Source organism: Azospirillum brasilense, from assembly GCF_001315015.1.
GTDB classification, from domain to species: domain Bacteria; phylum Pseudomonadota; class Alphaproteobacteria; order Azospirillales; family Azospirillaceae; genus Azospirillum; species Azospirillum brasilense.
In genome coordinates this window covers 786200-843305 of record NZ_CP012914.1, presented here as the reverse complement: position 1 = coordinate 843305, position 57106 = coordinate 786200, and the positions used below count along the sequence as shown (strand labels likewise).

At 69.2% G+C, this 57106-nt stretch carries 48 protein-coding genes (2 of these 48 cut by a window edge); 28 read left to right on the top strand and 20 right to left on the bottom strand.

Annotated features, from left to right (window positions below):
- Positions 1-888 carry the 3' portion of a PDZ domain-containing protein gene (locus AMK58_RS03815; protein ID WP_051140338.1) on the top strand. 186 nt of this gene lie to the left of the window's left edge, so only the last 888 of its 1074 coding nucleotides appear in the window; its start codon lies beyond the left edge, outside the window; the stop codon is at positions 886-888.
- A gap of 16 nt (positions 889-904) precedes the next feature.
- On the opposite strand, the gene AMK58_RS31750 is transcribed toward AMK58_RS03815, so the two are convergent.
- Together AMK58_RS31750 and AMK58_RS03805 are read right to left on the bottom strand one after the other, a co-directional pair.
- Positions 905-2101, bottom strand: a complete 1197-nt coding sequence (locus tag AMK58_RS31750; protein ID WP_035675458.1) for a hypothetical protein — start codon at positions 2099-2101, stop codon at positions 905-907.
- Between the two features lie 148 nt (positions 2102-2249).
- Positions 2250-4589 carry an ATP-dependent helicase gene (locus AMK58_RS03805; protein WP_035675461.1) on the bottom strand — a complete coding sequence of 780 codons (2340 nt, stop codon included), beginning with the start codon at positions 4587-4589 and terminating at the stop codon, positions 2250-2252.
- Positions 4590-5151: 562 nt separating this feature from the next.
- Between AMK58_RS03805 and AMK58_RS03800 the strand changes: the two genes are divergently transcribed.
- On the top strand, positions 5152-5841 hold the full coding sequence (locus AMK58_RS03800) for a LuxR C-terminal-related transcriptional regulator (protein WP_059398640.1): 690 nt from the start codon (positions 5152-5154) through the stop codon (positions 5839-5841).
- A gap of 245 nt (positions 5842-6086) precedes the next feature.
- A complete protein-coding gene (locus AMK58_RS03795; RefSeq protein ID WP_035675470.1) occupies positions 6087-6749 on the top strand; it encodes a LuxR C-terminal-related transcriptional regulator in 663 nt (220 codons plus the stop codon).
- A gap of 28 nt (positions 6750-6777) precedes the next feature.
- On the opposite strand, the gene AMK58_RS03790 is transcribed toward AMK58_RS03795, so the two are convergent.
- Positions 6778-7548 carry an alpha/beta fold hydrolase gene (locus AMK58_RS03790; RefSeq protein ID WP_079285112.1) on the bottom strand — a complete coding sequence of 257 codons (771 nt, stop codon included), beginning with the start codon at positions 7546-7548 and terminating at the stop codon, positions 6778-6780.
- A gap of 211 nt (positions 7549-7759) precedes the next feature.
- Positions 7760-8320, bottom strand: a complete 561-nt coding sequence (locus AMK58_RS03785) for a hypothetical protein (protein WP_035675479.1) — start codon at positions 8318-8320, stop codon at positions 7760-7762.
- A gap of 232 nt (positions 8321-8552) precedes the next feature.
- Between AMK58_RS03785 and AMK58_RS03780 the strand changes: the two genes are divergently transcribed.
- On the top strand, positions 8553-9002 hold the full coding sequence (locus AMK58_RS03780) for a YccF domain-containing protein (RefSeq protein ID WP_035675480.1): 450 nt from the start codon (positions 8553-8555) through the stop codon (positions 9000-9002).
- A 10-nt stretch (positions 9003-9012) separates the two neighbouring features.
- Here AMK58_RS03780 and AMK58_RS03775 read toward each other — a convergent pair whose 3' ends face one another.
- Positions 9013-10170 (bottom strand): DUF3095 family protein, encoded by a 1158-nt coding sequence (locus tag AMK58_RS03775; protein ID WP_059398638.1) that lies wholly within the window; start codon positions 10168-10170, stop codon positions 9013-9015.
- A 178-nt stretch (positions 10171-10348) separates the two neighbouring features.
- Between AMK58_RS03775 and AMK58_RS03770 the strand changes: the two genes are divergently transcribed.
- Positions 10349-11623 carry a hypothetical protein gene (locus tag AMK58_RS03770; protein WP_035675482.1) on the top strand — a complete coding sequence of 425 codons (1275 nt, stop codon included), beginning with the start codon at positions 10349-10351 and terminating at the stop codon, positions 11621-11623.
- A 70-nt stretch (positions 11624-11693) separates the two neighbouring features.
- On the opposite strand, the gene AMK58_RS03765 is transcribed toward AMK58_RS03770, so the two are convergent.
- Positions 11694-12134 (bottom strand): CBS domain-containing protein, encoded by a 441-nt coding sequence (locus AMK58_RS03765; protein ID WP_035675484.1) that lies wholly within the window; start codon positions 12132-12134, stop codon positions 11694-11696.
- Between the two features lie 437 nt (positions 12135-12571).
- On the opposite strand from AMK58_RS03765, the gene AMK58_RS03760 reads away from it, so the two are divergent.
- Positions 12572-12928, top strand: a complete 357-nt coding sequence (locus tag AMK58_RS03760; protein ID WP_035675486.1) for a hypothetical protein — start codon at positions 12572-12574, stop codon at positions 12926-12928.
- A 96-nt stretch (positions 12929-13024) separates the two neighbouring features.
- On the opposite strand, the gene AMK58_RS03755 is transcribed toward AMK58_RS03760, so the two are convergent.
- From AMK58_RS03755 to AMK58_RS03740, 4 genes are all read right to left on the bottom strand, one after another.
- Positions 13025-14233 carry an acetate/propionate family kinase gene (locus tag AMK58_RS03755; protein ID WP_059398637.1) on the bottom strand — a complete coding sequence of 403 codons (1209 nt, stop codon included), beginning with the start codon at positions 14231-14233 and terminating at the stop codon, positions 13025-13027.
- Between the two features lie 14 nt (positions 14234-14247).
- Positions 14248-15702 carry a bifunctional enoyl-CoA hydratase/phosphate acetyltransferase gene (locus AMK58_RS03750; protein WP_059398636.1) on the bottom strand — a complete coding sequence of 485 codons (1455 nt, stop codon included), beginning with the start codon at positions 15700-15702 and terminating at the stop codon, positions 14248-14250.
- A 574-nt stretch (positions 15703-16276) separates the two neighbouring features.
- Entirely contained in the window at positions 16277-18517 is a 2241-nt protein-coding gene (locus tag AMK58_RS03745) for a sensor histidine kinase (RefSeq protein ID WP_051140343.1), read from the bottom strand.
- Between the two features lie 244 nt (positions 18518-18761).
- Positions 18762-20237 carry a hybrid sensor histidine kinase/response regulator gene (locus AMK58_RS03740; protein ID WP_059398635.1) on the bottom strand — a complete coding sequence of 492 codons (1476 nt, stop codon included), beginning with the start codon at positions 20235-20237 and terminating at the stop codon, positions 18762-18764.
- Between the two features lie 435 nt (positions 20238-20672).
- On the opposite strand from AMK58_RS03740, the gene AMK58_RS03735 reads away from it, so the two are divergent.
- From AMK58_RS03735 to AMK58_RS31225, 3 genes are all read left to right on the top strand, one after another.
- Positions 20673-21821 (top strand): sensor histidine kinase, encoded by a 1149-nt coding sequence (locus AMK58_RS03735; protein ID WP_236778169.1) that lies wholly within the window; start codon positions 20673-20675, stop codon positions 21819-21821.
- Positions 21822-21927: 106 nt separating this feature from the next.
- Positions 21928-22410, top strand: coding sequence for an MmcB family DNA repair protein (locus AMK58_RS03730; protein WP_035675493.1), 483 nt, complete (start codon positions 21928-21930; stop codon positions 22408-22410).
- 112 nt (positions 22411-22522) lie between these two features.
- The gene (locus AMK58_RS31225) at positions 22523-24433 is read left to right on the top strand and encodes a response regulator (RefSeq protein ID WP_236778168.1); all 1911 of its coding nucleotides are present in this window, start codon (positions 22523-22525) and stop codon (positions 24431-24433) included.
- Here the strand turns inward: AMK58_RS31225 and AMK58_RS03720 are convergent.
- Positions 24430-24993 carry a GNAT family N-acetyltransferase gene (locus tag AMK58_RS03720; RefSeq protein ID WP_035675540.1) on the bottom strand — a complete coding sequence of 188 codons (564 nt, stop codon included), beginning with the start codon at positions 24991-24993 and terminating at the stop codon, positions 24430-24432. The genes AMK58_RS31225 and AMK58_RS03720 overlap by 4 nt on opposite strands.
- Before the next feature lie 158 nt (positions 24994-25151).
- Between AMK58_RS03720 and AMK58_RS03715 the strand changes: the two genes are divergently transcribed.
- From AMK58_RS03715 to AMK58_RS03705, 3 genes are all read left to right on the top strand, one after another.
- Entirely contained in the window at positions 25152-27221 is a 2070-nt protein-coding gene (locus AMK58_RS03715; RefSeq protein WP_035675542.1) for a 4Fe-4S binding protein, read from the top strand.
- Between the two features lie 196 nt (positions 27222-27417).
- Positions 27418-28443 (top strand): GTP 3',8-cyclase MoaA, encoded by a 1026-nt coding sequence (gene moaA, locus AMK58_RS03710; protein ID WP_014241273.1) that lies wholly within the window; start codon positions 27418-27420, stop codon positions 28441-28443.
- Between the two features lie 174 nt (positions 28444-28617).
- On the top strand, positions 28618-29466 hold the full coding sequence (locus AMK58_RS03705) for an NAD kinase (RefSeq protein WP_079285113.1): 849 nt from the start codon (positions 28618-28620) through the stop codon (positions 29464-29466).
- A gap of 26 nt (positions 29467-29492) precedes the next feature.
- Here the strand turns inward: AMK58_RS03705 and AMK58_RS03700 are convergent, their stop codons facing one another.
- On the bottom strand, positions 29493-30359 hold the full coding sequence (locus AMK58_RS03700; protein ID WP_035675545.1) for an N-formylglutamate amidohydrolase: 867 nt from the start codon (positions 30357-30359) through the stop codon (positions 29493-29495).
- A 267-nt stretch (positions 30360-30626) separates the two neighbouring features.
- Here AMK58_RS03700 and AMK58_RS03695 point away from each other — a divergent pair, with 267 nt between their 5' ends.
- Positions 30627-31577, top strand: coding sequence for a M14 family metallopeptidase (locus tag AMK58_RS03695; protein ID WP_035675569.1), 951 nt, complete (start codon positions 30627-30629; stop codon positions 31575-31577).
- A 19-nt stretch (positions 31578-31596) separates the two neighbouring features.
- Positions 31597-32658, top strand: coding sequence for an AbrB family transcriptional regulator (locus AMK58_RS03690; protein ID WP_035675548.1), 1062 nt, complete (start codon positions 31597-31599; stop codon positions 32656-32658).
- Between the two features lie 307 nt (positions 32659-32965).
- Here the strand turns inward: AMK58_RS03690 and AMK58_RS03685 are convergent, their stop codons facing one another.
- Entirely contained in the window at positions 32966-33499 is a 534-nt protein-coding gene (locus AMK58_RS03685; RefSeq protein ID WP_014241280.1) for a CreA family protein, read from the bottom strand.
- Between the two features lie 127 nt (positions 33500-33626).
- Between AMK58_RS03685 and AMK58_RS03680 the strand changes: the two genes are divergently transcribed.
- The 4 genes from AMK58_RS03680 (at position 33627) to AMK58_RS30290 (ending at position 36525) form a co-directional block, all read left to right on the top strand.
- Positions 33627-34739, top strand: coding sequence for an AI-2E family transporter (locus AMK58_RS03680; RefSeq protein ID WP_035675551.1), 1113 nt, complete (start codon positions 33627-33629; stop codon positions 34737-34739).
- An 84-nt stretch (positions 34740-34823) separates the two neighbouring features.
- The gene (locus tag AMK58_RS03675; RefSeq protein ID WP_035675554.1) at positions 34824-35876 is read left to right on the top strand and encodes an SPFH domain-containing protein; all 1053 of its coding nucleotides are present in this window, start codon (positions 34824-34826) and stop codon (positions 35874-35876) included.
- Between the two features lie 31 nt (positions 35877-35907).
- Positions 35908-36336 (top strand): NfeD family protein, encoded by a 429-nt coding sequence (locus AMK58_RS03670; protein ID WP_035675556.1) that lies wholly within the window; start codon positions 35908-35910, stop codon positions 36334-36336.
- Between the two features lie 39 nt (positions 36337-36375).
- A complete protein-coding gene (locus AMK58_RS30290) occupies positions 36376-36525 on the top strand; it encodes a hypothetical protein (protein WP_155903503.1) in 150 nt (49 codons plus the stop codon).
- Positions 36526-36702: 177 nt separating this feature from the next.
- On the opposite strand, the gene AMK58_RS03665 is transcribed toward AMK58_RS30290, so the two are convergent.
- Complete coding sequence (locus AMK58_RS03665) at positions 36703-37119, bottom strand: HRDC domain-containing protein (protein ID WP_035675559.1); 417 nt, start codon at positions 37117-37119, stop codon at positions 36703-36705.
- Positions 37120-37321: 202 nt separating this feature from the next.
- Here AMK58_RS03665 and AMK58_RS03660 point away from each other — a divergent pair, with 202 nt between their 5' ends.
- The 4 genes from AMK58_RS03660 to AMK58_RS03645 all read left to right on the top strand — a co-directional run bounded on the left by AMK58_RS03660 (position 37322) and on the right by AMK58_RS03645 (position 40372).
- A complete protein-coding gene (locus tag AMK58_RS03660) occupies positions 37322-38308 on the top strand; it encodes a hypothetical protein (RefSeq protein ID WP_137165186.1) in 987 nt (328 codons plus the stop codon).
- Positions 38309-38469: 161 nt separating this feature from the next.
- Complete coding sequence (locus AMK58_RS03655) at positions 38470-38787, top strand: STAS domain-containing protein (protein WP_236778167.1); 318 nt, start codon at positions 38470-38472, stop codon at positions 38785-38787.
- 19 nt (positions 38788-38806) lie between these two features.
- Positions 38807-40066: a PP2C family protein-serine/threonine phosphatase gene (locus tag AMK58_RS03650; protein WP_059398632.1), complete on the top strand. Its 1260-nt coding sequence runs from the start codon at positions 38807-38809 to the stop codon at positions 40064-40066.
- 93 nt (positions 40067-40159) lie between these two features.
- A complete protein-coding gene (locus tag AMK58_RS03645; protein ID WP_014241290.1) occupies positions 40160-40372 on the top strand; it encodes a hypothetical protein in 213 nt (70 codons plus the stop codon).
- A gap of 58 nt (positions 40373-40430) precedes the next feature.
- Here AMK58_RS03645 and AMK58_RS03640 read toward each other — a convergent pair whose 3' ends face one another.
- Entirely contained in the window at positions 40431-40901 is a 471-nt protein-coding gene (locus AMK58_RS03640) for a ferritin-like domain-containing protein (protein ID WP_035675565.1), read from the bottom strand.
- A 609-nt stretch (positions 40902-41510) separates the two neighbouring features.
- Here AMK58_RS03640 and AMK58_RS03635 point away from each other — a divergent pair.
- The 5 genes from AMK58_RS03635 (at position 41511) to AMK58_RS03615 (ending at position 49061) form a co-directional block, all read left to right on the top strand.
- The gene (locus AMK58_RS03635; RefSeq protein WP_059398631.1) at positions 41511-43277 is read left to right on the top strand and encodes an ABC transporter permease; all 1767 of its coding nucleotides are present in this window, start codon (positions 41511-41513) and stop codon (positions 43275-43277) included.
- 13 nt (positions 43278-43290) lie between these two features.
- Positions 43291-44610 carry an ABC transporter ATP-binding protein gene (locus AMK58_RS03630; protein WP_035675566.1) on the top strand — a complete coding sequence of 440 codons (1320 nt, stop codon included), beginning with the start codon at positions 43291-43293 and terminating at the stop codon, positions 44608-44610.
- 88 nt (positions 44611-44698) lie between these two features.
- Positions 44699-47239, top strand: a complete 2541-nt coding sequence (gene hrpB / locus AMK58_RS03625; RefSeq protein WP_059398630.1) for an ATP-dependent helicase HrpB — start codon at positions 44699-44701, stop codon at positions 47237-47239.
- A gap of 18 nt (positions 47240-47257) precedes the next feature.
- Positions 47258-47785: an SLOG cluster 4 domain-containing protein gene (locus AMK58_RS03620; RefSeq protein WP_035682347.1), complete on the top strand. Its 528-nt coding sequence runs from the start codon at positions 47258-47260 to the stop codon at positions 47783-47785.
- Between the two features lie 43 nt (positions 47786-47828).
- The gene (locus AMK58_RS03615; RefSeq protein ID WP_035682345.1) at positions 47829-49061 is read left to right on the top strand and encodes an adenylate/guanylate cyclase domain-containing protein; all 1233 of its coding nucleotides are present in this window, start codon (positions 47829-47831) and stop codon (positions 49059-49061) included.
- Between the two features lie 158 nt (positions 49062-49219).
- On the opposite strand, the gene AMK58_RS03610 is transcribed toward AMK58_RS03615, so the two are convergent.
- The 4 genes from AMK58_RS03610 to AMK58_RS03595 form a co-directional block, all read right to left on the bottom strand.
- Complete coding sequence (locus AMK58_RS03610) at positions 49220-50776, bottom strand: SpoVR family protein (protein WP_035682343.1); 1557 nt, start codon at positions 50774-50776, stop codon at positions 49220-49222.
- A gap of 167 nt (positions 50777-50943) precedes the next feature.
- Positions 50944-52236: a YeaH/YhbH family protein gene (locus AMK58_RS03605; protein WP_035682340.1), complete on the bottom strand. Its 1293-nt coding sequence runs from the start codon at positions 52234-52236 to the stop codon at positions 50944-50946.
- 50 nt (positions 52237-52286) lie between these two features.
- The gene (locus AMK58_RS03600) at positions 52287-54233 is read right to left on the bottom strand and encodes a PrkA family serine protein kinase (protein ID WP_059398629.1); all 1947 of its coding nucleotides are present in this window, start codon (positions 54231-54233) and stop codon (positions 52287-52289) included.
- Positions 54234-55046: 813 nt separating this feature from the next.
- Entirely contained in the window at positions 55047-55436 is a 390-nt protein-coding gene (locus AMK58_RS03595; protein WP_035682335.1) for a response regulator, read from the bottom strand.
- Positions 55437-55595: 159 nt separating this feature from the next.
- On the opposite strand from AMK58_RS03595, the gene AMK58_RS03590 reads away from it, so the two are divergent.
- Positions 55596-56444, top strand: coding sequence for a DUF4743 domain-containing protein (locus AMK58_RS03590; protein WP_035682333.1), 849 nt, complete (start codon positions 55596-55598; stop codon positions 56442-56444).
- Positions 56445-56474: 30 nt separating this feature from the next.
- On the opposite strand, the gene AMK58_RS03585 is transcribed toward AMK58_RS03590, so the two are convergent.
- On the bottom strand, positions 56475-57106 hold the end of the coding sequence (locus AMK58_RS03585) for a hybrid sensor histidine kinase/response regulator (RefSeq protein ID WP_059398628.1). The gene runs 931 nt beyond the window's last position; only the last 632 of its 1563 coding nucleotides appear in the window; its start codon lies beyond the right edge, outside the window; the stop codon is at positions 56475-56477.

The following is a 57106-nucleotide window of genomic DNA, read 5'->3' as shown; positions in this document are numbered from 1 at the left end:
CGCGAAGCGGTGGTGGTCAACATCAAGGCGGTGCGTCAAGTCATGGCGGAGCAGCGCTGCGCGGCGGGTGGCGGCGCGGTGGCGGGTGCGGGCTCCGCACCGGCGGCGACCGTCACCACCGGCCCCAATGGCATCGGCGGAGCGGTGGCCGGCACGGCCGGTCCCGCCGTGGCACCGGCGAGCGAACCGCAGGGAGCGATGGGAGCGGCTGTGGGCCCGTTGACCGCCCAACTGGCGCAGGCCTTGGGGCTGGAGTCGCCGCGCGGCCTGGTGGTGACGGCACTGGCACCGGGCAAGGCAGCCGAGCTGTCGGGCATCCGCGGCGGCGACGTGATCCTGGAGGTGCGTGGCGTCGCGGTGGGTGATGTGATGCAGATGCGCCGTGTTCTGGGCGCGGTGCCCAGCGGGCAGAGCGTGCTGGTCAAGCTGTGGCGCGCCCGCGAGCCGCGCGAGCTGATCGTCGGCCCCATCATCAGCGACACCCCGGCGCTGCCGCCGGGTGCTGTGTACGCCGATGCGCCGGTCCTGCCGGCCGCGCCGGTGCGGGAGCGCTTCTGCGTGGCCCAGATGACCGGTTCGGGCCTGTTCTCGAGCAGCGTGCACTCGCCACTGTTCACGGTGCGCAACGACGGCAGCGAGGCGGAAAGCGCCAAGCTGACGACGGCCTTTTGGGAGGCGGCGCGGAAGGCTCAACCCGGATATTGGCTGGCTCCGCACCCGCGGCCGACCTGCACCCAGGATTCGAAGATCTGCACGTCGGCCAGCGCCGACTCCGACGTGCTCATGATGCTGTGCGAGACGGACCGCGGGAAGGGCATGGAGATCTACGAAGCACTGCGGCGGGACAAGCCGATGACGGAGCTGCCCTGGTCGCCGCCGGCGCCGTGAGGCGAAGCCGGCGGAGTCACCGCCCCGACAGCCGGTCCGCGATGTCGTGCATCCCCTGCTCGCGCAGGATCGCCTGACGGTGGCGGATCAGGCGGCGGGCCAGCGCCTTCTGCACCTCGGCGCCGCCGAGCAGGCGCCCCTGCGGATCGCGCAGATGGGTGGCGAGGTGGTCGGCCAGCAGCGCCTCCTTCTTCGGGTCGCGGCGGTCGAGCGGCTGGGTGCCGTTCAGCGATTGCTGGATGCGCTCCAGCAGGACGGCGCGGCAGCACGGCGCGCGCCCCTGGACGATCAGCGCGCCGATGTGGGCCAACAAAGGGCTGACCGGCTCGCTCTTCGGCTGCGGGTCGCGGCCCAGGATCAGGTCGGCCAGGGCGCACAGCCCCAGGGCGAGGTTCGGCTGCGCGCCGAGAAGCTCCTTCACCAGCTCGGCGGAGCCCAGCGCGTCGGCCATCACCCCGTCGAGCGAAGCGAGGTGCCGCGGCTCCACGTCCGGCCCGATCAGGTCGAGCAGCATCTCCAGCTTGCCCGCCAGCGAATTGCGGTCGGCCAGATGGATGGTGAGCTGGCTGAGAAAGGCGAAGTCGTGCCTCTCCTCCCCCACCGCGGCGGCGAGGACCCGGCTGGACCGGGACAGGTCGGCGGGATCGAAGGCCGGCAGGGCCTTGCGCTCCCCCTGGAAGTCGCGGGCGCGCGCCATCACCGCGTCGGCGAAGGCCCGCAGCTCGCGCGCCCGCGCCGGCACGGCGACGCCGTGGCGGTCCGCGTGGTGGCGGGCCACCGCCTGGAGCGCCGCGCCCAGCAGGAGACCCTGCTCGTCGAGCTTGCGCAGGTAGGTCCAACTGTGGAGAAGCTCGGTCGGGGTGATGCGGAACTTGTCGAGGAAGGGGCGCAGCAGCCGGCCGGTGACCACCCGTGACTCGAACCCATAGAGATCGCCGGGGGCTGTGCAGTAGGGCGCGCCCTCCGCCGTGCCGCCCAGCGCCATGGGCTTGTCCTTCACCACCGGAACGGCCTTCTGGAAGATCACCGTCTCCAGCGACAGCCCGGCCAGCGAGCGGAACTTGAGAGCCTTGACCTCCTCCACCCCGCTGACCGCCAGCCAACTGCGGGCGGAGGCCAGGGCCCGGCGCTCGTCGTCGTAAGTCCCCTCGATGGTCCAGCGACCCTCGCGGCGGATCTGGACCTCGAACGCGGTGCTGCTCTTGCCGAACACTGGGCGGGTTCCGTGGCTGTTGGGGCGGCTGTGGGCACGATGTCTGTGCACAACCAGTAGCCGAACCCGGACGCCCGACCTGTGACGATCGTCACCCCGGCGGAGCGCTGCGGCAATCGGTCACCCTGCCTTCAGCGCCCCCTGATCCTCAGCCCGCCTTCTCCGCCGGCACCACGAAGCTGTCCATCACCTTCTTGCTGCCGGCCTGGTCGAAGTCGATCTCCAGCTTGTCCTGGTCGACCGCCGTGACGGTGCCGTATCCGAACTTCTGGTGGAACACCCGCGCACCCTTCGGGAAGGGCGCGTTGGGACGGGCGCGCGGGGCGACCTGATAGGACCCGCTGTCCAGCGTGATGGTGCGCGGCGACGGGGGCTGCTGCCGGCCCGCCGCCTGCTGGCCGGCGCGGAAGGCGGCGTAGCTCGACGAGTCGCGGAAGCTCCCTCCCCCGCCAAATCCCCCGCCAGCGTTGCCGCCCGGATAGAGGCCGCTCGCCGCCTCCGCCTCGACATCGCCGCCGGGGATCTCCTCCACGAAGCGCGAGGGGATGGCGCTGACCCAGTTGCCGTAGAGCCGCCGGTTGGCGGCGTGGCTGATGTAGGCCCGCTTGCGCGCCCGCGTCAGACCGACATAGGCGAGGCGGCGCTCCTCCTCCAGCCCGGCGATGCCGGTCTCGTCCAGCGCGCGCTGGTTGGGGAACACCCCCTCCTCCCAGCCGGGCAGGAAGACCATGTCGAACTCCAGCCCCTTGGCGCCGTGCAGGGTCATCACCGTGACCTGATCGACGCCCGCGGCCTCGGCGTTCTCCATGACCAGCGCGACATGCTCCAGGAAGCCCGACAGGTTCTCGAACTCCGCCATGGCGGTGATGAGTTCCTTCAGGTTCTCCAGCCGGCCCGGCGCCTCGGGCGTCTTGTCCTCCTGCCACATGCGGGTGTAGCCGGACTCGTCCAGGATCATCCGGGCCAGTTCGGTGTGCGGCATGGTCGCCGACAGGGTGCGCCAGCGGAAGAAGTCCTGCAGCAGGTTGCGCATCACGCCGCGCACCTTGGGCTTCAGCTCGTCCGTCTCGGTCAGTGCCCAGCCCGCCTCGGTCAGCGGCATCCCGCGCGAGCGCGCCGCCTGATAGAGGCATTGCAGGGCCGCCGGGCCGACGCCGCGCTTGGGCACGTTGACGATGCGCTCGAAGGCCAGATCGTCGTCGGGCGAGTTGACGACGCGCAGATAGGCCATCGCGTCGCGGATCTCCTGCCGCTCGTAGAAGCGCGGGCCGCCGATCACCCGATAGGGCAGGCCCAGCGTGATGAAGCGCTCCTCGAACTCGCGGGTCTGGAAGCCGGCGCGGACCAGCACGGCGATCTGGGCGAGCGACACGCCCTGGCGCTGCAGCGCCTCGATCTCGTCGCCGACCCAGCGGGCCTCCTCCTCGCCGTCCCAGACGCCGCGCACGCGCACCGGCTCGCCGCCGTCCGCCTGCGTCCACAGCGTCTTGCCGAGCCGTCCCTTGTTGTTGGCGATCAGGCCGGAGGCCGCGGACAGGATGTGCCCGGTGGAGCGGTAGTTCTGCTCCAGCTTGACCACCGTGGCGCCGGGGAAGTCGGCCTCGAAGCGCAGGATGTTGCCGATCTCGGCGCCGCGCCAGGCGTAGATCGATTGGTCCTCGTCGCCGACGCAGCAGATGTTCTTATGGGCCTGCGAGAGGATGCGCAGCCACAGATACTGGGCGACGTTGGTGTCCTGATACTCGTCCACCAGGATGTACTTGAACTTGCGGTGGTATTCCGCCAGCACGTCGGGGTGCTTCTGGAACAGCGTGATGTTGTGCAGCAGGAGGTCGCCGAAGTCGCAGGCGTTCAGCGTGCGCAGCCGCTCCTGGTAGGCGCGGTAGAGCGCCACCACGCGCCCGCCGGCCACGTCGCCGCCGTCGCCCTCGTTCAGCCGGTCCGGGGTCAGGCCGCGGTCCTTCCAGCGCTCGATCACGCCCAGCACCTGCCGCGCCGGCCACTTCTTGGAATCGACGTTCGCCGCCTCCAGAAGCTGCTTGATCAGGCGGATCTGGTCGTCGGTGTCGAGGATGGTGAAGTTGGACTTCAGCCCCACCAGCTCGGCGTGGCGGCGCAGGATGCGCGCGGCCAGGGCGTGGAAGGTGCCCAGCCACCAGCCTTCCGGCTCGATCCCGACCAGATGGGCGACGCGCTCGCGCATCTCGCGGGCGGCCTTGTTGGTGAAGGTCACCGCCAGGATCTGGAAGGCGGCGGCGCGGCGCGTCATCAGCAGATGGGCCAGCCGCGTCGTCAGCACCCGCGTCTTGCCCGTTCCGGCGCCGGCCAGCACCAGAACCGGGCCGTCCATGGCCTCGACCGCCTCGCGCTGCACGGGGTTCAGCCCGTCCAGATAGGCGAAACGCTGCGCCGGCGCGGGGGCCGGGGCGCCCGCGTGGCTGAGGGGATCATGGCCCAGCGGATCGTCGTAGGCGTAGGGATCGGACATGCGGCACCGGATTTCCTGGGCGGGCTCCCCCGCGGTCGGGAGACGCCCTTCATCGAAAGAGGACACCGTATATAGCACGCCCCCCGGCGCATCGAACCCCTTCCCTTGACGGAACGGCCGGGGCACCCCGCCAATCGGCATGGGACTAGGCCCATGGGCAGAGATCGTCGCGACCAGCACTACGCCCGTCACCATAGCGCTTGTCTTATCACAATAGCCCGAAGTCACATCAGCCATAGGATCCCAAGAATCACGCACAGTCACAGACAAATCACAGGATGAGTCGAATTCAATGCCGATTGATTATTCCAAGTTAGACATTCGTGAACGGTTCGTTGGACGGTTTGTCTTATTTCGGCTTAGGGCATATGCCCATTGCGAGACATAATTTTTCCTTTGGGGAAATTTTCTGTTCCGCAAATCCGGGGTAAGGTCCAATCAGATCGTGGCACCCCGGAACCAAACGGACAGCCGCGGAGAGCGGCCCTCCCCCCGGACCGGATGTCCACGGAGGCGCCAGACGAACGACCGAATTGAAACAAACAGAGGGCGGGTAGGAACAATGGACCCCGTGAACGTTTTCCTGATCGACGCGAACAAGCTCTTCCGCGAAGGCATGAAGCGTCTGTTCGAGAACACGCCCTTCAAGGTGATGGGCGAGGCCGGCACCCTGCGCGAGGGCGTCCCCGCGGTCGAGGCGGCGGGCACCCAGCCCGACCTGGTCCTCATCGACCTCGTCAACGGCGGCGAGGACGAGGCCGACCAGCTCCGCGCCCTGCGCGACGGCCACCCCGGCATCCGCGTCGTCATCCTGACCACCGACCTGTGCACCCGCCGCCTGTCGGGCGCGCTCGGCGCCGGCGCCCACGGCTACCTGATGAAGGACATCGCCTGCGAAGCGCTGATGCAGTCGCTGAAGCTGGTGATGATGGGCGAGAAGGTGTTCCCCACCCACCTCGCCGAGCTTCTGATCAACGGCCGCAGCGACGAGCTGGCAACCGAGGTCCCGGCCCGCCGCAAGGGTCTCTCCCAGCGCGAGATCCAGATCCTGCGCTGCCTGCTGAACGGCAACTCCAACAAGATGATCGCCAACCACCTCCACATCACGGAGGCCACGGTGAAGGTCCATCTGAAGAGCCTGCTGCGCAAGATCAACGCGTCGAACCGCACCCAGGCGGCGATCTGGGCGTTGAACAACGGCATCGGCGACCAGCCGGCGGAAGCCGCCGGGGTCAGCGCCAACGTGGTCTGACGCGTCCCCGCGGTTCTGCTTCCCCGGCATCCCCAACACCGGCCGCGCCATCCCGCGGCCGGTGTTGCTGCGTCCGGAGCACCCGCTTTGGGTGCGGCGGCACGCCATAAGTGGTGCGCCATAGGACCAAAGGCCCTCTTCCGCCCCGAAATGATGATGGCTATTTCGGCAATACGCTCCGAATTTGTTTGGATCGCAGACCCGACACGATGAGCATCATGGAATACAGCGCGGAAAAGCCGACCCTGAACGTTCTGCTTGCCGACGATCACCTGCTGTTCCGGGACGGGCTGCGGCGCCTGCTCGCCCAGTCGGACGACAGCATGGTGTTCCACGAGGCCGGGACGTTCGACGACGTTCGCCGCCTGTGCGACGGCGCCATCGCCTTCGACCTGATCCTCCTGGATCTCGGCATGCCGGGATGGAACGGCTTCTCCCTGCTCGGCGAGATCCACCAGCGGCTTCCCAAGGCGCTGCTGGTCGTGGTGTCGGGATCGGAGAAGCGGTCGGACCTGCTGGCCGCGCTGGAGAACGGCGCCGCCGGCTTCATCCCGAAGTCGAGCAGCGCGAAGGTGCTGATGGGTGCCCTGCAGCTCGTGCTGGCCGGCGGCGTCTATCTGCCGGAACAGGCGATCCGCGGCGACCGGATGACCGACAGCGCGCCGCACGCCGTCAACGGCGCGGGGGACGCCGATCCGCTGGGTTCCCTGGCCGACGGCGCGGGCGACCAGTTGACCCCGCGCCAGCGCGACGTGCTGAACCGCCTGCGCGACGGCAAATCCAACAAGCAGATCGCGCATGAGCTGGGCCTGACCGAAGGCACCGTGAAGGTGCATGTGACGGCGATCCTGCGCCAGCTCGGCGTGCGCAACCGGACCCAGGCGGCGATCACAGCGAACGGATTCTGACCGGACACCCTTCTCGACGTTCTCTGTCTCAGGCCCCTCCCCGCTCCACCGAAGTGACCAACGCGGCCAGAGCGCCGCGGATGGCCGATTCGTGCTTGGCGGGCACGACCTGTTGGCCGGGAACGGTCACCACGGTCAGGTTGCGGCAACCGGTCAGACGCTGCTCCAAAAAGGACGCGCCTGGCACGCCGTCCGGCATGTCCTTTCCCTGCACTAGCGTGACCGGCACGCGGACCGCGTCGAGCATGGGCGCCATGGCCTGAAGCTCCGCCGCACTGTCGCGGACGACGGGCGGCAGGATGCAGGCGGCGATTCGGCGGAACACGCCCGGCCGGACCGTCTCCTCGGCCATCGGGTCGATCAGCAGAAGGCCGCCAACCAGCTCCGGAAACTCCAGCACGGCCCGCAGCGCCACCGGCACGCCGCCGCCGCTGCCGACGAGAAGCGGCTTGCGCGAGCGGCGGAGCGCCAGAAGCGGACGCAGCGCCGCCGCCGGCACGCCGGGGTCGCCGCCGCGCAGGCGGGAGGCGCCGCCGATCGGCACCGGATCGGGCCGCGGCACGGCCACCCATTCCTGTCCCGCCGGAACGGCGCGCAGCAGGCGGGTCCAGGCCCTGGATTCGCTGAACGTCGCGTGGATCAGGATGATTCGCCGTCCGGCGGGATCGCCGGCGACGATACAGCCCGGCCCCACCTCCCGCGATGCGCCGCAGCTTGCGGTTGGCGCCTCGCCCGGCGACGACGGCACGATGCCGAACGCGGCTCCCGCGGGCCGCCCGGCGCTGCTGTGTATGGTCAAGGCTCCGCTCCCCGATTCCCGAACATGGTGCGGAGATCGTCTCCGCCGATTGACAGGGAGCCTAATGGAGGGTTCGCAGCCTTGTCCCGTACCATAAAAAGGCCCGAAATGGCGCGAACGGTGGCCGCAAATCCCGAAAATCGCAGGTTTTTACCCCAATTGTTGTGCAGTTCCGCCATTGCCGGCGGACCCTGCACAAGAACGGGAGCCGTCAGTGGATGGTGTTGCCGTCGGGAAGCGCCTCGACCGGACGGTCGTCGCGCGGCTCGGACGGGCGGTGCAACTCGCGCATCAGATCCCGCCAGTCCGGCGACCCGCCGAGCTGCTGGATCAACTGCGTGGAGAAGGCGAAGACGGCCATCTCCAGAGGTCCGTTGTCCTCGGCATGGGCGTTGACGGTCAGGCAGGATTCCGCGGCGCTGACGAAGATGGCCGACGCGATGGCCACCCCCGGTCCCGGCGTGGGCAGCGGCACCGGGACCGGGGCGGACCCGGTGGTGCGCAGGGCCGACAGGTTCTCCACCAGCAGGCGCGTGCGAATGGCAGTGTCGATGGCCGCCCCCATGGTGTAGCCGGCCTCCGACTCCGCGGCGGAGCGCAGCAGGCGCAATCCTGCGATCACCCCGTGCGCGACGTCGGCGGTGCCGGCACGCTTGAGGGCCGCGGCGATGGCGGAGCCAAGGATGGCGGTGACCACCGGCGCCATGCTCTCGGCGTCGTCGCCCATGATGGCGGCGTCGGTGGACTCTTCGTGGTTCTGGACCTCGTTCATGCGGCCTCCGATCCGGTGATACCCTGGATGGCGTGCGGCGCGGACCCCGGTTCCCTGCGGAACAGCCTTTTTCTCAAAGGTCCCTCTTTCGATCTGTGGCCTTTCCGGAGGGCATTCAAGCCGCCGGAAGCCGGGAGGGGATGAATCTTTCGATGCGCCACTTTCGCCGATCCCTCCTCTGGGCGAAACCGCCCGCCATCCCCACATGTGCGGGCAAAAGGAGAAACACCCGATGCCCTTCCTCAGCCTTCTTCTCAACATCCTGTGGGTGGTGACCGGCGGCATCTGGATGGCCGCCGGATGGCTCTTCGCGGCCATCCTGATGGTCATCACCATCGTCGGCATCCCCTGGGCGCGGTCGGCCTTCACGATCGCCTGGTACACCCTGTTGCCCTTTGGACAAACCGCCGTCCGCCGGGATGAGTTCCGTGGCCGCGAGGACATCGGCACCGGCCTGCTCGGAACGCTGGGCAACATCCTGTGGTTCGTCCTGGCCGGCTGGTGGCTGGCGCTCGGCCATCTGGTGGCCGCGGTCGGCCTCGCCATCACCATCATCGGCCTGCCCTTCGCCTGGGCGCATCTGAAGCTCGCCCTGCTGGCCCTGTGGCCGGTCGGCACCGAGATCGTGACGGTGGACGAGGCGGAATCCCGCCGCCGCCTGCTCGGCCGCGGGGCCTACTGAGCCGCACGGCCTATGGTGCGGACGGCTCTCGCTCGGCCATCCGCTTGAGCATGACCGAGGCCCGCCAGAAGCCCAGCTCCGCCCCATCCACGAAATGGACGTGCCGGTCGGCGGCGAGGTCGCCGACCAGGCAGGTCACCGTGGAGGCCGTCGCCCGCGCCGTGCCGTATCGGATGCGCCCGGCCGCCGCGTGGGCGGCCAGCATGGCTTCGATGGCGGCGGCCTCCGCCTCGGTCACGTCGAGGACAAGGCGCGGCCCGCCCGCCGACTTGCGGAAGTCCGACCGTTCGGCCATGCCACGGCGGTAGCGGTCCGGATCGAAACCGGCCACCCGCCAGCCGCCGCCCAGAATCGCGGCGAGCAGCGCGGATTTCCCGAGAAGCGACAGGGCGCAGGCCAGCCGCCGCCCGCGCGGGCGCGTGCGCGCCTCCAGCCACAGCGATCGCCAGGAAGGCGGCCAGCGCACCGCCAGCCGTTCGCCCATCCCGAGCGGCGCCGCCGTGGCGGTCGGCACGATCCGCTCGATGTCGGCCTGGACCCGGGCCAGAACCGCCAGTCCCGTACCGCCATTGGGCAGCGGGTCGACGATCACGCACAGGATCACCCCGCGCCCGCTGACCACAGGGTTCCAGCGGCAGGATACGCTCTCCAGCCCGCTCAGCGGGCCGGGCCGCGGCTCCAGCCGCCAGCGCGGATCGGCCTTCACCCAGGCATCCGCAGCGGTGACTCCGCGCCCGAGGAACAGGCCGAAGGCGTCGCCGTTGCCGAAATCCTGCAGGGCGACGAGCACCTCCAGCCCCTCGTCGAGAAGCGCCCTCACCGGCACGAGGCCGACCCGCAGCGGCACGTCCATCTCGGTCCCGGCCCAGTGGGCGAGCGCCGCCAGCGCCTGCTCCGCCGCCGCCCGGCGGCCCGGCGGAACCGCGGCGATGGCGCCATCCCCACCGAACTGACAGGCGGCGGGCTGTTCCGGCTCCCGCACCGCCTCGGACAGGACGGCAACCACCGCGGCGGCGACGAAATTCACGTCGCGGTGCCGCCCCTCCCCGGCCAGACGGGTGCTTGCCACCACGTCGGCGACGGCCAGCGACCAGTCGCCGTCCAGCGCCGCGTAATGGGCAGGGTCGGCGGCTTCGGCAGTGAAATCGTGGATGGACGGCAGAAACATCGCCTTCCTCGCGCCAGGAGGTTCCGGGAACGGGTCGCCTCAGCTTACGCCCCGGCCCGCGTCCTGTGAATCACTCCCATGAACCGCTTTCTGAACCCATCCGCAATGGACCCATCCCGGATTGCCGGTCCAACACGTCCGCTCCATCGTTCCGCGGTCCAATCCGGGGAGGAACGCCATGGGATTCGCGAGCGACTGGAAATCCGCCAAGACGACGTTTGAGACGGCCACCGGCAAGAAGAAGCCGAGCGCCAAATTCATGGGCGTCTTCCACAAGTCCGGGCTGGAGGACGTGACCAAGGCGCTCGACACCGCGCTCGGCAAGAGCGACGCGAAGGCACTGGAGAAGGCGCTGCTCGACTATGTGAAGAGCGCCACCGCCTATCAGACGACGCTGGAGAAGTCGGCCAAGGCCGAGGGCGTAGCGACCATCGCGACGGAGCTGAAGAAGCTCGGTCAGGCGCTGGACGACATCGGCCGCCGCGCCGGCGTGGCCGTCAACGAGCGCATCGCCGAGATGCGCGAGGACGCCGAGGCGGAGAAGGCCAAGGAGGCCGAGGAGCAGGGCAAGGCCGCCCGCGCCATCGCCGACAAGGTCGCGGTGCAGATCGACGGGCTGTTGAAGGCCACCAACGCCGACATCAAGCTGCTCGACCAGGCCGCCGCCAACGCCGACCTCGCGCTGCGCAACGTGCTGGAGGCGCAGGGGGCCGGCAACGCCAAGGAGGCGAAGGCCCAGGCCGCCGCGGTCCAGACCGCCGCCAAGACGGTGGACGCCCAGGCCAAGAAGGTCGCCGCGACCGCCGTCCAGGCCGCCAAGCTGTTCAGCCAAGCCAAGGCCGCCGTCGCCAAGATGAAGCTCGACCCCAAGCAATATGGGGGACGCGACCCGGCCCAGGGGGCCTTTGACCGCGCCGACGCCATCGTCATGAAGCTGGACCAGTTGAAGGACGACACCGCCGAGGCCGCCGCCGAGGCGGCCGGCATCGTCAAGGAGGCCGCCCAGGCGCTGAAGGGCGCCCTGGACCTGCGCGCCACCTATCTGGCGAGCTGCCGCAAGCTGGCCAAACGGGCGCAGGACGCCGACTCCTTCTACGACAACATCGCCCGCGACGTCGGCGGGCAGGCCGACCGCGCGCAGCAGGAGCAGATGGTCGCCGAAGAGGCGGAGGACGACAAGCGGGCGGCCTCGATCAAGACGGCCACCTTCTACATCACCCAGGTGCGCCAGCAGGCCGCCCAGGCGAAGAAGGAGATCCTCGCCGCCGCCAACGAGATCACCGGCACCCGCAAGTCCTTCCCGTCCATGGTTTCCGACAAGGACCCCGACTTCGGCCCGCTGCTCGCCGGGGCGAAGGTGTCCCTGGACGGGCTGAAGGAATCGCACGCCGCCCTGACCAAGGCCGAGACCAAGATCGACAAGGTCGAGACGGCCCTGAAAAAGCTGGGCTAGAAGCTGGCGCGACAGGACCGCGCAACACCTCCCGCGCCGCCCGGAAGGGCGCGGGAGGTGTTGCGCGCCGTCACATCATGACCTCGGTCAGGCTGTCCATCATCTCGCGCTCGTGCTCGATCAGCATCAGCTCCTCGCCCATGAAATCGCGCATGGACACGACGCCGATGACGCGGCCGTCGCGGACGACCGGCAGGTGGCGCAGCCCATGGTCGGCCATCCGGCGCAACGCCTCGCCCACCGTAATGTCGTGGGCCGCGGTGACCGGGCACGGGGTCATCACCTCCGACAGCCGGGTCTGATCCGGGTCCAGCCCGTCGGCCACCACGCGGTCGGTCAGGTCGCGCTCGGTGAAGATGCCTTCGATCTGTTCGTCTATGGAGGCGGTGACCACGACGGACGCCACATGGGCGGCCTTCATCTGCCGAGCGGCGTCCCGCACCGTCGCGCCCGCCGGAAGGCTGACCACGCGGCGGCGGTTCATAAGATCTCCGATGTTGCGATGCATCATGGCTTTCCTCCTCCAAGTGCGGATGTTTCGGAAGACCACGGCGGCTGTTTTCGTTGGCCGGACCGCCGCGCCCGCGCCTCGTCGTCGGCTCCCGCCTCCTTTCGCTGTTCATTTGCGGATGCGAAGAAGATGCTGCATTTGCGAAATGCCGAAACGGGCGAAATCTGTCCACTGACCTTTTTATCAAGTGTTGAAAAAGCTAATCACTTTCCCACCCCTTGACGAGCAAAGCCACCGCAAAGCAACGTCATGGTTGCCATGACGGCGTGACATGCGACAAAACCACTCACCATTGGGCGGCGGCGGTGGTTGTGGCATGGAAAATCAGACCATTTTCGCTGGCAGATCAAGCTTAACCATTATTAAAGGAAATAGGTCCGAAACTCCGGACAATTGCAGTTCTGTCACGATGTTGTCTGGAAGGGGCCTGGGCCGCCATGTCGTGGTTGTCGAAATTGAGCGGACGAGGCAAATCCACTGCCGCTTCCACGGCGTCCGCCAAGGAACGCCCCACCGATCCTCCGACCATCCGGATCGACAGTCACGAATATGTGCCGGAGGAGTTCGTCCTCGGGTCTTTCCGCATCCGCCCCTATGACGGCGACTTGATCGCCAAGCAGCAGTTCGACTTTCGCATCCTTTTCCGGCATGGCGAGGAACATTCGGATTTCGCCTGCCGGGGAGTCGTCGTGAAGATGGACGAGCAGGCCGGCCTCGTCGCCCGCTTCCACCAGCCACCGCCGGCCCACACGCGCAAGTTGATCGAATACCTGAAGCTCTGGAAAGGTCTGTAAAAACGGACCGTTCTTCCCACAGAAGGAAGGCCCGCCGTCGCGACGGCGGGCCTTCTTCATTCAGCCTTCATGCGACGGCACCGGACAGACCGCCGATCAGGCGGTCTCCAGCGCCTTGCGGCTGTGCAGGGCGATCATCTGCTCCTCGTCGGTCGGGATGACGTAGACGGGGATACGGCTGGTTGGGGCGGAAATCAGCGGGCCGTTGGCCTCGTTCGCCGCCGGGTCGATGACCACGCCCAGCCAGGCCAGCTTGTCGCCCACCCGCGCCCGCACCGGGGCGGAGCGCTCGCCGATGCCGGCGGTGAAGACCAGCGCGTCGATGCCGCCCATCGACGCGGCAAGCGCGCCGGTCTCCTTGGCGATGCGGAAGCAGAACAGCTCCACCGCCTCCCCGGCTTGCGGGTCCTCGCTGTCCAGCAGGGCGCGCATGTCGTTGGACAGGCCCGACACGCCGAGCAGCCCCGACTTGTTGTAGAGCAGCTTCTCGATGGCGTCGGCGCCCATGCCCTTCTGGCGCATCAGGTAGATCAGCACGCCGGGATCGATGTTGCCGCAGCGGGTGCCCATGGGCAGCCCGTCCAGCGCCGTGAAGCCCATGGTGCTGTCCACGCTGCGCCCGGCGTGGATGGCGCACATGCTGGCGCCGCTGCCGAGATGGGCGACCACCACCCGGCCGTCGGCCAGTTCGGGCGCCAGTTCCGGCAGGCGGCGGGCGATGTACTCGTAGGACAGGCCGTGGAAGCCGTAGCGGCGTACGCCTTCGTCGGTCAGCTCCCGCGGGATGGCGAACATCTGCGCCTGCCAGGGCTGGCCGCGGTGGAAGGCGGTGTCGAAGCAGGCGACCTGCGGCAACTCCGGATGGGCCTCGGCCAGCGCGCGGATGGCGGCGAGGTTGTGCGGCTGGTGCAGCGGCGCCAGCGGGATGAAGCTCTCCAGCTCCTCCATCACCGCCGGGGTCAGCAGCACCGGTGCGGCGTGGCGGGTGCCGCCATGCACGACGCGGTGGCCGGCGGCCAGCAGCTTCGCCCCGTCCAGCCGCCCTTCGATCCATTCCAGCAGGAAGGCCAGCAGGGCGGTGCGGTCGGACGGTTCACCCGCCGTCCAGACCCGCTCGGCCAGCGGACGCTTGGCGGCGTCCTTGGCCTCGAATTTCGGCTCGGTGCCGATCCCGGAGATCTGGCCGTTGATCGTGACCCGCAGCCCGCCCGCCCCGCTTTCCCGGAAGACCGAGAATTTCAGGCTGGAGGAACCGGCGTTGATGACCAGGATGGCGTTGCCGCCACCCGCGTTCTGGCTGGTCATGACGGTCGCTCCTCTCACTCGGCCGCGGCGGCGGCGCCACGGCGGCGAGCGGCGGCGGCCAGGACGGCCACGGCGCAGGAGGCGAGGCGGGTGCGGACGTTGTCGGCGCGGCTGGTCAGGATGATCGGCACGCGGGCGCCGAGCACGATGCCGGCGGCGTCGGAGTTGGCCAGGAAGGAGAGCTGCTTGGCCAGCATGTTGCCGGCCTCCAGGTCGGGAACCAGCAGGATGTCGGCTTGGCCGGCGACCTCGGACACGATGCCCTTGGTGCGGGCGGCTTCCAGGCTGATGGCGTTGTCGAAGGCCAGCGGGCCGTCGAGGATGCCGCCCTTGATCTGGCCGCGGTCGGCCATCTTGCACAGCGCCGCCGCTTCCAGCGTCGAGGCGATCTTCGGGTTCACGGTCTCGACCGCCGACAGGATGGCGACGCGCGGCGTCTCGACGCCCAGCACCTTGGCGAGGTCGATGGCGTTCTGGACGATGTCGACCTTGTCTTCCAGCGTCGGATAGATGTTGATCGCCGCGTCGGTGATGAGAAGCGTGCGCGGGTAGGTCGGCACGTTCATTACAAAGACGTGGCTGAGCCGCCGGCCGGTGCGCAGGCCGGTCTCCTTGCGGACGACCTCGGCCATCAGCTCGTCGGTGTGCAGGCTGCCCTTCATCACCGCCTCGCACTCGCCGGAGCGGGCCAGCCGGACGCCGGTCTCGGCCGAGGCATGGGAATGCGCCACGTCCACGATGCGGTAACGGCTGATGTCCAGACCGTGGGCCTCGGCGACCGACTTGATCTTGGAGGCCGGGCCGATCAGCACCGGGTCGATCAGGTTGGCCTCGGCGGCCTCGACGGCGCCCTTCAGGGAGCTTTCGTCGCAGGGATGGACGACGGCGGTCGGCACCGGGGGCAGCGATTCCGTCTTGCCCAGCAGCTCGTCATGGCCGTCGTGGCGGATGACCTGGACCTGCGGCAGCTCGTGCGCGGCGCGGCGGACCTTGCGGGTCGGCGCGATCACCTCGGCGAGGCCGGAGACGACCTCCTTGCCGTCCTGGTTGCGGGCGACGCAATCGAAGACGACGATGTTCTTCTCGCTGTGCTTCTCCTTGGCGGTGACCGTCACGGTGATGACGTCGCCCAGGCCCACCGGGCGCTTGAAGCGCAGGTCCTGGCCCATGTAGATCGTCCCCGGCCCCGGCAGCAGCGTGCCCAGAACGGCCGAGATCAGCGAGCCCGACCACATGCCGTGGCCGATCACCTTGTGGAACTGGCTGTCCGCCGCATACTCCTCGTCGAGGTGCGCCGGGTTGATGTCGCCGGACACCGTGGCGAACAGCTCGATGTCGGACATGGTCAGACGCCGCGACAGGCTCGCCTGCTGGCCGATCTGGATTTCCTCGAAGGTGACGTTCTCGATCATGGCGGATGAGCCGTTCTTGCCGAAGTCGGGGGTGGCGGGCGCGGTAACACGGTCCATAGAGAAGCTCCTCAATCGGATAGCGGCTCGGAATCGCATGATCCCCGGGCCGAATCCTCCCGGCCTGCGGATCGCCCTGTCGTCCGCGGCCTTTTTGTTGGACCCCGGGATCGGCCGGCCCGGGAAGGGCCGCCCGCCAGGGGCCGGTTCGGGGTGCCCTGAATAGCGTGGCACCGTGAAAGAGATGTGACAGGGTGGCGCATTTCGCGGTTCCGTTGCGGTGCAACAATGTCGCACCCCTCCGTCACCACCGATCTCGCCGCCTCGCCGCACCCCCACGCCGTCCGTCCTTGCCGATCGGCGGAAATGTCGTTCCGTCACGGTCTTACGACGGCCCAAGGTCTCACCCCATGACCTATGTCAAGCGGTCGGAAGACGGAATCCATTTACTTTCCGGTAACACAATCCGCTCGCGCAGCATTGTATCACTGAGCAGGCGCAGCATGGCAAGACCTTGCGCATTGGAGCGCAGGATTGGCGGAACGTTGAGCTTTCCGTGAAAAATTGAAAATAGGACCCGCCCATCCCTGCCGATTCCGCGGCGCACACACACGCCGTGCGCATGGCAAGAAACTCAGGCGCTCGCCACCGACGTGGTGGGCTCCTCGGGTAATGGGTTGTGACGGTCGCCGACCATCACCACGGAAATGGAAAAGACGGTGCCCTTGCCCACGCGGGACCGCACGTCTACCTGATGGCCGAGGATCTGCGCGGTGCGTCGGACGATGGACAACCCCAGCCCCAGCCCGCGCCCGCTGTCCCGCTGGTCGGTCCCGCAGCGGTAGAAATCATCGAAGATCAGCTTGAGCTGGTCGGCGGGAATGCCCGGCCCGGTGTCCCACACCTCGATCAACGCGTGCCCGTCGCGGCGTCGGCAGCCCAGCAGGATCGTCCCGGCTTCGGCGTAGCGCAGCGCGTTGACCAGCAGGTTGCGCACCATGCGCTCCAACAGCACCGGATCGCTGAGCACATAGGCGGAGGTCGGCACCATGCGCAGGACCATGCCCTTGCCGGACGCCTGCTCCGCGAATTCGCGGTTCAGCCGGTCGGCGATGTCCTGGAACGGGAAGACGGTGGGGCGCGGCTTGACGTTGCCGGCCTCCAGCGCGGAGGTGTCGAGCAGCGTGTTGAGCAGCGTGTTGCCGGCGGCGATCGCTTCCCCCAGCTTGCCGGCCACCTCCATCTGCTTGGCGTCGGACAGCCGGGCGGTCAGGATATGGTGGAACAGGCTCATGGCCTGGAAAGGCTGGCGCAGGTCGTGGCTGGCCGCGGCGAGGAAGCGCGATTTGGCCCGGTTGGCCCGCTCCGCCTCGGCATGGGCCTCGGCCAGCGCCTCGCGGATGCGCACACCGTCGGAAATGTCGATGGCGGCGCAGATCACGCCCGACACTCCGCCGGCCTCGTCCCTCAACGGCTCGACGATCAGGTCGAACACCTGCTCCACGCCGGGTGCCGCCCCGACGCGGACCTCCTGCCGGGAGCCGGTTCCGGTGTCCAGAACGGCCCGCTTCACCGCGTCCAGCCGCGCCGCGTCGTCCGGCGCGTGGATGTCGGCGTTGGTCCGGCCGATGAAGGTTTCCGCCGCCCGTCCGGTCTGCGGGTTGTACATCCACATGTAGCGCAGGTTGCGGTCCAGGCTGAAGACGGCGACCCGCGAATGGCGCAGCGCCATGCGGAACCGTTCCTCGCTTTCGCGCAGCGCGCGGGCCATGGCGGCGCGGGCGCGGGCCTCGGTCACCAGAAAGCGCTTGGCCTGCGCCTCGCGCCGGGTGTAGCCGGCCAGCGCGCCGGTCAGCAGAAGCCCCATCACCAGCACGATCCAGGCCGGATAATCCACCGGGGCCAGCCGCGGTTCGGGCGGAATCGCCAGCGCCAAGGTCCAACGCCGCCCGCCGATCACCAGATCGCGCTCGAGCACCGCCTCGCCGTCCTTGCGAAGCTCTCCGAAGGGAACGCCCTCCTGGTTCGCGGACGGGACGGCCAAGTCGCGGGACGCCAGGACGCGCCCGCCGTCGCCCGCCGGCCCGTCAAGCAGGAACACGGCCCCATGCAGGCCGTTCACACGGTTGCCCGCCTCCTCCAGAAGGCGGGCGATGCCGAAGACCGAGGAGACGTAGCCGGAGACCTCCGCACAGCGGTCGGCCCCGTCCATCTCGTCCACGGGGTAGCGGTAAACGGGAAGATACAGAACGATGCTGCGTCCGCTCTCCCCCCGCGGACGCGGCGGCAGCGCCTCCGTCGCCGTCAGTTCGCCCGACGCGCAGGCCCGCGCCAGCACCTCCGCCCGGTTGGGCAGGGACAGGATGTTGATCCCCTGTCCGAAGGCGCCGCCACGCTCCGGCTCCATCAGCGTGTTGACGAACAGATCCCCCTGGGAGGCCGCCGGTGCCATGCCGGGGCCGCCATCCCCTGTCTCGCCCGCATTCTGAACGGTGAAGTCCCGGCGGCCGGCGGCCCGCATCGCCGCCTCCAGCGCGGGAACCTCTGCCAAGGACACCCGGCTTACCCAGGCGACCGACCACAGGCCGGGATAGAGTGGCATGATCGGCCGGACCGCCGCCGCGAAGCCGTCGCGGGTGGCCGGGCGGGGGTCCGAAAAGGCCGAGCGCAACGTGCGCAGCAGCAGCGCATGGCTGCCGATCCGCTCCGTCAGGGCGTCATGGAACTGGGCGAACTGCCGCTCGTGCTGCGTGCGTTCCGCCTCCCGGTTGGCGGCGCGCATCTGGAAAAAGGCGCCAAAGGTCAGCGTCAGCCCCGCGGCGACCAGCACCGGAACCGCAAACGAGACCCGCCTCCTTCTGTCCAGCAGCGGCATTGCACCCGTTCCCAGCGGTGTTTTTACCAAAATCGTCGGATCATCCGACTATAGCAAGCGGCCCGGCACCTCGTTAATGGAAAAGCCCTTATCCTCCCAAATGGATAGTCGGTTCCGGCGAGGACACGGAGCGCCCCGACTATTGATTGTCATTTGCAGAGGGATTGCGCTCTCATTTCGATGTCAATTCTGCAATACAGCGCGCAACGCCGCGCCCAAGCACCGGCAGCGACGCGAAACCTCCTCAGGACTTCAGGCGCTCGCGGCCGAGAAGCCGCGCCACGGCGCCCCGCAGGGCCATCGGCGCCACCGGCTTGTGCAGCAGCGGATAGCCCGACAGGCGCGCCTCGCGCAGGCGCATCGGATCGGTGTCTCCGGTCAGGATCAGTCCGGGCAGCGTCGCGTCGAGCGCCTTGCCGATCTGACGGATGGCGACGATCCCGTTCATCGCCCCCTTCAGCCGCAAGTCGGAGATGACGAGGTCGGGAACCTGCGGACCAGGGCCCAGCCGTTCCAGCGCGGCGTCCACCGAGTCCGCGGCGACCACCGCGCAACCCCATTGCCCGAGCAGCGCGCCCAACGCCTCCAGCACCATCGGGTCGTCCTCGATGACCAGCACGCGGGCGCGGCTGACATCCTCGCCGGGGGTCGTGGCGTTGACTCCGGCAGGCCCGGCGGGCTCCGCGAACGCCGGCGGCTCATCCGCGCCGTCCGCGGCCCGCGGCACCAGAACCGCCAGCATGGTGCCGCGGCCGGGCGCCGAATCCACCTCCAGCCGGTGCCCCAGCCGCCGCGCCAGCCCGCAGGCCAGCCGCAACCCGAGGTCTATCACCGACGGATCGCCCGCCCCGTCCGGGCGCTGGAGTTCCTCCCGCAGGGTGCGCAGCTGTTCGGGCAGCAGGCCGCGACCGGTGGACCACAGCTCGATCCGCAGGTCGGCCCCCTGGCGGCGGCAACCGAGAACCACCCGCCCACGCTCGGTGTGACGCAGGGTGTTGGCGATGAATCCCTGGAGAATGCGCTCCAGAAGCGAGGCGTCGGTGGCGACCCGCACCGAGCAGGGCAGCACCGAAAAGCGCAGCCCGCGCCCGTCGAAGCGCGGGGCCGCGTCCAGCGCCATCCGCGTCAGGATGCCGTTGACCACGGGCGCGCCGATGTCCGGCTGCACCAGACCGGCCTCCAGCCGTACGAGGTCGAAATGCCCGTCCACCATGCCGCGCAGCGACTGCACCGCGTTGCCCATGGCATTCAGCAGGTCGCGCGCCGCCGGGTCGGCCGGGGCGCTTCCCCGCCCGGCCGCGCTCTTCCCGCCGCCGACCGCCGTCCCGTCGAGGCGCCCTTCCAGCGCCCCCAAGAGCAGCGACAGGGCAGCCAGCGGTTGGCGCAGGTCATGGCTGGCCGCGGCGAACAGGCGGCCCGACAGGTCGGCCCCCGCCGCAGCCCCGTTCCCGGAGACGCCCTCATCTGCGGCGCCCTCTCCGGCGGTGCGGCGGACAAACCCGCCGCCGCTGAGCGGCCAGTCAGTGACCGTGTGGCCGGGCGGCAGGCCGCGGAAAAGAGGGGCCAGCGTTTCCGGCAGAGCGCCCTGGACCAGAAGACGACCGGCGCCGGGCAGCGCCTCCGCCTCCTCGTTCCAGGCGGACAGCCGGTCGTCGGCGTCGAAGACCAGGACCGCGCCACGCCGTCCCGCGCCTTGCCGATAAGCTCCTTTGCTCGTCACGGGCGGCGTCCCCCACTGCGTGCACGCGGTTTCCTGGCGATCGGAAACGGCTCCGTGCAATCCAGGCTACGGAAGCGGCGTCCAGGATCAAGCCCGCCGTTCGTCCGACCCCCTTGAAGCCGACCCCTTTGAAGCCGACCCGTTGGAAGACGATCGGGCCGCAGGGCATCCGGCACCCCGTCTCAAAGCCGCTGACCACCCGAACATTTCTGTAGATTTTTATATAAAAGTCAAGAAAAGGCGCTAAACTGACAACGGAACCTCACAATAACGCGATTGATTGTCGCAATTTGCCGGTTGCATGTTTCTCGAATCTTTTCGACTATGCGACCAATGGATGCCGTGATCGAAACCCCTTTCCGCGACCGACGACCGGAGGCGGCGACGCCGGCTGGCGCGGGGCATCCTGCGCTCTTGGACGGTGCGCGGCCGGGCGTGGGGGGGACGGGCCTGACCGGCGACGCGCTGGCCGGTGCCGCGATGGCGGCCCTTGCCGACGGAATGGGCGTGTTGGCCGCTGTCCACGACGCCACGGGCGCCATCGGTGACTTCGAATGGCTGACGGCCAACCGCGCCGCGGAGCGGCTGTTCGGGCATGCCCTGGCCGGGCGCCGGCTGCGCGCGGACGATCTTCAGGATGGCGAAGAGGCCGGCCTGTTCGCCTGCCTGGCCGATTGCCTGGCGGAAAAGCAGGCGGTGCGACGCCTGGTGACGGCGCCCGGCGGCGCACGCTGGCGGATCGCCGCGGCCCCGTTCGACGCCGGCATCGCTGCGCCATCCGTCTGCGTGACCCTCGTGGAACTTGGTCCCGAGGTTCCCGCCGTGCCGGAATCGGACCGTGCGCACCGGGCGAAGGCGGAATTCCTGGCGCATATGAGTCATGAGCTGCGCACCCCCCTGAACGCGGTGCTGGGCTTTTCCGAAGTGCTGCTGGCGGAGACCTTCGGCCCGCTCGGCTCCCCCCGCTACCACAGCTACGCCGCGGACATCCACGCCAGCGGCACGCATCTTCTGTCGCTGATCGACGGCATCCTCGACCTGTCGCAGAGCGAGACCCCGCGGACGGAAATGCAGGAGGAGGCCATCAACGTGGCCGACGCCGCCCGTCAGGCGCTGGCCCAGGTGGGCGACAAGGCCGCGGCCCGCGGTGTCGACATCGGGGAGGATCTGTCCGGCGACCTGCCCCTGCTTTACGGCGACGCCCGGGCGCTTCAGCGGATGCTGACCAACCTGCTGTCGAACGCGGTGAAGTTCACCCCGTCGGGCGGGCAGGTGATGCTGTCGGCCAGCCCCATGCCGGACGGCGGGATCGGGCTGATGGTGGCCGACACCGGGGCCGGCATCGCCGAGGACGAGATGGCCCGCGTCCTGGAACCCTTCGGCAGCGCCGACATGTCCGTTCCCCGCGGCACCACCGGGACCGGCATCGGCCTTCCCGTGGTCAAGCGGCTGATGGAGATGCACGGCGGACGCCTGGACCTGTACAGCGAGCCCGGCGCCGGCACGACCGCCATTCTGATGTTCCCGCCTCGGCGCAGCCTGCCTCACGCCGCCTCACATGGTGCTCCCCTCGGCATGGCTTGAACCCGCGCCTGCCCCTTTCGCGCGGCCCGGATTCGGCAGAAGTCCCTTGGCAAAGCCGCGAAGCCGGGTCATTGTGCCGTTTCGTTCTTGAACTGTTCCGTTTATAATGGCTGATATCCTGTTGCAAGGCGACGAGCCGCCGCTCTCGGCGGGCGGTGCCGTCCCGATCTTCCGTGGGGTGCGCCGGGCGCTGGCCGCGCGCGGCTTCGTCAGCATGGCGGAGTTCCGGTTGGCCAGCGGGCGCCGCGCCGACGTCCTGGCGATGGACGGCGCGGGCACCGTCATCATCGTCGAGGTGAAAAGCTGCGTGGCCGACTTCCGCTCCGACCAGAAATGGCCGGAGTACCGGGACTGGTGCGACGCCTTCTACTTCGCCGTGGACGACGCCTTTCCGCCGGAACTGATTCCCGACGACTGCGGCCTGATGGTGGCCGACGCCTACGGCGCGGAAATCCTGCGCGAGGCGCCGGAACACCGGCTGGCCCCAGCACGGCGCAAGGCGTTGACCCTGCGCGCCGCGCTGACCGGGGCCGGACGCCTGCACCGGATCGAGGACCCGTCCTGGACCCAGGCCACCTCGCCGGTGTGACTGCCCCAGTTCGACTCTCCAATGCGCGATTGTCGGGCATGACCGAAGTCCCATGGCAAACCCTTGCCAAGCCGGTGTAAGCTCCGCCAGGAACGGGAATCGTCGGGCGGACATGCACGCACAGGATGCCAGCCCATCCACCACGGCGGAAATGCGCCGAGAGCGCCGGATTTCACGGCTGGCCGCTCCCTGGGTTGGAGCACCGTGGCTCAGCGCGCCCCGGATCGGTACGCCTTGGGTTGGTGCGCTGGCCCTGGCCGCGCTGCTGACCGGTGCCAGCGCCGGCGGATCCACGTGGCTCGCTCTGGCCGAGACGGACGCCCGCGCCCGCGGCCAAGCCGCCCGCAGCCTGGATGAGGCGCTCGACCTCATGCGCATCGCGGAGTTGGCCGCCGGGCTGTCCGCCGACGCGGCCGAGCTGGAAGCGGCCGGCACCGCCCAGCGCCAGTTGACCGCCCACAACGCGCTGCGCCAGAGGACGCACCGCCTCGCCTCCACATTGGAGGCTCTGCCACGGGACTGGCGCGCGGAACTGCGGTTTGCCGCCTTGGCCATCCGCGCGGAAGCGGACGAGCTGAACGCCACGGTGGAGCGCCGTCTGGCCGTTCAGCGCAGCCTTCAGGACCTCATCGAACAGGTGGCGGACCGCAGCGAGGCGCTGGCGGAGGCGCTCGCCACCCTGCGCACGTCGTCACCGGACGACGAAACCATGCGCCGGATCGACGGCTCACGGCAGACGGTGGCTCTCCGGCTGCTCGCCACCGGGACGGTCTCGGCTTCGGCCGCCTCGGCACGGGCCGAATTCCGCAAGGCCACGGGGGCGCTGTTCGACGCTCTGAACGATCTGCCGATCGATGCCGCCAGCCCCCGCCGCGCCGACGCCGCGCGCCAGCTCGTCGCGCTGGGAATGGACGAGCAGAACGTCTTCGACCTGCGGCAGGAGCGGGAGGCGCTGACCGCCAAGGCGGCGGGGATCGCCACGCTGCTGCGCGGCACCGCCAGCGACCTCGCCCAGCGGGCCGGCCGTGGCGCGCTGGCCCTGCGGGACGGTTTGCGGGATGGGTTGGACGCACCGAACACCCCGCGGGCGGGGGCTGAATTGTCCACCGCCGCCCCCGCCGGGGTCGGGCTGCTCACCGGGCTGGCGGTCTTCGCGGTCGGTCTGGGCGTCGCGCAGGCCCGCGCCCGGCGCACCGCGCAGCCCGATCCGGACAAGACGGAGCGGACCGGCGCGACGAACGAGGGGTCTTCGCTGCGCGTCCTGCTGGCGGAGGACGAGCCGGTCAGCCAGCAGGCTGCGGCCGCGCTGCTCCGCCGCGCCGGTCACGAGGTGACGGTGGTGGGCGACGGCCGGGCCGCTCTGGCGGCGGTGGAGCGGGAGCCCTACGACCTCGTCCTGATGGACGTGCAGATGCCGGACATGGACGGGATCGAGGCGACCCGCCGCATCCGCGCCCTTTCCGATGGCGCCGGAAACACGGCGGGACTGCGCATCGTGGCGCTGACCGCCTCCGCCGTGCCCGGCGCGGCGGAGCGCTGCCGGGCGGCGGGGGCCGACGCCGTCCTGGAAAAGCCGCTGCGCCTGTCCGCGCTGGACGCCCTGCTGGACCACCGATCCTCCGGCACCGGCGTCGCGTCCGCGCTGGCGGACATGCCCCCTCCGCCGGACGGCGAACCCGGCCTTCCCGTGTTCGATGAGGACGCCATCCGCCAGATGCGCGAGCATCTGCCGGCGGAGCGGGTCGCCACCCTGGTGACCAACACCCTCGTCACGCTGCGCGGCTACCACGCCGCGCTGGAGCAGGCCTGGAACGCCGACGACCGGGCGACCGCCGGGGCCATGGCCCACAAGATTGCCGGGGTCGCCGGCATTTACGGCTGTATGGCGCTGCGGGGCGCGGCTCAGGCTCTGGAGCGCGCCCTGGACACCGGCGAGGGCGATCCCGACGCCCTATGCCGTGCGCTGGACGACGCCGTTCCTCCGGCGCTCGCCGCGCTGGACCGGTGGAGCGACGGCGGCTAACGCACCGCCACCGGCTGACTCGGCCCCACACCCTGCGGAATGTCCGACCGCCCCGCCCCCAGGTCCTTCTGCATCATGACCACGTCCAGCCAGCGCCCGAACTTCAGCCCGACGGCCTCGACCACGCCGCAGGTGCGGAAGCCCAACGCGGCGTGCAGCCCGATGGAGCCGGCGTTCTCCGATCCGCCGACCAGCGCCACCATCTGGTGGTAGCCCTGCTCCACACAGCGGTCGATCAGCGCCTGGAGCAGCAGGCGCCCGAGGCCCTGGCCGCGCGCCTCCTCCGCGATGTAGACGGAATCCTGAATGGTGAAGCGGTAGGCGGAGCGGACGTGGTAGGCGCTGCCGTAGGCGTAACCCAGGATCAGGCCGTCGCGCTCTGCGACCAGCCAGGGCAAGCCGGCGCCGGTGATGGCGCGGAAGCGCCCTTCCAGCTCCGCCACGTCGGGCGGCTCCTCCTCGAAGGTGCCGACGCCATGAAGGACATGGTGCTCGTAGATCCGCTGGAAGGCGGGGACGTCCTCGATGCGGGCGTCGCGGACGGTGGGGGCGCTGGTCATGGGGAAACGGGTCCGACGGATGAAGGGGTGGACGACCATCCTGCCGCACGCATTTTGCTGTCGCAACCGTGCCACCCAGCCGATATGTACAGAACTGGAACGCGCTGTGTGCAACAGGGCTTTAGGGCAGGTCTTTTCAGGGCAAGGGGTTGGAAGCGATGAAGATCAACGGCCGGACGGTGCTCGTCTGCGATTGCGTCCACAGCATGGCGATCGACGGCAAGGCGTTGGCCAGGGCCTGCGGGGCCGCGGCGGGGGCGGAGGGCGATCTGTCCGTCGCCACCCAGCTTTGCCGCACCCAGCTCGACCGGTTCGAGGCGCGCGTGGCGGAGGGCGCCCCGCTGCTCGTCGCCTGCACCCAGGAGGCCCCGCTGTTCGCGGAGATCGCCGCCCAGGACAGTCCTGACGCCACCTTGGCCTTCACCAACATCCGCGAGCGCGCCGGCTGGTCGGACGAGGGCGCATTGGCCGGGCCGAAGATCGCCGCGCTGCTGGCCGAGGCGGCCATGGACATCCCGCCGACCGGCACGATTACTCTGGCGTCGGAAGGCACCGCGCTGGTCTATGGCACCGACGAGCGCGCCATCGAGGTGGCCCGGCAGCTGTCCGGCAGCCTGGACGTCACCGTGCTGCTGAAATCCCCCAAGGATGTCGCCCCGCCGCGCGTCATGGACGTGCCGGTCTTCAAAGGAACCATCCGCGCCGCCAAGGGCTGGCTCGGCAATTTCGAGATCGTGGTGGACGACTACGCCCCGGCCATCCCGGCCTCGCGCGCCGTCCTCGGCTTCGAGCCGCCGCGGCAGGGCGCCGCCTCGCGCTGCGACGTCATCGTGGACCTGACCGGCGGCGCGCCGCTGTTCCCGGCGCACGGGAAGCGCGACGGCTACCTGCGCCCCGACCCCGACAACCCCGCCGCCGTCGCCAAGGCGGTGTTCGAGGCCGCCGATCTGGTCGGCGAGTTCGAGAAGCCGCGCTACATCGATTTCAAGGCCGACCTTTGCGCCCATTCGCGCAGCCGCAAGACCGGCTGCACCCGCTGCCTGGAGGTCTGCCCGACCGGCGCCATCACGCCGAACGGCGACCATGTGGCGATCGACCCGCACATCTGCGCCGGCTGCGGCTCCTGCGCCTCGGTCTGCCCGACGGGGGCCAGCACCTACGCCCTGCCGCCGCTCCAGACGGTCTACGAGCGGCTGCGCACGCTGCTCTCCTCCTACGCCAAGGCCGGCGGGACGGAACCGGTGCTGCTCGTCCACGACCCGCGGCATGGTGACGAAATGATCTCGCTGATCGCGCGCTACGGGCGCGGCCTGCCGGCCCGCGTCCTGCCCTTCGCGGTGAACGAGGTGACCCAGCTCGGCTTCGACGTGTTCGCGGCGGCGCTCGCCTACGGCGCGGCGCGGGTGCGCGTCCTCGTCGGGCCGGGCAACGCCGGCGAGACCGTCGGGCTGGCCAGCCAGATCGGCCTCGCCGAGACGGCGATGTCGGGTCTGGGCTACGGCTCGGGCCGGGTGTCGATCATCGATGCCCAGGACCCCGACGCGGTCGCCGCCGAGCTGTGGGACCTGCCGCGCGAGGGCGCTCCCGCCCCCGGCACCTTCCTGCCGATGGGCGGGAAGCGCACCGTGACCATGCTGGCGCTGCGCCACCTGCACAAGGTCGCGCCGGAGCCGGTGGAGGTCCTGCCGCTGCCGCCGGGCGCCCCCTTCGGGCGGGTGCAGGTGATGGTGGAGGGCTGCACGCTCTGCCTGTCCTGCGTCGGCGCCTGCCCGACCGGGGCGCTGCTCGACAACGCCGACAAGCCGATGCTGTCCTTCTCGCAGGACGCCTGCGTGCAGTGCGGCCTGTGCAAGACGACCTGTCCGGAGAAGGTCATCGCGCTGGTTCCGGAGATCGATTTCCGCGACAGCGCCCGCGGCGCCAGGGTGCTGAAGGAGGAGGAGCCCTTCTGCTGCGTCAAGTGCGGCAAGCCCTTCGCCACCAAGTCCTCGATCGACAAGATCGTCGCGGTGCTCGCCGGGCGGCACGCCATGTTCGCCACGCCGGAGGCGGCCGACCGCATGCGCATGTGCGGCGACTGTCGCGTGGTGGACCAGTTCGAGCGGGGCGACTCGCCCTTCGCGCTCGGTGCCCCGCGCGCGCCGCGCACGACCGAGGACTATCTTCGCGAGCGGGAACTGGCCCAGAACGGCAAGGAGGGTGGCCCGGACGGCGGCAGCGTCCACTGAGCGCCACCGCCGGAACGCGCACGGCGTCGGGATTTGATCCCCGTCAAGTCCCGGCTCCGCGCGCCGTGGTCTGCTGCGCCTGAAATTCCAGGTGGCGAAAAATCCGCAACTCGGACCTATATATCAGGATCGGGTTCGGGGCCATAATCACCGCCCGGACTGCATGACACGCACCCCCTTGGGGAGAAGCCTGACGATGACGACCGTTCCGCCGACCGCCGCCGCCCCGCTCGTCGATCCTTTCGGGCGGACCGTCAGCTATCTGCGCGTGTCCGTCACCGACCGCTGCGATCTCCGCTGCGTCTATTGCATGGCGGAGGACATGAGCTTCCTGCCCAAGGCGGAAGTGTTGACGCTGGAGGAGATCGACCGCGTCTGTTCCGCCTTCGTCAAGCTGGGCACCCGCAAGCTGCGCCTGACCGGCGGCGAGCCGCTGGTCCGCAAGGGCATCCACGAGCTGATCCACAGCCTGGGCCGCCATGTGAAGGCCGGCGACCTGGACGAGCTGACGCTGACCACCAACGGCACCATGCTCTTCAAGTATGCCGGCGATCTGGTGGAGGCCGGGGTGCGCCGGATCAACGTGTCGCTGGACACGCTCGACCCCCACAAGTTCCAGGCGATCACCCGCTGGGGCCGGCTGGACAAGGTCCTCGGTGGGCTCCAGGCCGCCAAGGAGGCGGGGCTCCAAGTCAAGATCAACACGGTCGCGCTGAAGGGCGTGAACGACGACGAGTTCCACCGGCTGGTCGGCTGGTGCGGCGAGCAGGGCTTCGATCTGACCTTCATCGAGGTCATGCCGATGGGCGAGATCGGCGACGAGGCGCGGCTCGACCAGTATCTGCCGCTCAGCCTCGTACGGGCGGAGCTGGCCAAGCGCTGGACGCTGGACGAGATCGATTACCGCACCGGCGGCCCGGCCCGCTACGTGCGGGTGGCCGAGACCGGCGGGCGCATCGGCTTCATCACGCCGCTGACCCACAATTTCTGCGAAAGCTGCAACCGCGTGCGGCTGACCTGCACCGGCACCCTCTACATGTGCCTGGGCCAGGAGGATGCCGCCGACCTGCGCACCCCGCTGCGCCTCAGCGACGACGACGGGCTGCTGGTCCAGGCGGTGCGCGACGCCATCGCCCGCAAGCCCAAGGGCCACGACTTCATCATCGACCGTCGCCACCAGGGCCCGGCGGTCCCCCGCCACATGAGCGTGACCGGCGGATGACCCCCATTCCGCCGGACGCCCTCGCCCCTCCGGGGAGAGGGAGGGGACCCGCGCCGCAGGCGTGGGGAGGGTGAGGGGGTTGCGCATGGCGATGCGTCCGGAAGAAGCGCATCTCCTCCCCTCGACCGAAGCGGCCTTCTGCAACCGGGCACTCTGCGCTATGGTCCCCGTGACATGACCGAAACCGCTGCCAAGCTGCCCGCCGATCCGACCCTGGACCCGCTGGCGCCCGATCCCCGCAAGCCCGCCGACCTCCGCATCGCCTTCTGCGCGGCGAACACGGAGGAGGCGATGCGGGCGCGCACCCGGCTGGTCCATCGCTACGGCAACGCGCCGCTGGAGGACGCCGACGTCGTCGTGGCGCTGGGCGGCGACGGTTTTCTGCTGGAGACGCTGCACCGCGCGCTGAAGCGCGACGGGCAGAACCCGCCGCCGGTCTACGGCATGAACCGGGGATCGGTCGGCTTCCTGCTGAACGTCTTCCGCGAAGACGAACTGGCCGAGCGGCTGGCCAGCGCTCAGAGCGTCAAGCTGCACCCCCTGCGCATGAGGGCCACCCGGTGCAACGGCGAGCAGGTGGAGGCGCTGGGCATCAACGAGGTGTCGATGCTGCGCGAGACGCGGCAGGCCTCGAAGCTCCGCATCACCGTGGACGGCGTCGTCCGCCTGCCGGAGCTGATCTGCGACGGCGTGCTGGTCGCCACCCCCGCCGGCAGCACCGCCTACAACCTGTCGGCCCACGGGCCAATCATCCCGCTGGGCGCCGGGGTGCTGGCCCTGACGCCCATCAGTTCCTTCCGGCCGCGGCGGTGGCGCGGCGCGCTGCTGCCGCACAGCTCCAAGATCACCGTGGACATCCTGGAGGAGGTCAAGCGCCCGGTCAGCGCCGTGGCCGACTCGACCGAGGTGCGCGAGGTCATCCGCGTCGATGTGGAGGAAGCGCGCGACGTCGCGCTGACCCTGCTGTTCGACCCGGAGCTGAACTTCGAGGAACGGATTCTGAAGGAGCAGTTCTCGCCGTAACGCCCCTGCCCCGCCTCTTTGGGCCGTTACTCGGCGGCGCGTCGCGCGGTGCTGGCCTGCGCATGGGCGCAGATGCGGCGGGTCAAGGTGGTCAGGTTGGCCTGGAGCCGGGCGAAGCCCTCGTTCCGCTCCAGCGTCTCCTCGTTCATGTAGAGGCGCCGGTTGATTTCGAGTTGCAGGGAATGGCGGCCCCGCGCCGGGTTGGAATGGCGGGACACCAGCTCCACCCCCTTGAAGGGATGGTTCCGCGTGACCTTGTAGCCGAGCCCGGTCAGCACCCGCTCGACCAGGGCGGTGAAGCCCGGCTCGCAGCTGGTGCCGTCGCGGTCGCCCAGCACGAAATCCATGCCCAGCTTGTGCGCCGCCCCCGGCCCGACCGCGGAGGGCATGGAATGGCAGTCGATGTGCCACACGGCGCCGAACCGGTCGGCCAGATCGTCCATCACGCTGGCGACCTGGAAATGATAGGGCCGGTAGTAGCGGTCGATGCGCTCCGCCACTTCGGCAACCGACAGCCGCCCGTCGTAGAGCGGCATCCCCGGACGGCACAGCGTGCGGATCAGCCCCATGCCGGCGGCGCTCTTCTCCGTCGGGCGCAGCGGTTCGGGCCAGCGCCCATCGAGTATCGCCGGGTCGATGTCGTCGATGGCCCGGTTCGCGTCGATGTAGGTGCGCGGGAAGAGGGCGCAGAGCAGCGTCGCGCCGTGCTCCGGCGCGTGGGCGAACAGTTCGTCCACATGGGTGTCCTCAGCCTGCCGCAGAGTGGACGCCGGGCAGACGAAGGCGAAGTCGCGCGGGTAGACGGTGCCGCTGTGCGGTGAATCGAAGAACACCGGCAGGCGCGGGACGATCGGATCGTTGCGGACGAGCACGTCCTCGATCACGAAACTCATGGCTGACCCCGGTGTACCAACTGCGCCGACCAACCGCGGCACCTGCCCGAATGGCATAGCAGGACGCTGCGGCGGATGGATTCGGGTATAGACGATGGCCGGGTGCCCGTCGACCAAAAATCGTCATACACCGGTAAGGCACCGGTAAGGCAAAGGACATGATGAACCGGGGAAATGGCGGGGCTGGCGCACCAACGGACTCTCCGCCATACTGACCACTCGGCGAAAGCGCCCGGCACCGGCCAGACCCGCAAAGGCGAGATCCGCTTGACCGAATCCCTGCCACCAATCGAATTGACGCCGCCGGACATCGGCCCCTACCGCCGTGGCAACACCGGCATCGACCATGTCACGACGCTGGAATCCGGGCGATCCGGCCCGCATGCCGTGATTGTCTCGCTGATCCACGGCAACGAGATCGGCGGGGCGGTGGCGATGGACCGGCTGTTCCGGATGGGCGTCCGCCCCACCCGCGGGCGGCTGACGCTGGTCTTCGCCAACACCGCTGCCTATCACGGCTTCGACGCCGAACGGCCCTACGCGTCCCGCTTCGTCGACGAGGACATGAACCGCGTCTGGTCGCCGGAGGTGCTGGACGGCCCGCGCGACAGCGTGGAGTTGCGCCGTGCCCGGCAGCTCCGCCCGGTGTTCGACGCGGCGGACAGCATCCTCGACCTGCATTCCATGACGGCGGACACCCCGCCTCTGACGCTGTGCGGACGGACCGACCGCGCCCGTGCGCTGGCTCGCCGGCTCGGCTTCCCGGCCTGGATCGTCGCGGACGCGGGGCACGCGGCGGGGCGCCGGGTGATCGATTACGCGGACTTCGCCGCAGCGGACGGCCGGCGTACCGCCCTTCTGGTCGAATGCGGCCAGCACTGGCGCAAGGAGACGGCGCTGGTCGCGCTGGAAAGCGCGATGCGTTTCCTGCTCGCCCAGGAGATGATCGACCCGTCGCTGGCCGACCGCCACATCCGCCGCCACCCCGATCCGCTGCGCACCGTCGAGGTGACCGAGGCGGTGACCGCGGAAACCGACGACTTCTTCTTCGACGAGCCCTATGTGGGGATGGAGATCATTCCCCGCGCCGGGACGGTCCTGGGCCGCGACGGCGATCGCCCGGTCGTCACGCCCTACGACGACTGTGTGCTGATCATGCCGGCGCGACGCCCCAAATCCGGGCAGACCGCCGTCCGGTTGGGGCGGATCGTTCCTTGAACCGGACACAGCGAGCGGTATGACCATCGGACCGGGGCTCCGGCCCTTCGCGCTCGCCCTCGCGCTGGGGACGGCGGGGGGCGCGCTGTTCAGCTATTTCCATCTGCCTCTGGCCTGGATGATCGGCGCCATGACCGCCACCACGGCCGCCGCGATGGCCGGCGTCGCGCTGCATGTGCCGAAGCCGCTGCGCAACGCCATGATCATGATCCTCGGCGTGATGCTGGGCAGCGGCTTCACCCCGGACATCCTCGGCCGGCTCGGCGAGTGGAGCCTGTCGCTGAGCGCGCTGGCCGTTTATCTCGTTCTGGCGACCACGCTTGGCGTGCAGTACCTGCGCCGCGCGGCCCGGCTGGACCCACCCACATCCTTCTTCACCGCCACCCCCGGCGGGCTGAACGAGATGGTGATGGTCGGCACTCAGATGGGCGGCGACAGCCGGACCATGGCGCTGTCCCACGCGCTGCGGGTGATGCTGGTGGTGCTGGTCATCCCCTTCGCCTTCCAGGCGCTGGGCCTCTACGACCCGGCGCGGCGCGGCGCGCTCGGCCCGCCCCTGCTGTCGCTCGCCCCGCTGGACGTGGCGCTGCTGTCCGCCTGCGCCTTGGGCTATCCCCTGGCGAAGCTGTTGCGCATCCCCGCCGCCCAGATCGTCGGGCCGATGCTGCTGTCCGCCGCGATCCACCTCGCCGGCCTGACCGAGGGCAAGCCGCCGGGCGTTCTGGTCGCCGCGGCCCAGGTGGTGATCGGGGCGTCGCTCGGCTGCCGCTTCACCGGGCTGAACATCCGCCGCATCGGGCGCGACGGGCTGACCGCGCTGGGCCTCACCGGGCTGATGCTGCTGGTGACCACGGCGGCCGCCTGGATGGTGGACGAAGCGACGGGGCTGGGGCTGGCCGCGCTGATCCTCGCCTTCGCGCCGGGTGGGCTGGCCGAGATGACGCTGGTCGCGCTGGCGCTGAACATCGACGTGGCGCTGGTCGCCACCCACCACATGGTGCGCATCATCCTGATCGTGACGCTGGCGCCCGGTGTCTATCTGCTGTGGCGCAAGTGGCGAGCCCGCCGCGGCCAAGCCTGACGAGTCGCCGCCGAGCCCGCCGGCCAATCCGCCGCACACGCATGTGTGGAGTTTCCGTTGAGCCCATCCCGCAACCCGTGCGAGGTGGAGGCGCGGACGGGTGGTGAAGCGCCACCACCCCGCCGCTCAACAAGGAGGCTCGGAGGATGAAGGAAATCCTCGGTCTCCTGATCCTGCTGCTCCAGATCGTCAAGGCAATCCTTGATCTTCTGAACCGGCAGTGATCGGGCCGGGAGGCGGGGGGTCGACTCCCCTGCCTCCCAAGCCTGATGATGGCTCCGCACCCGCCCGATTGCAAGCCATCCGATCATTTCACCGGAGGTTTACCCTTTTCCCACTGGGGGTTCGTGTCGATCAGCGGCACGCTGGAGATGGCCATCTTCGCCGAGGCGTCCTTCACCTGCCGGCTGTAGACCACATAGATCAGCGTGTCGTTCACCCGGTCGTAGATGCGGCGGATGGCGATGGACTTGAAGACCAGACTCTTGCGCTCGGAAAAGACCTCCTCGCCCTTCTGCGACAGCTCGATGTCGCCGATCACCAGCGGCCCGGTGCGCCGGCAGGCGATGGAGGCGTTGGACGGGTCCTCGAACCAGTTCCCCTTGGTCAGCCGGTCGAGCACGCTGCGGTCGAAATCCACCAGATGGCAGGTGATGCCCTTCACCTTCGGGTCCTCGATCGCCTGCACCTGAAGCCCGTTGCCGGTCCAGTCGTTGGAGAAACGCCCGACGACGGCGTCCTCGGCCAAAGCAGCGGTGGAGGCGGCCATCGGTGGCAGCACGGATAGCGCCAGGACCATCAGGCCGCGGCGGATGTTTATCGAAGGGAACGGGCTGCGCATCTCGTGGAACTCCGGTCATCGCGAAGCGGGGCCGCGTGGGCGCGGTCCTGGAATACCCCTAAATCGGGCGGGGGTCCGGCGCCGTCAAGCGTCCCCCGGCCCGCTACTCCCGGAGTGCCTGCCCCCGATGAGCGACCGCACGATCGATCCGCCCTTGACCCCGCCGCCGGAGCCGGTGACCGAGCCCCTGCCCCCGGCGCGGAATCCCCGCGACCCGGTGCGGGTGGCCGTGGTGGGCCTGTTCGTCATCGCGCTGCTGTTCACGCTGTATTTCGGGCGCGACGTGCTTCTGCCGATCATGCTGGCGCTGATCCTCAGCCTGCTGCTGCGGCCCTGCGTGCGCGGCCTCTACCGGCTCGGCCTGCCGGAGGCGCTGGGCGCGGCGGTGGTGGTGCTCCTGGTGATGTCCGCCGGGCTGGGGGCCATCTACACGCTGACAACCCCGGCCACCGAATGGGTCAACCGGATGCCCCGCGTCGTCCACGAGCTGGAGTTCAAGCTGGGCGATATCCGTGAAGGGATCGACCGCGCCCGCGAGGCCTCCCGCCAGATCGAGCAGATGGCCTCCGACCGCAACGGCGCGGCGCGGGAGGTGGTGGTGCGCGGCCCGTCGCTGGCCGAACAGGTGCTGCACCAGGCGGAGGCGGTGATCGCCAACGTGGTGATCCTTCTGGTGCTTCTCTATTTCTTCCTGGCCCGCGGCCGGCAGAGCCTGGAGGCGCTGATCGGCACGATGCGCGACGTCGACGACCGCGTGCATTACGCCATGGTCGCCGCCACGGTGCAGCAGAACATCGCCGCCTATCTGGCGACCATCACGGTCATCAACATCGGGCTCGGCCTCGCGACGGCGCTGGCGATGTGGCTGTGGGGAGTGCCCAACGCGGCGCTGTGGGGAACGCTGGCCGGCCTCATCAACTACGTCCCCTTCATCGGGCCGGCGGTGATGACGGCGGTGCTGTTCCTGGTGTCGGCGCTCACCTTCGACGGAGGGCTGCACATCTTCGGACCGCCGCTGACCTTCGTGGCGCTGACGATGATGGAGGGGAACTTCCTGACCCCGATGATCGTCGGGCGGCGGCTGGCGCTGAACCCCATCGCGGTGTTCGTGTCCATCCTGTTCTGGGGCTGGATGTGGGGAATTCCCGGCGCCCTGCTGGCGGTGCCGATCCTGGCCATCCTGAAAATCCTGTTCGACGCGCACGAGCCGCTGAAGCCCATCGGCGCCCTGCTGGGATGACGCAGCCACCGCCGTAGCTCTAGCCGGGGCGGCCCCGCCGTGGCATGGTCGGAGGGAGGAAACGACCGGATTGGAGGTGGGGTGATGGTTGTCAGCGGCCTGACGCTTTTCGTCATCGCGCTTCTGATCTTCGCGCTGGCGCTGGTTCTGCTGGGCGTGCGGACCGTGCCGCAGGGCCAGGAATGGACGGTGGAGCGGTTCGGACGCTATACCCGCACGCTCCAGCCCGGCCTGCATCTGATTCTGCCGCTGGTCGACCGGATCGGACGCAAGCAGAGCATGATGGAGACGGTGCTCGACGTGCCCTCGCAGGAGGTCATCACCCGCGACAACGCCATGGTCACGGCGGACGGCGTCGTCTTCTTCCAGGTGATCGACGCCGCCAAGGCCTCCTACGAGGTCAACAACCTGGAACTGGCGATTCTCAACCTGACCATGACCAACACCCGCACGGTCATGGGCTCGATGGACCTGGACGAGTTGCTGTCCCAGCGCGACCAGATCAACGCCCGCCTGCTCGGCGTGGTGGACGAGGCGACCAGCCCCTGGGGCGTCAAGGTGACGCGCATCGAGATCCGCGACATCCAGCCGCCGCGCGACCTCGTGGACAGCATGGCACGCCAGATGAAGGCGGAGCGCGACCGCCGCGCCTCCATCCTGGAAGCGGAGGGCCAGCGCCAAGCGGCCATCCTGCGGGCGGAGGGCGCCAAGCAGGCCGCCATCCTCCAGGCCGAGGGCCGGCGCGAGGCCGCCTTCCGCGACGCCGAGGCCCGCGAACGCGCCGCCCAGGCCGAAGCCGAGGCCACCCGGCTGGTCTCCGACGCCATCGCCGGGGGCAACGTCCAGGCCATCAACTACTTCGTCGCCCAACGCTATGTGGATGCCCTGACCGCGGTGGCCGCCGCCCCGAACCAGAAGGTGCTGTTCATGCCGTTGGAAGCCGCCAACGTGATCGGTGCCATCGGCGGCATCGCGGAAATCGCCCGCGAAGCCTTCCCGAACCGCCCCTCGAACCAACCGGCATCTTCCGGAACGGCCGCCGCCCCGCCGCCGGCACCGCGCAGTCCCTGGAATCGCGATGAACGGAAGCCTGACGAGCCGAACAGGCGCGATGCGCCGGTGCCGCCGGAGTCGTAAGATTGGGCGAAACCCCAAAGGCGGACCCGCGATGATCGAATTCTGGCACTGGTGGGTTCTGGCCGTGCTGCTGGGCGCGCTGGAAACGGTGGCGCCGGGAGCGGCCTTCCTCTGGCTGGGTGGCGCTGCCGCGCTGGTCGGCTTCGTGCTTCTGGTCTGGCCGTCCCTGCCGTGGGAGCATCAGGGGCTGCTGTTCGCCCTGCTCGCCATCGCCGCGCTGGTGGGAACCCGCTTCCTGTCCCGCAGGTCAGCGCATACGACGCACACGCCGCATCTGAACCGCCGGACGGCGCAATACATCGGGACGCTGCACACGCTGGACGGCCCCATCGTCAACGGGCGGGGCCGGGCGCAGATCGGCGACGGGCTTTGGACCGTCGAGGGGCCCGACCTCCCCGCCGGAACCCGTGTCCGCATCGTCGGCGCCGAGGGCACTCTGCTGAAGGTGGAGAAGGCCTAGGCGCCAGCCGAAACGCCGCGTCGGAGCTTCGGCCAGATCATGCCGGATCTGCTCGGCGTGGCGCTCCAGCCGCTGCGCCAGAGCGTCCATGCTGCCGTCGCCGGTGGCCGCCGCGCGCTCCGCCGCCTGACGGCTGAAGGCTTCCAGTTCCCGCGCCATGGCACGGTAATCGGGCACGTCGCCTCTTGATCCGGATGTCCCGTCCATGGCCTCCGCCATGTTGCATTGCCGCAAAACCACAAAGGTATGCTGGCACAGCGTGAAGGGGTCTGGAATCTGGCTTACGGCGGGTTCGGCTTCTCTTTCGGCACAATGGACATGGTCGACCGGCCCTTCGGCCTACGCCATTCCGGAATGGTGGCTGCGTCAGTCGATCAGTTCATCCAAGGTCGCGCGGACGACCTGCACGATCTCCCCGCCGAAGTGACCAACGCCGAGGTCGCGGGCGCCGACGATGATGGACAGTTCACGCTCCGTCGTAGGGGCAAACCGGGCGATTTCCGGCACCAGTTCGTCCGACAGGACGGCGTCGCGCGACAGCCCTTCACGGGCCGCCGTGCGGTCCCGCCAACCGTTGAGGGCGGCGTTGATCGCGGCTTCGATCTGGAGGGATTCCTCCTTGCGCTTCAGGTCCTTGTAAAGGACGAGAACACGCCAGCCGCCGTCGGCGTAGGCGGTGTCGATGCGCTGCACCTCGACCGTGCGCAGAAAGGAGGAGAGGTGCCCCTGGGCCTCGTCCGCGCTCGCGTCGGGGATCGTGAAGGTGCGGATTTCGGTGCTCATCCTGTGCCTCGATGCGTGCCTCGCCTTTCGCGCAAGACTACACGAAAGCGCCCGTATCCGGCTACTCCGGCACGATCCGGGCGGATGCCCCCTTCGTCATAGGAAAACATGGCCGCACACGGGACCCTGCTCCCTCCCGGAGTGTTGGAACCACAGGACACCGCGCATCGCCGGGCGCACCGCTGGAAGGAGCAGAGGAACCATGACCGGGCCTGTTGAACCGCAAAAGCACCGGAAGGACCGGACCGGACCGCAAGCGAAGCCGCGGCGGTTGTGGATCACCCTTCTGGCGGTGATCCCCGCCCTGTTCGCGGCCGGGACGGCGGGGGCCTTCTGGACCGGCTACAGCCTCCACGACCGGCCCTTCGCCTGGTACAACAGCAACCGCATCGCCGCGACGGCGGAGCGGGCAGCGCGGGACCTGTCCCCCGTCGTGGTGGTGGCGCTCGGCGACTCGGCGCTGCGCCACGCCACCCTGGACGAACCCGGCATGGCCGCGCTGGCGGCGAAGCACGGGGTGGAAAGCCTGCATTTCCTGCGCATCGTTCACGACCACGCTCGGATCGAGGACTTCGAACCGCTGCTGGGCGACGTGCTGAAGCTGAAGCCGGCGCTGGTCCTTCTGGACGTGGACCTGCTGTTCGCCGAGCGCGGCGACTTCGCCGGACTGCGCCGCTACGGCGCGCACCTGACCGAGGTGGCGATGCTCGGCCGCTCCTACCTGCCCGACCAGAGCGCCCTGCAATACGCCAAGCCGTGCCACTCCGTCGGCCCGCAGGGCTGGACCGCCACCGCCGCCGACCGTTGGGTGGAGACCCGCGACGACGCCGTCCGCATGAACGACGACTCGCCCGCCTTCGAGCGGGTGCGCCGCTTCGCCGATCAGGCGCGCGCCGCCGGCGTCGGGATCGCCCTGCTGCTTCCGCCCCGCCCGGCGGCGGTGGAGGAAAGGCTGTACGGCGCGGGCAACGGCTACCGCCCGGCAGCGCTCGACCGGCTGAGCGGGCAGGCCGACCTGCCGCTCTGGCGATTCCCCGACTCGGCGCTTCCCAAGCCGGCCAAGGCGTCCGCCTTCTGCCGCAACGGCATGCTCGGGCCGGAGGGGCGCGATGCCTATTCGGCATGGCTGGCCGGCGGAATCGCCGAACGTCTGTCGCATCCACGGGTGGAAGAGGCCGCGCTGCAATAAAAGTCGGCCCATTCCCGACGGATGACCCGGTGCCGACACGGCAGCGTCATCAAAGTGCAATTCCCGGCGACCTAGAATGCGCCCGCGTCCCCGCCGGACCCAGACCCACTGGGCCGACCGGCGGGGGATTGCGCCTCTCTTCGGCCACGGGTGAACCACAGATGAGCGCCGCCATGGATTTCTCCGTCCGCGAGGCCCCGGCCAGCACCGAGATCGTGCTGAGCGGGCGCATGACTTTTGCCGACCACGACACCTTCCGTGACGTCATCGCCACCTTCGAGCGACCGGCGGGGCACCGGGTGGTCTTCGACCTGTCGCGGCTCGACTTCGTCGACTCCTCCGGCCTTGGCATGTTCATCATCGCCCGCGACACCGCGCAGCGGCGCAATCTGGACTTCGCGATCCGCGGCGCCCGCGACGAGGTGCGGCGCCTGATCACGATCGCCAAGTTCCACACCATGTTCAACATCGCCGACTGACGCGGCGGGAACGGACGCGATGGGGCACGCCCGCGCCATGACGCTGCCGCCCGGCACGGACGACGCCGCTCCGCCGCGCCGCGCCCGTTCCGGCGCCGGCGCGTCGGTCTACGGGATGGAATTGGGCATCCCGCTCGGCGGCTGCCGGGTGCTGATCGCCGACGACAGCGCCTTCAACCGGCGGACGCTGACCCGCTTCCTGCAATGGGCCGGCATCACCCAGGTCGCCTTCGCCGCCTCGGCGGAGGAGGTGATGGAGCGGCTGGAGAGCTTCGCCCCCGACCTGCTGCTGCTCGACGCGGCCATGCCGCGGATGGACGGCATCGGCGTGTGCCGCAGCCTGCGCGGCGACCCGCGCTGGTGCGACCTGCCGATCCTCATGCAGAGCGCGCTGCACTCCGACCAGATGAGGACGGTGTGCTTCAACGCCGGGGCGACCGACCTGATCGCCAAGCCGATCAACCCCGGCGAATGCATCGCCCGCGTGCGCTACCACCTGGAGCGCCGGTCGATGGTGCAGGAGCTGCGCGCCTTCCACGAGCGGGTGGAGCGCGACCTGCGGCAGGCCCGCGCCATGCAGCTCGCGCTGGTGCCGGAGCCGGTGGAGCTGGCCGCCCTCGCCGAGCGGAGCGGGCTGACGGTGGATTCGGTCTTTCGCGCGTCGGACGAGATCGGCGGCGATTTCTGGACGGCCTTCGCATTCGACGGGAGCCGCGTCGGGGTCTTCGCCGCCGACCTGTCGGGCCACGGCATCGCTGCGGCGATCAACGCCTTCCGCCTGCACACGCTGCTGACCCGTACCCCGCCGGAGGAGTTGCGCGATCCCGCCCGCCTGCTGCGCCAACTGAACGGGCGGCTGTGCGAGATCCTGCCGCTGGGCCAGTTCGCCACCGCTTTCTACGGGGTGATCGACCGCGCCGACGACACGCTGCTCTACGCCGCCGCCGCGTCGCCCAGCCCCCTCCTGATGACCAACTTCGGTGTCCAGCCGCTGGACGCGTCCGGCCCGCTCCTCGGCGCCTTCCCGGACTCGGCCTACACGAACCGACGCGTTCCGCTGCGGCGCGGCGACGGCCTGTTCCTCTGTTCCGACGGGCTGAGCGAAGCCAGGAACGCCGAGGGCGCCATGCTGGGCGAGGACGGCCTGCTCCGTCTGGCCGAGCGGGCGGCGGCGGAGGCTCCCGAGCGCCCCCTGCCCGCCCTGATGGCCCACCACGCCGCGATCCATGGCGAACGCTTGAACGACGACGTGACCGCGCTCTGGATCACCCGCCGCTGACGCAGCGCAGCAATTTATCCATTGGCCCCATACCCTTATTCGAGTTATGGATATTGCTGCGTCGGGCGACGTGTAACAGGAGACGGAACGGATATGGCTTCGATCATGATCAAGAAGGCCGGCGAGGGCCTGATTTCCCAGGCTCACCGCAACGCCGACGTTGGCCCGACCAGTGGCAGCTCGGTCGTGTACGAGATTCTCAACGTGCCGGCGGGCGTGTCGGTGGACGACGTCATCGCCGCCTTCAAGACCTTCAAGCCGGCGGACAAGAAGTACGAGTACGACTACGCCGACCTGTCCAAGTAAGGCGCTCGTTCGCCCTTCCCGCGGTTCCCGCAAGGGTGGAAACCGCGGGAAACGGCCTTTACCCCTTCTTGGGGAAGCGCTCGATCCAGCGCTCCAGTTCCGCCACATGCTCCGCCTCTTCGGAGGCGAACTCCTCGGCCATCATGCGGACCTCCGGGTCCGTGGTGGAGGCCGCCACGTCGGCGTAGAAGGCGTGCCCGCGCTTTTCGCTGTCGAGCGCCAGCTCCAGCGCGTACTCCACCGTCATCAGATAGTGCGAGCCTTCCATGGAGGCCGCTTCCGGGCTCTCGTCGTCCGGCCACTGGAAGTCCTCCGGGGCGAGCACCGGCACATCGCGGAAGGCGGAGCGCTTGCGGGCGTCCGCCAGATGCAGGCGCGAGAACTCGGCCATCTTGGCGAAGAAGGCCGCGACGTCCGCGTTGCCGTAGGTCTTCATGGCCTCCGACAGGTCAGCGAAACGGTTGGCGGCGTCCTCCTCCAGCGCGCAGGCGTGGGCGAGGAACAGGGCGGGGTCGTGAATGTTGGCCATAGGGTCCCGAGATCGTTAAGTCACAAATGGATTGTGGTTATTTGAACCATAACGCCTTGTTGCGAAAGGTTCTCGGATCGCTGGCCGGTTGCGGGCTTCTGCGACACTTTGACACGCCTGCAAGGGGCTGCGCCCCTCTCCCGCCGGCATTGCGGGACGGCAAACATGAAACCTCTGCAATGATCGCCAAGCAACGTCGCCTCGCTCTTGACCGGCTCCAATTCCAGGAATAGATCAGCGACAACGTCACCGCGTGATTGGCGGGCGTCCGGACATGTGGTCCGGTCCCGCGCCAAGAAAGCAAGAGATGGACAGCCACAGTCGTCGATCCCGACACCGTTTCGGTTCTCTGCCGATCCTGGGCTGACCTCTTCACAGGTTCGCCACGGCCGGCCGTGATGCCGACAGCCGCACAGGTGAACCATGGTGACGTCTTCCATCACCATTCCGATGCCGTTCCGCGCGCCCTTGCCACCGCCAGCGCCGGGCTGACCGCCATCCTCCCCCTTTGACGCCCACCCGACGCCGCACGGCGCCGGGTGCCTGCACACGCCGATTGCGCATGCCCAACGCGACCGGACTCCGATCCGGCCGCAGGATGGAGGGGCCATGGTCTGGACCCAGACAAGCGTTTCCGTGAAGACGGCGGCCGCCACGCCCAACCGCTGGGACCTCGTGGCCCTGCCGCTGGTCGTCGGCCTGCTCGCCCTGGCCGCCGTCGGCGGTCACCAGATGGCGGCACCGCTGGCGAGCCTCGACGCGCCGGCCGTCTCGCTCGACCCCTGGAACCTGCCGGATTACGCGCTGCGCTCGACGCTGCGCATGCTGGCGGCGATGGCGGCCTCGCTGCTCTTCACCTTCACCTACGCCACGCTGGCGGCCAAGAGCCGCCGGGCCGGGATGGTGCTGATCCCGGTTCTGGACGTGCTCCAGTCGGTGCCGGTGCTCGGCTACATCTCCTTCACCGTGGTCTTCTTCCTGTCGCTGTTCCCCGGCAGCGTGCTGGGCGCCGAATGCGCGGCGATCTTCGCCATCTTCACCAGCCAGGCCTGGAACATGACCTTCAGCGTCTACCAGTCGCTGCGCTCGGTGCCGCGCGACCTGGACGAGGCGGCGACCAGCTTCCGCTTCTCCGGCTGGCAGCGCTTCTGGCGGCTGGAGGCGCCCTTCGCCATGCCGGGGCTGGTCTGGAACATGATGATGTCGATGTCCGGCGGCTGGTTCTTCGTCGTCGCGTCGGAGGCGATCACCGTCGGCGACCACACCGTCACGCTGCCCGGCATCGGCTCCTATCTGGCCGAGGCCATCGCGCAGAAGAACCTCGGCGCCGTCGGCTGGGCGGTGCTGGCGATGCTGGCGGTCATCCTGCTCTACGACCAGCTCCTTTTCCGCCCGCTGGTCGCCTGGGCCGACAAGTTCCGCGTCGAGCAGACCGGCGCGCAGGAGGCGCCCGAGTCCTGGGTGCTGCGGCTGTTCCAGCGCACCCGCGTCTGCCGCTCGCTGCTGGCGCCGGTCGTGGCCCTGCTCGGCCGGGTGGCGTGGCTGCGCCTGACGCCCCTCTCCGCCCTGTCTGACGCCCTGCCCCCTGCCCTGAAGCGCCGGGTCGCCGGCCCGCCCTCCCCCGCGCGCGACCGCTGGCTCGACCGGGTGTGGTACGCGGTCGTCGCGGCGGCGGCGCTCGCCCTGGGCTGGACCATGTTGCGGTTCATCGCCGCCAGCGCCGGCTGGGGCGACGTCGGGACCGTGCTGCTGCTCGGGGCGGCGACCCTGCTGCGCGTCGTGGTGCTGATCGCCATCGCCTCGCTCGTCTGGGTGCCGCTCGGCGTGCTGATCGGGTTGCGCCCGCGCCTCGCCGAGGCGGTGCAGCCGCTGGCGCAGTTCCTGGCGGCCTTTCCGGCCAACCTGCTGTTCCCGGTCGCCGTCGTCACCATCCTGCGCTTCGACCTGAACCCGGACGTCTGGCTCAGCCCGCTGATGATCCTGGGCACGCAGTGGTACATCCTGTTCAACGTCATCGCCGGAACGTCCGCCTTCCCCAGCGACCTCAAGGAAGCGGCCTCCAGCTTCCGCATCCGCGGCTGGCAATGGTGGCGCGACGTCATGCTGCCCGGCGTCTTCCCCTACTACCTGACCGGCGCGGTGACCGCGGCGGGCGGCTCGTGGAACGCCAGCATCGTCGCCGAGGCGGTGCGCTGGGGCGACGCCGAGGTCACCGCGCACGGGCTGGGCAGCTACATCGCCCAGGCGACCGCCGCCGGGGACTACCCGCGCATCGTGCTCGGCATCGCCGTGATGTCCCTGTTCGTCACCCTGCTCAACCGGCTGCTCTGGCGTCCGCTCTACGGCTACGCCGAACGCTACCTGCGCCTTGCCTGACGGAGGCCGTACCATGATGACGCAGCACTCGCCCCTCTTCGAACTCCACGGCGTCCGGCAGTCCTACCGCAAGCCGTCCGGCCCGCCGTATGTCGTGCTCGACGGCGTGGACCTGACGCTGCGCGACGGCGAGATCGTCGGGCTGCTCGGCCGCTCCGGCTCGGGCAAGTCCACGCTGCTGCGCATCGTCGCCGGGCTGGCCCAGCCGACCTCGGGCCAAGTCCTGCACCGCGGCGCGCCGGTGGCCGGGCCGACCGACGGGGTGGCGATGGTGTTCCAGTCCTTCGCTCTGTTCCCCTGGCTGACCGTCGAGGAAAATGTGTTGGCCGGGCTGAAGGCGCTGCGCGTTCCCGCGAACGAGGCGGCGGCCCGCGCCGAGGAGGCCATCGACCTGATCGGCCTGTCGGGCTTCGAGAGCGCCTACCCCAAGGAGCTGTCCGGCGGGATGCGCCAGCGCGTCGGCTTCGCCCGCGCGCTGGTCGTCCATCCGGAAATCCTGCTGATGGACGAGCCCTTCTCGGCGCTCGACGTGCTGACGGCGGAGACGCTGCGCACCGACCTGCTCGACCTGTGGATGGAGCGCAAGCTGCCGACCCGGTCGATCCTGATGGTCACCCACAACATCGAGGAGGCGGTGCTGATGTGCGACCGCATCCTGGTCTTCGCCTCCAACCCGGGCCGCGTCGCGGCGGAGATCCGGGTGGAGATCCCGCACCCGCGCAACCGGCTGGCCCCGGACTTCCGCGAACTGGTCGACGACATCTACGGCCGGATGACCGCGCGCAAACCGCTGAGCGCTCCGGCAACGACAACGGTGGGAACGACCGGGCGTCCGCGGCCGGTCTATGCCGAGCCGCTCCAGCAGGTCTCAACCAACCGGTTGGCCGGCCTGATGGAGACGCTGGCCGCCCCGCCCTACCAGGGCAAGGCTGACCTGCCGCACCTCGCGGCGGCGCTGCGGCACGAGATCGACGACCTCTTCCCCATCGCCGAAACGCTCCAGATGCTCGGATTCGCCGAGGTGGCGGAGGGCGACATCCGGCTGACCGAACCGGGCCACCTGTTCGCCGAGGCCGGGATGGACGACCGCAAGACCTTGTTCGCCGAGCATCTGGTCCATTTCGTGCCGCTCGCCGCGCACATCGACGCCGCCCTGGCGGAGCGCCCCGACCACCGCGTTCCCTACGCCCCGTTCGCCCGCGAGCTGGAAGCCTTCATGAGCGAGAGCTACGCCGAGGAAACGCTGAACGCGGTGACCGGCTGGGCCCGCTACGCCGAGCTGTTCACCCACGACACCGAGGCCGGGGTCTTCTGCCGTGAGGAGACCGAATAGCCGGGGCGTCCCGGCGGAGGGCTTGACCGGGGCGCCCGCCGCTGCCAGGAACACGGGCGGCGCCCTTCTCCACCGGTTCACGAAATTCATGAGCATCCCGCCCCTTCCCATCGATCCCGTGCTTCCCGAGCTCCTGGCCGCGCTGGACGGGCGCGGCGTGGCGGTGCTGCAGGCGCCGCCGGGGGCGGGCAAAACCACCCGCGTGCCGCTGGCCCTGCTCGACCGGCCCTGGCTGGCCGGGCGCAAGGTGATCGTGCTGGAGCCGCGGCGGCTGGCCGCCCGCGCCGCCGCCCGCCGGATGGCCGCGATGCTGGGGGAAAGCGTCGGCGAGACGGTCGGCTACCGCGTGCGGCTGGACACCAAGGTCGGGCCGAAGACCCGGATCGAGGTGGTGACTGATGGCCTGTTCCTGCGCCAGCTTCAGGAGGACCCCGAGCTGCCGGCGGTCGGCGCCGTGCTGTTCGACGAGTTCCACGAACGCGGCATCGACAGCGATCTGGCCCTGGCCCTGGTGCAGGAGGCGCGCGGCGCGCTGCGCGACGACCTGCGGCTGGTGGTGATGTCGGCGACGCTGGACGGCGGCCCCGTCGCCGCCCTGCTCGGCGACGCCCCGATGGTGACCAGCCAGGGCCGGGCGTTCCCGGTGGAGACCCGCCACCTCGACGCTCCGGCCACCGGAACCCGTATTGAAGACGCCGTGGCGGCTGCCGTCCGCCGCGCCCTGCGCGAAGAGAGCGGCAACGCGCTGGTCTTCCTGCCCGGCGCCGGGGAGATCCGGCGGGTGCAGAGCCTTCTGGAGTCGGCGGACCTCGGCCCCGGCACGGTGATCGCCCCGCTCTACGGCGACCTGACGGCGGACGCCCAGGACCGGGCCATCGCCCCCAGCCCGCCGGGCACGCGCAAGATCGTCCTCGCCACCCCCATCGCCGAAACCAGCCTGACCATCGAGGGCATCCGGATCGTCGTGGACGGCGGGCTGATGCGCGTCCCCCGCTTCGACCCGCGCAGCGGCATGACCCGGCTGGTCACCGCCAAGGTCTCCCAGGCGTCGGCGGAGCAGCGGCGGGGCCGCGCCGGCCGGTTGGAGCCCGGCGTCTGCTACCGCCTGTGGCCGGAGCCGTCGCACAAGGCGCTGGCCGCCTTCACCCCGCCCGAGATCATGGACGCCGACCTCGCGCCGCTGGCGCTGGAGCTGGCGGTGTGGGGCGTGTCCGACCCGGCGTCGCTCGCCTGGCTCGACCCGCCGCCCGCCGCCGCCATGGCCCAGGCGCGCGAGCTGCTGCGGGAACTGGGGGCGCTGGACGCCGATGGCGGCATCACCGCCCATGGCCGCCGCATGGCCGGCTTCGGCGTGCATCCCCGGCTGGCCCACATGATGCTGAAGGGGAATGCGATGGGGCTGGGCGCGCTGGCCTGCGAAGTCGCCGCCCTGCTCGGCGAGCGCGACATCGTCCGCGCCCAACCCGGTTTCCGCGACGCCGACCTGCGGCTGCGCGTGGAGTTGCTGCGTGGGCTCGACGACGACGGGCGGATGCGCGGCGCCGGGCGCGGCCTGACGGTGGAGCGCGGCGGCGCCCAGCAGGCGTTGAAGCAGGCCCGCAACTGGAAGCGGCAGGTGGGTGTGAAGGGCAGTGGTGGCGATCTCGGCGCCACCGGCCTGCTGGTCGCCCTAGCCTACCCCGACCGCATCGGCCAGCGCCGCCCCGGCGGCAGCGCGGGCGGGGCCGCCGCGCAGTACCGGCTGTCCAACGGGCGCGGCGCCTATTTCCAGGACGCCGAGCCGCTGAGCGCCGAGGACTGGCTGGCCGTCGCCGACCTGGACGGGGCCGCCCGCGAGTCGCGCATCTTCCTCGCCGCCCCGCTCACCCTGGCCGAGCTGGAGGAGGCCTTCGCCGAGCACATCCGCAGCGAGACCGTGGTCGCCTGGGACGGGCGGGAGCAGACGGTGCTGGCCCGCCGCCGCCGCATGCTGTTCGCCCTGGCGCTGGAGGACAAGCGCCTGCCAAACCCGCCCGCCGAGGCCATCGCCGCCGCCATGCTGGAGGGCGTCCGGGAGATGGGGCTGACCGCCCTGCCCTGGACCGACGAGCTGCGCAAGTGGCAGACGCGCGTCCTGTTCCTGCGCCGCATGGAGGGCGAAGAGTGGCCGGACGTCTCCGACGCCGCCCTGCTGGAGACGATGGAGGAGTGGCTGGCGCCCTTCCTGAACGGCGCCTCGCGCCGCGCCCATCTCGACCGGGTGGAACTGGGCAACGCGCTGCGCGGCCTGTTGCCCTGGGCGATGCAGCAGCGGCTGGACAAGGAGGCGCCGACCCATGTGGAGGTGCCCAGCGGTTCCCGCATCCCCATCGATTACAGCGGGGACGAGCCGGTGCTGGCCGTCCGGCTGCAGGAGATGTTCGGGCTGGCCGAGACGCCGCGCATCGCCGGCGGGCGGGTGCCGCTGCTGCTCCACCTGCTGTCCCCGGCCCGCCGCCCGGCGCAGGTGACGCGCGACCTCGCCAGCTTCTGGGCCAACGCCTACAAGGCGGTGAAGGCCGACCTCAAGGGGCAGTATCCCAAGCATTATTGGCCCGACAACCCGCTGGAGGCCGAACCCACGGCACGGGCGAAGCCACGCGGACGATAACAAGGGAGGTGGATGGATATGGCGATCATCGGCGTGATGGGGTCGGGGCAGGAGGAATGGGCGGATTACGCGGAGCCGCTCGGCGCGTGGATCGCCGCGGCCGGGCACGACCTGCTGACCGGAGGCGGCGGCGGGGTGATGCGCTCGGCCGCGCGGGCCTTCCACGGCACGCCGGGGCGCCAGGGCCGCTCCATCGGCATCCTGCCGTCCGAGCCCGACCCGGTCCGCGGCCATGCGCCCCTGCCCGGCTACCCCAACCCCTACATCGACCTGCCCATCCTGACGCCCTTCGCGCGCAAGCCGGCCGGCGCGCCGCCGACGGAGCTGAGCCGCAACCACGTCAACATCCTGACCAGCGACGTCATCGTTGTCCTGCCCGGCCGCCACGGCACCTTGGATGAGGTCCGGCTAGCCCTGCGCTTCGGAAAGCCTATGATCGGTTTCGGACCGGAGCTTGACTTTCGGGCCATGCCCGCCGAATTGCGGACAACCGGCGACTTCGGAACGGTCACGGCCTTCATCGCGGACGCCCTGTCCCGCCGCTGACCCTCCGTTCCCGGAAAACGCGACCTGTGGCAGGATGGCGGGCATGGATGCGCAAGGGATTCTCGACCTCAGCCGCTGGATCGCGGAGGCCGGGCTGCGGGGGGTGCCGGAGACGGACCTCATCGGCGGCTTCTGCGAACGGCTGGTCGCGGCGGGCGTGCCGCTGACCCGGACGGTGGTCGGGGCGGACACGCTGCACCCGACCATCGCCGGCCATGTCGTCACCTGGGACAGCAGCGGGCGCAACGCCGCCGAGGTGCGCCGGACCGAGTATGGCGGCGACGGCAGCGATCCCGACATCGACGAGAAATGGCTGCGCAGCCCCTTCCACCGGCTCTACACCTCCGGCGAGACGATGCTGCGGCTGCGGCTGACCGACGGTGCGGAGGGCGGCGAGTTCCCGATCGTCGATGAGCTGCGGGCGCAGGGCGCCACCGACTACATGGCCATCGTCAACCGGCTCGGCCCCCGCGCCGCCATCGGGGAGCTGGACTGCATCTTCTCCTCCTGGGTGTCGCACCATCCGGACGGTTTCAGTGACGCCCAGCGCGACGCCCTGCTCACCCTCACCGGCAGTCTGGCGCTGGCGCTGCGCGGCCACGCCATGGCGCACATCGCCAACACGCTGGCCGAGACCTATCTGGGGCGGGACGCCGGCCACCGGGTGCTGCGCGGCCACATCCGCCGCGGCGTGGCGGAGGAGCTGGACGCCGTGCTGTGGTTCAGCGACCTCCAGGGCTTCACCCGCATCACCGACACGGCGGCCCCGGAAACCATCCTGCCGCTGCTGAACGACTATGCGGAACTGGTGGTGACGGCGATCCACCGGCACCACGGGCAGGTGCTGAAGTTCATGGGCGACGGCATCCTGGCCGTCTTCGACCGCTCCAGCGCCGAGGACGCCTGCCGCGCCGCCCTCGACGCGGCCGAGGAGGCGCGGGCGCGCTGCAAGGAGCTGAACGCCCGCCGCTCCGCCGCCGGGTTGCCGGTGACGCGCTTCTATCTCGGGCTGCACCAGGGGAAGGTGTTCTACGGCAACATCGGCGGGGTGGACCGTCTGGACTTCACCGTGGTCGGCCCGGCGGTGAACGAGGCCAGCCGCATCGCCGCCATGTGCCGGTCGCTCGACCAGGACATCCTGCTGTCCTCCGCCTTCACCGAGTCCGCCCCGGAATGCCGGGAGCGGCTGATCTCGGTGGGGCGCTACCTGCTGCGCGGCGTGGCGCGCCCGCAGGAGCTGTACACGCTGGACCCGGAGGCGTCGGGGTCGGCCTAAACCCTATCGGGAACGGGTGGGAGGGTGTTGCCCCCACCCCGGCCCTCCCCCGCTCTCGCGGGAGAGGGTGCCTTCCGCGAAGCACCGGCAGTCCCCTCCCCTGCGATAGCGGGGGAGGGTTAGGGAGGGGGCAAGAGCGGCCGAACTCCGCCCCCCCATCACCCCCCGATGCCGCTGGGTGCGGTGACGGCGTGCTCCTTCAGGATGGCGTCGGACAGGGCCGACACCTCGACGAGCTGGACCTCGTAGCCCCACAGGTTGGCGATGTGGCGCAGCACCGCCTTGGCGTCGCTCTCGTCCAGCAGCACGCCGTTGGTCACGCGATGGTGCAGGATCAGCTTGCGGTCGCCGGCCAGATCGACGTCGACGATCTGGATGTCCGGCTCCAGGAAGCCCAGGTCGTACTGCCGCGCCAGCAGCTTGCGGATGCCGCGGTAGCCGCGCTCGTTGTGGATGTTCTCGACCAGCAGATAGGGGTCTTCCGCGTCGTCGCGCACGCTGAACATCTTGAACTTCCGCATCAGGTGCGGGCTGAGATACTGGAGCACGAAGCTCTCGTCGCGGAAATTGGCCCAGGCGTCGCGCAGCGCGCCCATGCCGTCGCCCCGCCCGGCGAGGTCGGGGAACCAGTAGCGGTCCTCGTCGGTCGGGGTCTCGGCGATGCGCTGGATGTCCTGCATCATCGCGAAGCCCAGCGCGTAGGGGTTGATGCCCGAGAAGCGCTGGTCGTCGAACTCCGGCTGGAACACCACCGAGGTGTGCGAATGCAGGAATTCCAGCATCGCGCCTTCGCTGATCATCCCCCGCCGGTGCATCTCGTTCAGGATGGTGTAGTGGGTGTAGGTCGCACACCCCTCGTTCATCAGTTTGGTTTGCTTCTGCGGGTAGAAATACTGGGCCATGTGGCGGACGATGCGGAGGATCTCGCGCTGCCAATGCTCCAGCCGCGGGGCTTTCTTCTCCAGGAAATAGAGCAGATTCTCTTCGGGCAGGCCGAGCAGCTTCTTGCGCTCCGACACCGACTTGGACGGACGGTTGCCGCCGACGGCGACCTTCGGCACGGTGCGCCACAGGTCGTTGAAGGTCTGCTCCTGGTACTCCTGCCGCTCCCGCTCGCGCTTCTGCTCCAGCCGCAGGTCGAGGCTGCGCTTCTTCGGGTATTTGTGCACGCCCTGGTTCATCAGCGCGTGGGCGGCGTCGAGCACCCGCTCCACCGCGTGGTGGCCGTAGCGGTCCTCGCACTGGGCGATGTAGGACTTGGCGAATTCCAGATAGTCGAGGATGCCCTCGGCGTCCGTCCACTGCTGGAACAGCTGGTTGTTCTTGAAGAAGTGGTTGTGGCCGAAGGCGGCGTGGGCGATCACCAGAGTCTGCATCGTCATGGTGTTCTCTTCCATGATGTAGCTGATGCAGGGACTGGAGTTGATGACGATCTCGTAGGCGAGGCCGCGGTAGCCCTTGCGGTAGAGCATCTCGTCGCGGGCGAAATGCTTGCCGAAGGACCAGTGCTTGTACATCAGCGGCATGCCGATGGACGAATAGGCGTCGAGCATCTGCTCGGCGGTGATGACCTCGATCTGGTTGGGATAGACGTTGAGGCCCATGTCCTTCAGGGCGATGTCCTCGATGGCGTCGTAGACGCGCTTGATCTGGTCGTAATCCCAGTCCGCCCCGTCGTAGAGCAGGCTGTCGGTCTTGTCGATCACAGCGCTCATGCCTCACATCCTCTCAAACTCTGCGGGGTGTTGGCCCCGATTCTTTGGTGCGACGTCGCGGTGGCGGCCGTCGCCCCCTCCCTGACCCTCCCCCGCTTCGCAGGGGAGGGAAACGAAGCCCCCTCCCCTGCGTCAGCGGGGGAGGGTTGGGGTGGGGGCAAGGACGCCTATGCCCCCGCCTTCTCGCGGGCGAACAGGTCGCGGAAGACCGGGAAGATCTCCCGGCGGGAGCGGACGCGGCGCATGGCGATCGGCAGGTCCGGTCCCTGGACCGTCTTGTAGGTCCGCCACAACTCCGTCTCGCGGCCCAGCGCCGACAGGCCCATGTTGTGCTCCGCCGCCACCTCGATGTAGGCGAAGTACTGGCACAGCGGCAGGATGCCGTCCCGCAGCAAACCCGCCGACCGCGCGTTGTCCGACGACATGTTGTCGCCGTCCGACGCCTGGGCAGCGTAGATGTTCCACTCGTTCTCCGGATAGCGCTCCTTGACGATGCGCTGCATCTCCTCCAGCGCCGTGGAGACCACGGTGCCGCCGGTCTCGGTGGAGTAGAAGAACGTGTCCTCGTCCACCTCCTTGGCCTCGTGGGTGTGGCGGATGAAGACGATATCCACCGACCGGTAGCGCCGCTTCAGGAACAGGAACAGCAGCATGAAGAAGCGCTTGGCGAGGTCCTTCATGTGCTCGGTCATCGAGCCGGAGACGTCCATCAGGCAGAACATGACCGCCTGCGCGATGGGCTTCGGCACCGTCTCGAACCGGTTGTAGCGGACGTCGATCGGATCGATGAAGGGGATGCGCTTGGAGCGAAGATAGTGCCGCTCCAACTGGTCGCGCATCTCCCGCAGCTTCTCGGGATCCTCGCCGCGGTCCTCCGCCTCGCGCAGAAGAGCCTCCAACTCCAGCATGTCCGCCGGCTTGGGGCGCTTCAGCGCGATGCGCCGGCTGAGGCTGTTGCGCATGGTGCGGACGAGGTTCAGGTTGGCCGGCGAGCCGGTCACCGAATAGCCCGCCCGCGTCAGCGAGTGGGACTCCGTCTGCTTGACCTTCTGCTTGACGAGGTCGGGAAGCTCCAGGTCCTCCAGGAAGATGTCCAGGAACTCCTCGCGGGACAGGACGAAGCGGAAGTCGTCGTCGCCCTCCCCGTCCGGACTGCCTTCGTTGCCGCCCCGACCGCCGCCGCTCTCGGGCCGCGCGATGGTGTCTCCCTCCACATACTCCTTGTTGCCCGGCACGACGTAGTCGCGCACGCCGCCGGCCCCGGAGCGGTGGAAGGAGGGCTCCCGCACGCCGCCGGTCGAGATGGTCACCTTCTCGCCGTTTTCGATGTCCTGGATGCCGCGTTTGCCGGAGGCATCCCGCACCGCCTTCACCACCTGCTCCTTGGCACGGCGCAGGAAACGCTGGCGGTTGGCCAGGCTCTTGCCTTGCGGATTCAGGCGACGGTCGATGATGTTCATCAAGGGGGAGCCCCTCCTACCCGTTCACGCTCGTGTGGCGAAGCGGGCCGTCAGCCGGCCTGCTTCACGCGCATGTACCACTCGACCAACCGGCGGACCTGCCGCTCGGTGTAGCCGCGCGACATCATGCGCGACACGAACTCGTTGTGCTTCTTCTCGGTCTCGCCGTCCTTCTTGGACCCGAAGCTGATGACCGGAAGCAGATCCTCCACCTGGGAGAACATGCGTTTCTCGATCACCTCACGGATTTTCTCGTAGGACGTCCAGGAGGGGTTGCGCCCGGCGTTCGCCGCCCGCGCGCGCAACGCGAACTTGACGACCTCGTTTCGGAAGTCCTTCGGGTTGGCGATCCCGGCGGGCTTCTCGATCTTGGTCAGCTCCTGGTTCAGAAGCTCGCGGTTCATCAACTGGCCGGTGTCCGGATCCTTGAAGTCCTGGTCCTCGATCCACGCGTCGGCGTAGTCCACATAGCGGTCGAACAGGTTCTGCCCGTAGTCGCTGTAGGACTCCAGATACGCCTTCTGGATCTCGTTGCCGATGAACTCCGCATAGCGCGGCGCCATCTCGGCCTTGATGAACTCGATGTACTTCTTCTCGGTGTCGTCGGGAAACTGCTCCCGCTTGATTGACTGCTCCAGGATGTACATCAGATGGACGGGATCGGCCGAGATCTCGTTGGAGTCGTAGTTGAAGGTCGCGGCCAGCACCTTGAAGGCGAAGCGGGTGGAGATGCCGTCCATGCCCTCGTCCACGCCCGCCTGGTCGCGGTATTCCTGCATGGACTTGGCCTTGGGGTCGGTCTCCTTCATGCTCTCGCCGTCGTAGACGCGCATCTTGGAGTAGAGGCTGGAGTTCGGATGGTCGCGCATGCGCGACAGCACCGAGAACTTCGCCAGCATCTCCAACGTTGACGGCGCGCAGGGCGCGGTCGCGAGGTCGGAGCCCTTGACCAGCTTGTCGTAGATCCGCTGCTCCTCCTGCACGCGCAGGCAGTAGGGGACCTTGATGACGCAGATGCGGTCGATGAAGGCTTCGTTGTTCTTGTTGTTCTTGAAGGACTGCCACTCCGCCTCGTTCGAGTGGGCGAGGATGATGCCCTGGAACGGGATGGCGCCGATGTTCTCCGAGCCGACGTAGTTGCCCTCCTGGGTCGCCGTCAGCAGCGGGTGGAGCATCTTGATCGGGGCCTTGAACATCTCGACGAATTCCAGCAGGCCCTGGCTGGCCCGGTTCAGGCCGCCGGAGAAGCTGTAGGCGTCGGGATCGTTCTGGCTGTACACCTCCAGCTTGCGGATGTCGACCTTGCCGACCAGCGAGGAGATGTCCTGGTTGTTCTCGTCGCCCGGCTCCGTCTTGGTGACGCAGATCTGGCGCAGCTTGCTGGGGTGCAGCTTGACGACGCGGAAGCGGGAGATGTCGCCGCCGAACTCGTCCAGCCGCTTCACCGCCCAGGGGCTCATCAGCCCGGTCAGGCGGCGGCGCGGGATGCCGTAACGGTCCTCCAGCAGGTCGCCCATCTCGTCCGGGTTGAAGAGGCCGAGCGGGCTTTCGAAGACCGGGCTGATCTCCTTGCCGGCCTTCAGCACATAGACCGGGCATTTCTCCATCAGCGACTTCAGCCGCTCCGCCAGCGACGACTTGCCGCCGCCCACCGGCCCCAGCAGGTAGAGGATCTGCTTGCGCTCCTCCAGACCCTGCGCGGCGTGGCGGAAGAAGCCGACGATCCGCTCGATCGTCTCCTCCATGCCGTAGAAGTCGGCGAAGGCCGGATAGATCTTGATCGTCCGGTTCATGAAGATTCGGCCAAGGCGCGGGTCCTTGGCGGTGTCGACGATTTCCGGTTCGCCGATGGCGGCGAGGATGCGCTCCGGCGCGGAGGCATACATCATCGGGTCGTCGCGGCATTCCTGGAGGTATTCCGTGAGGCTCATCTCGACCTCACGGCGCCCCTCGTAGGACTGTGTGTAGCGCGTGAACAGTTCGTCGGCCGGGAACATTCCGCTCTCCGTGTCTCTTAGTCCGATGCGTCGGGGCTGCCGCCGGGGGACCCGGGCGGCGGGGGCGGCACCTGCCGCAGGTGCGAACTCTGGGGCGTCACGGACACAACGGTCCCGCGGCACCCCCGCTCACCGTCGAAAGCCAGACCTTTTATCCAGTTGCGGTTCAAATGAAGCGCCCCCTTCGGAGTGCTAAACTCGAATGCTTCAAAACTGAATGTAATGCTCGACCTAGAGCTTTCCAGGAGGAAAGCCTTGATAGTCTGAAAAGAGAGGCGGCCGGAGACACCGGTCATTTGTAATAGACCACGCGGCCGGGTTGTCCGGAATGGCCGGGGTGCAAGCACCGGCGGAACGGGCCGCAAGAAAAACGAAGGTCGGCAGGGCTGAGATTTGCAACCGGCTTCCGGAGCGCAGCCCGGATGCCGTTCGTCGGGGACTCGCTGGACCTTGCCGATCACCCATCGACCTCCAGTGCATCCTCGCGCCCTAACCAACTAAGGCGCTACGGTTAACAGCAAGCGTGACGGATATTCCTTAACAACCCGCTTCCGCGCCCATCGCCGCCTTGCCTCAGGATATTAACGCATGGGCGACGGGCGTGGTCCACACCTTCCAAAGAAGGATGGTGAGCCTCATCACAGCAGATCAACAAGGCAGAATTTGGGTGAGCCGCCTTTGCCATTGCGGCGCACAATCCGTGGGGATTACGGAAGACGGCTGGAATCAAGCACTTGGCCGCGTTTTTGCAGTCCTGCCACAGGTCGGGGAAAAAGTGTGACCGGCGGGGCCGTCCTTGGTCGCAACGCGTCCTCAGCCGAGCTTGGCGCCCAGCGTCCCCTTCAACGACTCCGGCGTGGCCGGCTTGACGATGAAGGTGTCGGCGCCAAAGGCTGCGGCTTCGTCCATGCGGCTCTGGTCGGTGCGGTTCGTCATGAAGACCACCGGCAGCGCGCGGTGGCGGGCGTCGGGGCTGGTCCGCAAGGCCTTCAGAAATCCCAACCCGTCCATCGGCTGCATCTCCACATCGCAGACGACCAGATCGGGTTGATGCGCCTGTACGGCGGCCAGCCCGGCCTCGCCGTCGGCGGCCTGATGGACGGAGCGGAAACCCAGCGTGGCCAGCATCTTCGCCAACACCATGCGGGTGAAGCTCTCGTCCTCTATCACAAGAACCGAAAAATCCCCGAACGCCGCCGGCATCGCCCTGTTCTCCCGAGTCCGATAGGCCGTGTGTGTACGCCGCAAGCACGTCCTTTGCAACCGGTTGGCATTGCTTTTGGCTGGCCGGGCGACTGGCGAGGAATCGGTTCCCGGAAGAACGGTTGCACAGCGGGGGGCGCTGCGGCTACACGGGGTCGCATGAGCTTCCTCGACCACATCCGCGCGTGCAACGCGCACGACCTTTCCGGTTTCCGTCCGTTCGAGCTGGAAGGCCATCGTCTCGGCTGGGTCCGCCACGCGCTGGCCGAGCAGCTTCCCGGCGTCGATCCGGGCTTCGTCGTCACCACCGACCGGGTGACGCTGGCCCCGGAGGTCCGCGACTTCGAGGCGCGGTCCTCCGTGCTGGCGCACGCCGCCCAGTTCCTCGTCGAGACGGGGGCGGTTTCCGCCCTGCGCGGCGAGTTCTACCCGGTCATGCCGTCCTGGGGAGCCGAGCCGCTGATGCGCATCGACCGCGCGGTGGTGGCGCAGTTCGGCACCCCCGCCTACGGGCTGCACGTCAACGGTTTCGTCCGCCAGCCGGACGGCGGCCTGTCGCTGTGGATCGGGCGCCGCGCCCGCGACCGCGAGGTGGCGCCGGGCAAGCTCGACAACATGATCGCCGGCGGCCAGCCGATCGGCCTGACGCTGGCGGAGAACCTCGTCAAGGAAGCGCAGGAGGAGGCGGGGATCGACGCCGCCCTGGCGTCCCGTGCCGTCCCCGTCGGGGCCGTCACCTACCGCATGGAGACGGAGGCCGGGCTGAAGCAGGACACGCTGTTCCTCTACGACCTGGAACTCGACGCGGATTTCGTCCCGCAAAACACCGACGGCGAGGTCGAACGGTTCGAGCTGTGGCCGCTGGACCGCGTCGCAGAGTCGGTGCGCGCGACGAAGGACTGGAAATTCAACGTGAATCTCGTCGTCATCGACTTCATGGTCCGTCACGGCTGGCTGACGCCGGATGAGCCGGACTATCTGGAGATCGTGCGGGGCCTGCGGCGGTAGGCGCTGCGACCTCAACAACCGTTCCGCCGGTCATTCCGCCGCGGCGCGCGCCCGAGCCTCCTCCAGGTGGGACGACAGCTCGGACAGGGTGACCGGCTTGTGCAGCAGGGTGAAGCCGCTGCGCCGCGCCTCGCGGATGCGGTCGGGGCTGGTGTCGCCGGTCAGCAGGATCGCCGGGATGAGGTCTCCGGCGAAAGCGTGGACGTCGCGGATGGCGTCCACCCCCGTCCGCCCGTGGCGCAGGCGGTAGTCGGCGATGATGACATCGGGAAGCCGCTCCGCCCCGTCGAGCTGGCGCAGCGCCTCCTCCCCCGACGCGGCGGCCAGCACATCCCACCCCCACTGCTCCAGCACAAGCCGCAGGCTCTGCAGGATCAGTTCCTCGTCGTCGATGATCAGGGCCAGCGCGCCGGGCCGTTCCAAGGACGGCATGGCGCGTTCCGTCGCGTTGGGATTCCAGGAAGCGTGCAAGGGAACCTCCACCGTAAAGCATGTGCCCCGCCCCATACGCGACCGCACGCGGACCGGCAGGCCAAGCAGACGCGACAGCCGCCTCACCACCGCCAGCCCGAGGCCGAGGCCACGGCTGCGGTCGCGTTCGACGTTGCCGAGCTGAACGAACTCCTCGAAAATCTCGTCAAGTTTGTCGGTGGGGATGCCGA

Bases quoted from the DNA above. Each gene is read 5' to 3' on its own strand.
- AMK58_RS03805 (WP_035675461.1), bottom strand. From the start codon at position 4,589: ATGTCCGATCCCTACGCCTACGACGATCCGCTGGGCCATGATCCCCTC.
- AMK58_RS03800 (WP_059398640.1), top strand. From the start codon at position 5,152: ATGGACCCCGTGAACGTTTTCCTGATCGACGCGAACAAGCTCTTCCGC.
- AMK58_RS03785 (WP_035675479.1), bottom strand. From the start codon at position 8,320: ATGAACGAGGTCCAGAACCACGAAGAGTCCACCGACGCCGCCATCATG.
- AMK58_RS03780 (WP_035675480.1), top strand. From the start codon at position 8,553: ATGCCCTTCCTCAGCCTTCTTCTCAACATCCTGTGGGTGGTGACCGGC.
- AMK58_RS03775 (WP_059398638.1), bottom strand. From the start codon at position 10,170: ATGTTTCTGCCGTCCATCCACGATTTCACTGCCGAAGCCGCCGACCCT.
- AMK58_RS03770 (WP_035675482.1), top strand. From the start codon at position 10,349: ATGGGATTCGCGAGCGACTGGAAATCCGCCAAGACGACGTTTGAGACG.
- AMK58_RS03765 (WP_035675484.1), bottom strand. From the start codon at position 12,134: ATGATGCATCGCAACATCGGAGATCTTATGAACCGCCGCCGCGTGGTC.
- AMK58_RS03760 (WP_035675486.1), top strand. From the start codon at position 12,572: ATGTCGTGGTTGTCGAAATTGAGCGGACGAGGCAAATCCACTGCCGCT.
- AMK58_RS03755 (WP_059398637.1), bottom strand. From the start codon at position 14,233: ATGACCAGCCAGAACGCGGGTGGCGGCAACGCCATCCTGGTCATCAAC.
- AMK58_RS03750 (WP_059398636.1), bottom strand. From the start codon at position 15,702: ATGGACCGTGTTACCGCGCCCGCCACCCCCGACTTCGGCAAGAACGGC.
- AMK58_RS03745 (WP_051140343.1), bottom strand. From the start codon at position 18,517: ATGCCGCTGCTGGACAGAAGGAGGCGGGTCTCGTTTGCGGTTCCGGTG.
- AMK58_RS03730 (WP_035675493.1), top strand. From the start codon at position 21,928: ATGGCTGATATCCTGTTGCAAGGCGACGAGCCGCCGCTCTCGGCGGGC.
- AMK58_RS31225 (WP_236778168.1), top strand. From the start codon at position 22,523: ATGCACGCACAGGATGCCAGCCCATCCACCACGGCGGAAATGCGCCGA.
- AMK58_RS03720 (WP_035675540.1), bottom strand. From the start codon at position 24,993: ATGACCAGCGCCCCCACCGTCCGCGACGCCCGCATCGAGGACGTCCCC.
- AMK58_RS03715 (WP_035675542.1), top strand. From the start codon at position 25,152: ATGAAGATCAACGGCCGGACGGTGCTCGTCTGCGATTGCGTCCACAGC.
- moaA (WP_014241273.1), top strand. From the start codon at position 27,418: ATGACGACCGTTCCGCCGACCGCCGCCGCCCCGCTCGTCGATCCTTTC.
- AMK58_RS03705 (WP_079285113.1), top strand. From the start codon at position 28,618: ATGACCGAAACCGCTGCCAAGCTGCCCGCCGATCCGACCCTGGACCCG.
- AMK58_RS03700 (WP_035675545.1), bottom strand. From the start codon at position 30,359: ATGAGTTTCGTGATCGAGGACGTGCTCGTCCGCAACGATCCGATCGTC.
- AMK58_RS03690 (WP_035675548.1), top strand. From the start codon at position 31,597: ATGACCATCGGACCGGGGCTCCGGCCCTTCGCGCTCGCCCTCGCGCTG.
- AMK58_RS03685 (WP_014241280.1), bottom strand. From the start codon at position 33,499: ATGCGCAGCCCGTTCCCTTCGATAAACATCCGCCGCGGCCTGATGGTC.
- AMK58_RS03680 (WP_035675551.1), top strand. From the start codon at position 33,627: ATGAGCGACCGCACGATCGATCCGCCCTTGACCCCGCCGCCGGAGCCG.
- AMK58_RS03675 (WP_035675554.1), top strand. From the start codon at position 34,824: ATGGTTGTCAGCGGCCTGACGCTTTTCGTCATCGCGCTTCTGATCTTC.
- AMK58_RS03670 (WP_035675556.1), top strand. From the start codon at position 35,908: ATGATCGAATTCTGGCACTGGTGGGTTCTGGCCGTGCTGCTGGGCGCG.
- AMK58_RS30290 (WP_155903503.1), top strand. From the start codon at position 36,376: ATGCCGGATCTGCTCGGCGTGGCGCTCCAGCCGCTGCGCCAGAGCGTC.
- AMK58_RS03665 (WP_035675559.1), bottom strand. From the start codon at position 37,119: ATGAGCACCGAAATCCGCACCTTCACGATCCCCGACGCGAGCGCGGAC.
- AMK58_RS03660 (WP_137165186.1), top strand. From the start codon at position 37,322: ATGACCGGGCCTGTTGAACCGCAAAAGCACCGGAAGGACCGGACCGGA.
- AMK58_RS03655 (WP_236778167.1), top strand. From the start codon at position 38,470: ATGAGCGCCGCCATGGATTTCTCCGTCCGCGAGGCCCCGGCCAGCACC.
- AMK58_RS03650 (WP_059398632.1), top strand. From the start codon at position 38,807: ATGGGGCACGCCCGCGCCATGACGCTGCCGCCCGGCACGGACGACGCC.
- AMK58_RS03645 (WP_014241290.1), top strand. From the start codon at position 40,160: ATGGCTTCGATCATGATCAAGAAGGCCGGCGAGGGCCTGATTTCCCAG.
- AMK58_RS03640 (WP_035675565.1), bottom strand. From the start codon at position 40,901: ATGGCCAACATTCACGACCCCGCCCTGTTCCTCGCCCACGCCTGCGCG.
- AMK58_RS03635 (WP_059398631.1), top strand. From the start codon at position 41,511: ATGGTCTGGACCCAGACAAGCGTTTCCGTGAAGACGGCGGCCGCCACG.
- AMK58_RS03630 (WP_035675566.1), top strand. From the start codon at position 43,291: ATGATGACGCAGCACTCGCCCCTCTTCGAACTCCACGGCGTCCGGCAG.
- hrpB (WP_059398630.1), top strand. From the start codon at position 44,699: ATGAGCATCCCGCCCCTTCCCATCGATCCCGTGCTTCCCGAGCTCCTG.
- AMK58_RS03620 (WP_035682347.1), top strand. From the start codon at position 47,258: ATGGCGATCATCGGCGTGATGGGGTCGGGGCAGGAGGAATGGGCGGAT.
- AMK58_RS03615 (WP_035682345.1), top strand. From the start codon at position 47,829: ATGGATGCGCAAGGGATTCTCGACCTCAGCCGCTGGATCGCGGAGGCC.
- AMK58_RS03610 (WP_035682343.1), bottom strand. From the start codon at position 50,776: ATGAGCGCTGTGATCGACAAGACCGACAGCCTGCTCTACGACGGGGCG.
- AMK58_RS03605 (WP_035682340.1), bottom strand. From the start codon at position 52,236: ATGAACATCATCGACCGTCGCCTGAATCCGCAAGGCAAGAGCCTGGCC.
- AMK58_RS03600 (WP_059398629.1), bottom strand. From the start codon at position 54,233: ATGTTCCCGGCCGACGAACTGTTCACGCGCTACACACAGTCCTACGAG.
- AMK58_RS03595 (WP_035682335.1), bottom strand. From the start codon at position 55,436: ATGCCGGCGGCGTTCGGGGATTTTTCGGTTCTTGTGATAGAGGACGAG.
- AMK58_RS03590 (WP_035682333.1), top strand. From the start codon at position 55,596: ATGAGCTTCCTCGACCACATCCGCGCGTGCAACGCGCACGACCTTTCC.